We start from the raw sequence: 57,671 nt of genomic DNA on the forward strand, positions 1-57,671 counted from the left end.
AAGGTATCATCGACGCAGCGCCTTTCGCTGACATTCCTGAGTTGATGGTATTAGGTATGATCTCTGCACTGTTTGCAGCAGGTTCATGGCTACTACTTGCGTCTTTACTGGGTTGGCCGGTTTCAACGACTCACTCTATCATCGGCGCGATTATTGGTTTCGCCTTGGTTGCTGTGGGTAGTGAAGCAATTCAATGGGGCAAAGTTGCCGGTATCGTAGGTAGCTGGATTGTTACCCCAGCCATTTCAGGTTTCATTGCATACTTAATCTTTATGAGTGCGCAAAAGCTGATCTTCGACACAGACTCGCCATTACAAAATGCAAAGCGTTACGTGCCTATCTATATGGGTTTAGCGGGCTTTGTTATGTCGCTTGTAACCATCAAGAAAGGTCTTAAGCACATTGGTATTAACCTAGGTGCAGTTGAAGGTTATGCACTTGCAATTGGTATTGCTGTGGTTGTGGGTATCATTGGTAAAGTGGCAATTAACCGTTTGAAAATGGACCCTAAAGCAGACAAGCAAATGCAGTTCAACAACGTTGAAAAAGTATTTGCTATCCTAATGGTACTGACTGCATGTTGTATGGCATTCGCACACGGTTCAAATGACGTTGCAAACGCGATTGGTCCATTAGCGGCAGTTGTGAACATTGTTGAGCACAACGGTGAAATCGCTAAGAAAGCGGCACTTGCTTGGTGGATCTTACCGCTAGGTGGTATCGGTATCGTAGTGGGTCTTGCGGTCCTTGGTAAGAAAGTAATTAAAACAATTGGTGAAGGCATCACGCACTTAACACCAAGCCGTGGTTTCGCTGCTGAACTTGCAGCTGCATCAACGGTAGTTATTGCATCAGGTACTGGTCTACCTATCTCTACAACACAAACGCTAGTAGGTGCTGTATTAGGTGTAGGTATGGCGCGTGGTATCGCTGCACTGAACATGGGTGTAATCAGAAATATTGTGGTTTCTTGGGTAATTACATTGCCAGTCGGTGCTGCACTTGCTATTGTTATATTCTACATTCTAAGAACCGCTTTCGGCGTGTAATTAGACTTACAGACTTTTAGCTTGAAAAGACCTCAGCATCACGGTGCTGGGGTCTTTTTATATCAATAATACCTTAATGATCTAAGCAATTGATCTTATCCGTTTTACTCTGAGTACTTCATCGTTATACTGAATGAAATTTGAGTTTGCTTAGAGAAAACCGTGACAAACCTACCTAGTATTAAACAACTTCAATATCTTATTGCAGTGCATCAGCATCAACATTTTGGTCGTGCCGCCCAAGCGTGTTTTATTGGTCAATCGACTTTGAGTACCGCAATTCAAACCCTTGAAGAAACCTTAGGCAGTCAACTCATTGAGCGTGAGAACCGTAGCTTAATGTTTACCGAGTTGGGTGAAGAAGTGGTTGCGCGTGCCAAGAGAATTGTTGCCGATACAATGAGCATTAAAGAGTTCACCGAGAGCTTTAAAAACCCGCTGTCAGGCAAGCTAGTCTTGGGGTTAATTCCTACTATTGCAAGCTTTATTGCGGCGCCACTTTATCAATACTGTCGTGAAGCTTTCCCGAATTTAGAGCTGATCTTAATTGAAGATACCAGCGACAAGTTATTGGCGCGCCTTGAGCAAGGACAGATAGATATGGCGATGCTGGCTTTGCCTTATCAAACGGAAAAGTTCCATACTAAAGTCCTCACTAAAGATGCTTTTTCTTTGGTTTATCACAAAAGCTATCCGCTAAAAGACATCGATGATTACAACTTGTTGCCAGATCAGAGTGTGTTTTTACTTGAAAGGGAACACTGTCTGACTGGTCATGCCCTGAGTGCTTGTCACCTTAACAAACATGAGTGCATCAATCCGTTTGAAGCAAGTAATTTGCACACCTTATTGAGCATGGTGGAATATCAGCACGGTGTGACATTCTTACCGCAAATGGCACTCAACGCAGGCATATTGTCTGGTAAAGATTTAGCAGTGAGAAAGTCGGGTACTGATGCGTATCGTGAGGTTGGTTTGATTTGGCGTAAAACCACGGGCCGTATTCGCGATTTTCGCTTATTCAGTGAGGGATTATTGCCATTCATTACTGAACAATGTGATTGCGAAAAATAAATTTTATTTTTGGCAAACTTTTTTAAAACACCTTTCGACTAACTAAACAGAGATTATCAATTAGGGTTTAAAGGTGTTTTTTCAAAGCCAAGACAAACTCATAAAAAAAGCCCAAAAAGGCGACCAAGCTGCTTGGTTGAAGCTAATCAAGCAGCATGAACAGCAGGTGTATAACCACTGTCTCCGCCTGACTGGCAATAGCCATGATGCACTTGATTTAATGCAAGAAGCTTTTATGAGTGTTTATCGCTCTTTGCATAACTTTCATGGTCAGAGCCAATTTAAGACTTGGTTATTTTCGGTGACCCAAGCGCGCTGTATGGACTTCTTTCGTAAGCAAAGGCAGTCTAGCCCGCTTGAAGAAGTTTCTGAAGCTGCCCATACTCCCAGTTGCCCAATTCAGTTACAGAGTGATAATCAACATATTCACGCTGCGCTACAGGCTTTACCGTTCGAGCAGCGACAAATTGTTGAACTGAAGTTTTTCCAGCATTTCACCTTTGAAGAAATCGCTGAGCAGTTGGCTATTTCGCCAAATACCGTTAAATCCCGTTTATATAGTGCGCTTGGAAAAATGAAAGCGCCATTGGAGGTGATCCGTGTCGAATCATGAAATGACCCCCCATGAACTACTCGAAAAGTGGCTTGATGGTGAGCAGCTTACAGAAGCGCAGCAAGCTCAAGTATTAGCAGATCCAAATACTAAGCCGCTGTTTGAAAACGCCCAGTCTTGGCAGAGTATGGCAAGTAGCTATGTAGAGCAAGCGGCGCCGTCTGATACGCACATCGTGATGCCACAGCTTAAACAAGTCAGTCGTTTTCAAGGACATTGGATTCAGTGGGGCATGGCGGCTTGTGTTGGCTTTTTGAGCCTTCTATCTGTGCAACTGTGGCAACAAAACCAAACACTAGAGCAAGGTCTTGTGGCACAGCAAACTCAAATAGCAAAACAACAAGATACCATGCAAAAAATTTTAGCCCAGATGCAAACAAGTCAGAATTTACAAGCTGATCTAACCAATCAAGTGTTACTCACAAATCGTGCAGAACGCCAAGTGGCACTCGATGACTTACTGGCATTTTTGCAAACACAAAGAGCCCAAGATCAAGCGATTCTACGTTTACAACTCAATGAACTTGCAGAGCAAGTGGAACATGCGCCATTGCAAACGGTTGCGTATAATGGAGGTCAATAATGAAAACTTTACTCTCTTTATTATCAGTTGCAGTGCTAAGTGCAACATTTTCAACAGCAGCGAAAACAGATCAACATATCGCTAAATTACAACGAGAAGTAACCATTTTTCAACGAGTTGTGAGCACGGCATTAAAGCATGATACCAAGGGGCAAGTGCAGAATGTCGAAGGCTACTACTTGGCTGATCAAGGGCTTATTTTTGATGTGAGTTTACGAAATAAAAGTCTGTTTGATTGGCGTAAGCATATTGGGGATATGCAAGATATACATGGCCTTACAGAGATCCAGTCACCAGATTTTTCAGCATTAGAAATGCAAATGTCAGTGCTCGGTGACAACATTGCAGATGTCTCTAAAGAGGCGTATCAAGTAGCTTTAGAAGCGGTGCGCCAAGGCGCGGAGCAAATACGAGAAGTGGCAGAGCAAGAGCGTGAAACACGACGAGAGTTACATGAATTAGAGCGAGAAAAACATGAACTGGATTACATGCTAAGACGTCAAGAAGAGAAAAACCAAGAGCTGCTTGAGCATCATAAAGAAATCGCTAAAGAAATCGCAAAATTAGAAGCCGAAAAAGTTAAATTGACTGAGAGCAAGGTACAGCTTAAAGAAAAACTGAAGCAGGATAGAGCAGAGCGTCAGGCTCAACAGCAGGCGCAACAAGCGTTGCTTAAAACGACTGTGACTTTGAGTTTGGCAAATAGCTTATGTGATTATGGTAATGGCTTACGCAGTGTTAAAGGCAGTGAGCATGTGAGTTTCAAGTTTACGCCTTCATACCAGCAAGAAAAGCATATTTTGGTATTTAAAAAGTCGGAAATAGAGTCATGTGTCAGAGGGGATATTAACGCAGATAAATTGGCGAAAAGCGCAACACAATATCAATTCTAGTGGCGTCAAACAGATATGCTAAAAGAGGGCGATTAGCCCTCTTTTTCTTATGTATCATAAGTTAATTGCTTGATTGATGCATGTGTGTTTGCTCGTTGAGGTTTGGCAAAAACAGTAAATACACCCAAACAACCAGATTAAAATAAGGGATCAAACTAAGTAGAGTAAACACAAAAGTAGGATACCCTTTCTTCTGTGTACTTAAGTAACATTGATATGCAATGATGCAGTGTAAGATCAGCAAAAAAGATACTAATAGCAGCATGACGACCTCCTTAACTTTCCTATTGTGATATTTATCAATCCTTGTGATGTCGTGCTAAAAAGTTGAAATCTTAATATTTAGCTGACATCGTTTTTCACATAGCTTTTATTATAGATGAGAAATCGTTAAGTAAAAGTTCAGTTCTGTATTAAATTGTTACGCAACTGTTTTCTCAGGGAAAATAGTTGTAATTTCTTTTTTGAGTAGATTTATCGGCATTGGCTTAGCAATAAAATATCCTTGCCCGTAATCAATACCAATCTCTTTTAAAGCATCAAATATGTCTTTGCTTTCAACATATTCAGCAACAGAGTGCTTGTCTAATGAATGACTAATATCATTCACTGCCTTCACTAAAGCAAGATCAATGGGATCATTGAGCATGTCGCGGACAAACGATCCATCAATTTTTACATGTTGAGCAGGGAGCTGCTTTAAATAGCTAAAGGTACTGAAGCCTGTGCCAAAGTCATCAATCGAGAAATGGCAGCCCAGTTGATTCAGTTTCTTGATCATCGCCTGAGTCGCTGACAAGTTATTGATACTCGCCGATTCTGTGATTTCAAATATCACTCGACTTGGATTGACCTGATATTGCACTAAGCAATCTTGAATATGGGGTAATAACCTTTCATCTAAAAATGAGTGGGCAGATAGGTTAATTGCAACCTGACTTAATTCAGTATGCTCAGAGAGTGCCTTGATTGCATGTTTTACTACACATTGATCCATTAGGAAGGTATCGTTAAGTAACTCTAAAGCAGGAATAAACTGATTTGGGTAAATTAGTTCATCGTTAATTTTTAAACGCAGCAAGGTTTCAAAGTACGCTATATGCGCATGTTTAAAAGACCAAATCGGTTGATAGTGCAGTTCGACTTGTTCGTTTTGTAGTGCTTGGCGTACAGCATGACCCCATTCTAATCCGCCTTGCAGGGTATTATTTTCGGCGTCGTCTTTGTTATAACAATGCACTAAATTACGACCTAAGCTCTTAGCAATATAGAGAGCAATATCTGCCTGTTTTAATGACTCATTGGCATCATGGTTAGAGGCTGTTATCTGAGTTAAACCGATTGAGCAGCTAATGGAATAGCTATTTTCTTCAGAATGAAACTCATGCTTATCTATGGCCATACAGATACTTTCGGCAATAATATGTGCATCAAGTAAACTGACTTCTTTTAAAATCACGGCGAACTCATCACCACCAATACGGAAGATCAGGTGTTCATCGCCTATGTTGTGGCCAAATAGCTGAGCAACTTCTTTAAGAATGATGTCACCTTGTTGGTGCCCTTTCGAATCATTAATAATTTTAAAATGATCGAGGTCAATATATAGAAGTGCATGTTCAGAGAGTGAGTCTTCACTCATTGTTTTACAGAGGCTTTGCAACTGCTGGTCGAAGTAGTAGCGGTTGTGCAGCCCGGTTAATGTGTCATGCAGGGCTAAATGACGTAATTGCAATTCAGCCTGTTTCCGTTCGTGAATGTTATCTATCGTTGCCGTAATCGTAACATCAGAAGTGGTGTTTTTAATGAGCTGAAAGCGACATTCAACCCAAATAGACGCGCTATTTTTTTGAGTGAGTTGTAATTCAAGCTGAGCGTAACGTTGCGCTCCAGTTTTGACCTTGGCGAGTTGTTTATTCAGGGTGTGCTGATCATCTTTATGAATAAACGACTTTAAAGAGACACCTAAACTGGCTTTAATACCGAATCCCGAGAGTGCTTCCCAAGCTGGGTTAATAAAGCGAATTTTAGCTTCGGTGTCTAACTCCATGACCACGGTGTTTAAATGCAATAGAATACGCTGGTGTGCAGAGAATAAATCTTTGTAGCGACGTTCGCTCTGGCTGAGTTGTGATACTTTGTCAGCAAACTCTGCATAACTCACCATAAAATCTTCACGGCGCGCAGCATGATCACAGACTTTGTTTAAAATAGGCAAGTTGTACGGCGCTCTGACAAAGTCAGTCACACCCATAAGGAGTAGCTGTTCGGCATCATTGACATCTTTACTGTCGATGATAGTCACAACAGACTGATTTGGCTTATGCTCTAAAATTGCCCCGATTAATTGCTTACTTTCAGAGTAGGTTGTACCGGAGGTGTTAATCAACACAATTGCGTATTGGTTTTGCAAGAATAGCGCTTGTGCATCTTGTAGCGTGTTAACAACTGTACATGCAAAACTGAACTCGAGTTGCTCGCAGATTTCTTCTGCTTGAGTATGATCAGGCTCGAATAATAACAAATCAAGGCGGCTGCTCTTTTCCAATTGTGTAGATAACACATTGGCTAATAACTCTGGAAGTTGTTCGTGTTTCTCAAAAGGTAAAACGGCATCAATGCTATAACTTCTGGCGGTAGTTTCAGCAATGCGTTCGCAATAAATAGGCGGAGTGAGCACGATGGGTGTGTGTTTGGGGGTTTCTAATAATCCTGAGCGCACCATGCGTGCAAAGCGCCAGCCATCAATTTTTCCAACATCGAGCCCAGTGATAATTAGATCAACGGCTCGTTGTTTTAATAGATGTAAAGCAGCTTGGCTATCTTCACATTCGGTGATTTCAAACACTTCTAGTTTGTTGAGGGTAAGTGTAATGGTTGCGCGTTCGGACTCGCTGGCATTGACTATGAGCAATGAAAGTTGCCTTGCCATACTTAAATTAACCTCAATCGATTTGTTGTCATCGTCTACGATACCTTTGCTTTACCGAGTATGTTTTTATTTTAATTATTATTTTTAAAAATGTCGGTAATTAGCTGTTTCTAAAAACATTGCTTCAAAGACCTAGGTTAATGCTATTTTTGTGCACTTACAAGCACTTGATTAAGTGTTATAGGAACACTAAACTTGGCCGCTGTTTTATAACTTGAGGTGTTGTCATGCGCGTTGCTGACTTTAGTTTTGAACTTCCTGATGAGTTAATCGCTCGTCATCCTATGGCAGATCGTACTGCGAGCCGACTACTGACTCTCGATGGGAATACGGGTGAATTAGGCCACAAAATCTTCAAAGATCTCATTGATTTCTTAAATCCGAACGATTTAATGATCTTCAACAATACCAAAGTGATCCCAGCCCGAATGTATGGCCAAAAAAGCACAGGTGGCAAAGTCGAAGTGTTGGTTGAACGTGTTGTAGACGAGCATCGAGTGCTTGCCCATGTTCGTTCAAGCAAGTCACCAAAAGAAGGTGCAACACTGATTCTAGAAGGTAAAGCAGAAGCGACTATGGTCGCACGTCATGGTGAGTTGTTTGAGCTTGAGTTTAAAGGTGAGCAAACGGTGCTAAACATCTTAGATGACATTGGCCATATGCCTTTACCGCCTTATATCGACCGCCCAGATACGGAAGAGGATAAAGCGCGTTATCAAACCGTATACAACGAAAAGCCAGGTGCAGTGGCGGCGCCGACAGCGGGTTTACACTTTGATGAAACATTGCTCGAAAAGATCAAAGAAAAAGGCATCGAAACACAGTTCATTACTTTGCATGTAGGTGCGGGCACTTTTCAACCTGTACGTGTCGATTCGGTTGATGAGCACGTAATGCATTCTGAGTATATTGAAGTGTCTCAAGAAGTAGTTGATGCCATCAAGAAAACCAAAGCCAATGGCGGTAGAGTGATTGCGGTAGGTACGACATCTGTTCGTTCACTAGAGTCTGCGGCAAAAGCGAGCGTAGGTGAATTACAGCCACTTTATGGCGATACAGACATTTTCATCTACCCAGGTTATGAATTCCAGGTGGTCGATGCCATGATCACTAACTTCCACTTACCAGAATCTACTTTGATCATGTTAGTGAGTGCGTTTGCAGGCCAAGATCATATTATCAATGCCTATAAAACGGCAGTGAATGAGCAATATCGTTTCTTCAGCTATGGCGATGCCATGTTTATCACCAAGCAAGATAAATAACGGCTAGAGTTTTTAGCTAGCAACATTCTATTAAGGCCCTGAAACTCAGGGCCTTGTTGTTTTAAGCGTTTCTTCTTAACTCTTAATTCTTATCTCTTAACTCAGTCATCTTTAATTTCTTAGTTTTCGCCCCAATAATTAGAATTCACTGTGCAAACAAGGTAGAATCGGACGGTTAAAATCAGCTCTAAAAATAAACGTAATTGCGTTTATAGAACGAGTGTTGGACTGTTTTTCCGACTTTTGAGGTAGCTATGAAATTTGAATTAGATCGCACAGATGGTAAAGCCCGTCGCGGCCGTTTGATTTTTGACCGCGGTGTGGTCGAAACCCCAGCATTTATGCCTGTAGGTACGTACGGTACTGTTAAAGGCATGACGCCTGATGAATTAAAAGACACAGGTGCACATATCTGCTTAGGTAATACTTTTCACCTAATGCTTCGTCCTGGTACTGAAATCATCAAGCAACATGGCGATTTGCATGATTTTATGAACTGGGATAAGCCAATCTTGACTGATTCAGGCGGTTTCCAGGTATTCAGCTTAGGCGCAATGCGTAAAATTTCTGAAGAAGGCGTGATGTTCAAGTCACCAGTAAATGGTGAAAAAATTATGTTATCGCCAGAGAAAGCGATGCAAGTACAGCGTGATTTAGGTTCAGACATCGTGATGATCTTTGACGAATGTACACCTTACCCTGCAACTGAAAAAGAAGCCCGTGATTCAATGGAGTTATCACTACGTTGGGCAAAACGTTCGAAAGAAGGCCACGGTGATAACCCTTCTGCGTTATTCGGTATTATTCAAGGTGGTATGTACCCTGAGCTTCGTGCAGAATCACAAAAAGGCTTAGAAGAAATTGGCTTTGATGGTTATGCACTCGGTGGTTTATCAGTGGGTGAGCCAAAAGAAGACATGATCAACATCCTTGATCACTGTGCTTATAAAATGCCAGAAGACAAGCCGCGCTATTTAATGGGCGTTGGTAAACCAGAAGATTTAGTTGAAGCGGTGCGTCGTGGTATCGATATGTTTGACTGTGTGATGCCAACACGTAACGCGCGCAACGGTCACTTGTTTATCAGTACGGGTGTTATTAAAATCCGTAACGCAGTTCATAAAACAGATACAGGTCCATTAGATCCTGAGTGTGATTGTCATACTTGTAAGAACTACTCACGTGCTTACTTACACCATTTAGATAAGTGTAATGAAATCTTAGGTGCACGTTTAAATACCATCCATAACTTACGTTTTTACCAACGTGTGATGGAAGGCCTAAGAAATGCGATTGCCGAAGGCAAACTAGACGAATTCGTAGAAGATTTTTACGCTAAACGTGGCCTACCAGTGCCGCCATTAGCTGAAACAGAATAATATAAATTTAAAATATAAGAGGAAGTGTTATGAGTTTATTTATCTCGACTGCGCATGCAAGTGCTGCAGCGCCTGCACCTGCTGGCGGTGGCATGGAAATGCTTATCATGTTAGGTGTGTTTGGTTTGGTATTTTATTTCTTAATCTACCGCCCACAAGCTAAGCGTGTAAAAGAGCACAAAGACCTAATGGGTGCACTAGGTAAAGGTGATGAAGTACTAACGCAAGGCGGTCTAGTAGGTAAAATCACTAAAGTTGCTGATGACAAAGATTTTGTCGTTATTGCTTTAAATGACCAAACTGAAGTTACAGTACAAAAATCAGCAGTATCAGCTGTGTTGCCTAAAGGCACAATGAAATCGCTGTAATCTAAAAACAAAAATAAAAAGGTAAAGCCTGTGTTAAACAAGTATCCAATGTGGAAGTATTTACTTGTTCTGGCTGTATTAGCGATTGGTATTTTATATGCCACACCAAACCTGTATGGCCGTGATCCGGCCATACAGGTTTCTGGTACTAAAGGTGCCAGCGCTGATCTAAGCGTGCTAGACAAAGTAAATGAGACTCTAAAAGAGAACAACATCACAGTTAAATCTTCAGCATTAGAAAACGATCAAGTATTGGTACGTTTTACGAATGTTGAAGAGCAGTTAAAAGCGCAAGATATTCTGCGTGACAGCCTATCTGACGACTACATTTCTGCAATTAATATGAGCCCTGCACAACCTGATTGGTTGAAAGACATTGGTGGTAATCCAATGAAGCTAGGCCTAGATTTAAGTGGTGGTGTTCACTTCACAATGGAAGTCGATATGGTGACAGCGATGGATAATGCGCTAGAAACCATGGAACAAGATTTCAAGAGTGACTTACGCGGTGAAAAACTTCGTTATCGTTCTATTCGTCGTGTATCAGGTGCTGAACGTGTACAAGTCATCATGCGTAATGATGATGACAAAGATGCGGCAGAACGCTTCTTAAAGCAGCGTTACCCACTGTATAACTTTGTTGATGATAGCAGCAACAGCTTGGCATTCTTCGCGAGCTTGAGCGATCAGAAATTCAAAGAGATCCGCGCTTACGCAATCAAACAGAATGAAACCATCATTCGTAACCGTATTAACCAGTTAGGTGTTGCTGAGCCAAATGTACAACAGCAAGGTGCAGAACGTATTATTGTGCAATTACCTGGTGTGCAAGATACTGCCCGTGCGAAAGAGATTTTAGGGGCAACGGCTACGCTTGAGTTCCGTGAAGTAGATGAAAACGCGGATGTACGCTCTGCTGCACAGGGCCGTGTTCCTCCTGGCACAGAAGTGATCATGCACAAAGATGGTTACCCAGTAGTACTGAAGAAACGTGTTATTTTAGGCGGCTCTCACATTACTGGCGCACAATCGGGTATAGACGAATACTCACGCCCTCAAGTGAGCATCAACCTTGATAGCAAAGGTGGTGCTAAAATGAGTGCCTTCACTAAACGTGCTGTTGGTAAGCGTATGGCGACAGTATTCATTGAATACAAGCCATCAGGTAAGAAAGACGAAAACGGTAAAGCGCTTCCGCCAATTAAAGTTGAAGAAGTGATTAACGTTGCAACCATTCAAGCTCGTCTGAACAACTCATTCCGTATCACAGGTATCGACAACCCAGCTGAAGCCCATAACCTGAGCTTATTACTTCGTGCTGGTGCCTTAGTTGCGCCAATTCAAATCGTTGAAGAGCGTACAGTAGGTCCAAGCCTTGGTCAGGAAAACATCGAAGCGGGTATGACAGCTGTGGTACTTGGTTTTGCATTTGTACTGGCATTTATGTTGTTGTACTACAAAGGCTTTGGTCTGGTATCTAACATTGCACTTGCTTCTAACCTAGTGCTTATTGTTGGCGTTATGTCGATGATCCCAGGTGCGACACTGACATTACCAGGTATTGCCGGTATCGTACTAACGGTAGGTATGGCGGTGGATGCGAACGTACTTATCTTTGAACGTATTCGTGAAGAATTAGCCGATGGCCGTAGCCCTCAGCAAGCAGTTCACCAAGGTTATGACAGTGCATTTAGCACCATTTTCGATGCCAACATCACCACACTGATTGCAGCCGTTATCTTATTTGCGGTAGGTACAGGTCCAATTGCGGGCTTCGCTGTAACACTTGCAATCGGTATCATCACGTCGATGTTTACGGCCATTGTCGGTACGCGTGCTGTGATCAATTTAGTGATCGGTGGCAAGCGCATTAATAAGCTTTCAATCTAGGAGACGGATATGCAGTTATTAAAATTAAATGACACCATCCGCTTTATGTCAGCGCGCAAGCTTACCATGGCGCTTTCTGCGTTATTGATCTTAGCATCAATTGCGTCTATGGCAATCCGTGGATTGAACTTTGGCTTAGACTTTACTGGTGGTACTGCGGTTGAGGTTGGCTTTTCACAGCCAGCTGATCTGGCAAAAATCCGCTCTGTCTTAGCTGAAAATGGTTTTGCTGATGCGTCAGTACAGTTATTTGGTTCGAGCCAAGATGTACTGGTTCGTTTAGCGCCTCGCGGCAGCGATGTTAAAGCAGAGACGATTGGTAACCAACTAATTGCGGCGCTTAAGCAAGCGGATAGCAGTGTAGAAATGCGTCGTATTGAGTTTGTAGGCCCAAGTGTGGGTGAAGACTTAAAAGAGCAGGGTGGCTTAGCCATGCTCACCGCGCTTATCTGTATTCTGATGTATGTGGCATTTCGATTTGAATATCGTTTTGCCATCGGTGCGGTAGCGGCACTTTTCCACGATGTGATCATCACTATGGGTCTTTTCTCATTATTAGACCTAGAATTTGATCTGACGATCCTTGCAGCAATCTTAGCGGTTATCGGTTACTCACTGAATGACACCATTGTTGTATCTGACCGTATTCGTGAGAACTTCCGTAAAGTGCGTATTGATGACACCATTGAAATTATCAATATCTCACTCACGCAAACACTAAATCGTACCTTAGTTACATCAATCACGACTATTTTAGTATTGATTGCACTATTCGTGTGGGGCGGCCAGACCATTCATGGTTTTGCAACTGCGCTACTATTTGGTGTGTTCATTGGTACTTACTCTTCAGTTTATGTTGCAAGCTCAGTTGCGGTTGCGATGGGTGTAAGCAAAGAAGATTTGATACCAGTAGAAGTTGAAAAAGAAGGTGCGGACCTAGACGCCATGCCTTAAGAAAACCCCCTGTTTTCTTTGAAAAAACCGCATATATAAATATGCGGTTTTTTATTGTCTGAAAAGCAACTTTTGAACCTTTGCTTTGTAATTGCATCAAATCAGTTATAATCAAGAAAAGTATTTAAAATAGGTAAATTTATGAAAAGCTTATTGATTGCATTATTACCTTTGGCCTTTGTCTTATCTGGTTGCAAGGTAAACGAAGGTGAAGCATACGAGAAAGATAAAGCACCTGAAGAGCGCTCTGAGTATGTAGGTACAGAAGGGCTTGCACAGGCACAAAAAGATAAACTGTATTTGATGGATAAAGAGCTTAGAGACAAGTGTAACGATGCGAAGATCAGTTACGCGGTGGCGAAATCAAATAACAATGAGAAAGAAGCACAAGCGCAAAAAGCCATTATGGCCAATACCTGTAAGGGTAAGTAAGCCATATAAAAGTTATCTAAATTCTCTGAATTTAGAAGAATAAAGAAAACCTCATAATTTTATGACAATGATATTTCATTCTTTTCTTTAAAGAGTATAATGAGAATTGTTTTCAATAATAATTACGAGGTTCTCATGAAATCTAGGTTGGCAATTTTACTTACAAGCCTTGCACTAACAGCATGTTCAGAGCAGGTTGAGCAACAAACACAAACGACTGAAGCTGCACCAGCCAAAGTAACCAACTTAGACACCTACAAGCAACAAGCACAAAGCTTACTTGGTGAGATCAGAGCTAACGAAGCGTCTCAAAAACTTGAGCAAAGCTCACAGCAACTTGTTGCGACCTCTCGTCAATTATTAGCTGAATTCACCGCTAAATACCCAGCGTGCGACAGCTACCTTTCGGCATTAGACAAAGCTGCTGATGTTATTCCAACGTTGCCACTAGAAGAAATTGAATCTGGCTACCATAAAGACGGTAAGTTACCTAAATACGACTCGCCAGTGTGCTACCACGCAAAAGATTTATTGGTTCACCCTGCAACTGTGCAAGCAATGGCCTCACAAGGTATGCAGTTTGAATCGGCCTATGAAGATGCTGAACTTGAAATTGTCGAAGTGATTGCGCATTTCGATCAAGTTGAAAAAGCACTTCGCTAATTTCTTGCTTCGTTATAAGTTAATGAAGAAATAAAAATGGCGCTCACTGAGCGCCATTTTTGATCGTAAATTAGCCTGAATTTACTTATCTTGGCCTGTGAGTCGCAAAAACTTCTCAGCTAAGGCATCTAAATCTTCTTTGTGATTGGGATCGGGCTTAATACAATCGATCGGGCACACACTCACACATGTAGGTGTATCGTAATGGCCGACACACTCTGTGCATTTGTTTGGATCAATCTCATAAATTTTCTCACCCATATAAATGGCCTCATTGGGACATTCAGGATCGCACATATCACAGTTGATACACTTTGAATTGATCAACAGTGCCATGATTTAGGCCTTTTTAAATGGGTTACGCGTATCTTCTTGATCGTTCAGGTTACGCATTAAAATAGCGTGATCTAAGTCGATGTTTTCAGGCAGTGGAATTTTTACAATATGACCAGAGCCTTTCGCATCGTCAATTTTCTCACCTTTTTTGTTTTCCATGTGCTCAAGGTTAAAGCTGATGTTGCCTTGTGGTGTCATCAGCTCAAGACTGTGACCCGTACAGAATTTATTCTTAACATCAATTTCAACTAAACCATTGTCTACGCGGCCTAATACTTCACCCACAAATTGCTGTTTGTCAGAAACTGAATGGCCGTATTCATAGTTTTGGTAATCTTGATGAGCATGGCGCTTTAAAAAGCCCTCGGTATAACCACGATGTGCTAAGTTCTCAAGGGTGCGCATTAGGTTAGGATCGAATGGTTTCCCCGCCACTGCGTCATCAATGGCTTTACGATAAACTTGTGCAGTGCGTGCTACATAATAGAAAGACTTAGTACGACCTTCGATCTTCAAGCTGTGTACACCCATTTTTGTTAGTTGGTCGACATACTGTACCGCACGCAAGTCTTTCGAGTTCATGATATACGTACCATGTTCATCTTCAAATGCAGGCATGTATTCGCCCGGACGACCTTGCTCTTCTAGCATGAATACTTCGTTGGTCGGCGCGCCTTCGCCCAGTGTAGGGATCACAGATTGTGGGTCGATTTTGTGCACTACATCGCCGGTTTCAGTTTCTTTACCTGGCTTAACGTCATATTCCCAGCGGCATGCATTGGTGCACGTTCCTTGGTTTGGATCGCGTTTATTGATGTAACCAGATAATAAGCAGCGACCAGAATAGGCCATGCATAATGCACCATGTACGAATACTTCTAACTCGGTTTGCGGGCACAGCTCACGAATTTCAGCGATCTCTTCAAGGGATAATTCGCGAGATAAGATCACCCGCTCAATACCTTGTTTCGCCCAAAACTGCACTGACGCATAGTTAACTGCGTTAGCTTGTACTGAAAGGTGAATTGGCATATCAGGCCATTTATCACGCACTAACATGATTAAACCCGGATCAGACATGATGAGTGCATCGGGCTTCATGGCAATGACTGGCTCAATGTCTTTTAAGTAGGTTTGTACTTTTTTATTGTGTGGCGCGATGTTTGAAACCACATAGAGCTTTTTATTGAGTGCATGGGCTTCGTTAATCCCCAATTCTAAATTGGCTAAATCAAATTCATTGTTACGCACGCGCAAGCTGTAACGTGGTTGGCCTGCATACACGGCATCGGCACCATATGCGAATGCATAACGCATATTTTTTAAACTACCTGCAGGGGATAAAAGCTCTGGAACAAACATAGTAAAAACCTCTTACATTGAACTGAGTGCTGGTCAGCTGTTTCGGTCAAAAGTGACGGTAAAATTTCAGGTGAAATTAAAAAGCGGCGCAGTATAAAGGTTAATGAAATTGTCATGTTTGACGCAGATCATGGTTTTTCGCTGAAATCTGATCTATTCGAAATTTTTAAAGGATCAAGATCTAGTAGGTTTTTAGCGCTAAAACGCGTATAATTCGCGCCCGTAAATATTCAACAATTATTATTGGAGCTAAAAAGATGGCTTTAGAGCGTACTTTTTCAATCATCAAGCCTGATGCGGTAGCTAAAAACCACATCGGTGCAATCTACAACCGTTTCGAATCTGCTGGTCTTAAGATCGTTGCTTCTAAAATGGTTCACCTTTCTCAAGAGAAAGCTGAAGGTTTCTATGCTGAGCACAAAGAGCGTCCTTTCTTTGGTGCACTAGTTTCTTTCATGACTTCTGGCCCAGTGATGGTTCAAGTTCTTGAAGGTGAAAATGCAGTTCTTAAGAACCGTGAAATCATGGGTGCTACTAACCCTGCAGAAGCACTAGCTGGTACTTTACGTGCTGACTACGCTGACAGCATCGACGAGAACGCGGTACACGGTTCTGACGCACCTGAGTCAGCTGCTCGCGAAATCGCTTACTTCTTCGCTGAAGAAGAAATCTGTCCTCGTACTCGCTAATCGCGGATCGAACAGAGTAAAGAAGGGCTCTCGGGCCCTTTTTTAGTCCTTGTTGCTTTTGCAAAGTCAGTTTTATTAGCTATTTTTGCAAAATCATCAACAATGTTTGAGTGTGTTGGTTGGTTTTTATACAATACGTCGTCTTTTTAATTTCGTACCGTCACTTTATCGAGGTTGCTTCATGGCCACTACAGAGAAAAAAATTAATTTACTTGATTTGAATCGCGAGGGGATGCGTGAATTGTTTGCATCATTTGGTGAAAAGCCATTCCGCGCTGATCAGGTAATGAAGTGGATTTATCACTTCGGCATCGATAACTTCGACGATATGAGCAACATCAATAAAAAGCTACGTGCTAAGTTACAAGCACAGTGCGAAATTAAAGCGCCTGAGATTTCAGTTAAGCAAGTTGCCAGTGATGGCACCATTAAATACGCAATGATCTTAGAAGGCGGCCAAGAAGTTGAAACTGTTTGGATCCCTGAAAAAGATCGCGCAACATTGTGTGTCTCTTCACAAGTGGGCTGTGCACTTGAATGTACATTCTGCTCAACGGCGCAGCAGGGCTTCAACCGTAACTTAAAAGTATCTGAGATCATCGGTCAGGTATGGCGTGTTGCGACAGATATTGGTCTGCATAATGGTGACAGCACTAAGCGCCCAATTACTAACGTAGTAATGATGGGCATGGGTGAGCCATTACTAAACATCAACAATGTCGTTCCTGCGATGGAACTGATGATGGATGACTGGGCGTTTGGTTTATCTAAGCGTCGTGTAACACTAAGTACTTCAGGTGTTGTACCTGCGCTTGATATTCTTAAAGAGAAAATTGACGTGGCACTGGCTATTTCTCTTCACGCGCCAACCAATGACCTACGTGATGTGTTAGTACCAATTAATAAAAAGTACCCAATTGAAGAGTTCTTAGCGGCATGTCGTCGTTATATTGATGGTTCAAAAGCCAATAAAGACATCACCATCGAATACGTTATGCTGCAAGGCGTAAACGACAGTACAGATCAAGCGCATGAGCTGGTTAAAGTACTCAAAGGTACACCGTCTAAGATCAACCTGATCCCATTCAATCCATTCCCGGGTAATGAGTATGGTCGTTCAAGCAACAGCCGTATCGATCGCTTCTCAAAAGTACTCCAGGCAGCGGGTTTAACTTGCATTGTTCGTCGTACCCGTGGTGATGATATTGATGCGGCTTGTGGCCAGCTAGTTGGCGATGTAGTTGACCGTACCAAACGTATTATGAAAAAACAGCAGCGCGAAGATAACGCCATTTCTGTGAATGTGAGTAATTAACTTTAAGTAACTAAGTTTAAGCAATCATTTATTGCTGAAGTTATTTACATAAAATAGATGAAAGATAGGGGCTTTTAGGTAATATAGGTCTCTATTATTTCATACTATCAAGGTGATACATGCGTTCTTATTGGGTAATTCCATTTGCGTTATTAGGCTTAAGTGGCTGTGTAACAGAAACACACAGCGTCACTAAAAATAGCCCTGTGGTGAATTCAGAAATGAATAACCTAGAAGCAGCAAGAACGCGTATTAGTTTGGCATTAGAATATCTAAAAGCGGGCAATAATACGCAAGCTAAGTTTAATCTTGAACGTGCAGCCAAGTTTGCCCCTAAATTACCTGAAGTACATTACACGCTGGCTTATTACTTCGAGCAAGTAAAAGAGTTCCAACAGGCTAAAGCATCTTATCAAACTGCACTCAAGTTAGTCCCAAACGATCCAAATACTCTGAACAACTACGGTACGTTTTTATGCCGTATCGGCGAGTACGATGAAGCGAGGGCGCAATTATTAAAAGCGATTGATACTCGCGGCTATTTACGTGTGTCGCAAAGTTATGAAAATTTGGCTTTATGTGCGGTGAAGCAAGATAAGTTTGAGTTAGCTCTCGATTATTTAAATAGTGCAGTGCAACACGATGGCCAGAGTAAAAGTGCTCTAATTTCTCTAGCAGGTTTATATTATGCCAAGAGTGACTTGCATCAGGCATTGCGTGTGTTAGAACGTTACACTGAAAATGGCTTCATTTCATCGCGCAGTTTGTTTTTAGAGTACTTGCTACATCAAGAGATGGGGCATTTAGAACAGTCTCAGAAAATCGCCACAACCTTAGTGCAGACTTATCCGCAATCTTATCAAGCACAAGCGATTATTAAAGAAGAATACAATAATAGCGAATTTGATGTATTGCGTGAGCAATATAGAAAAGCCAAGGTGGCAGAAATCATTGAACAGTCACCGACGGTTTATAACGCTCAGCCTAAGATAAAAATTACCCGTAAGAAAGCGCCTAAACGAGAAAATAATAATAGTGAAGTAGTTCAACCTACTACTGTTATAAGCACAAATAGTGCAAGTGAAGTTGTGTCACTGCGTGGCGGTTTACAAACTCCTTTTGTGGTTGAAACGCAACCTCAGTCAAATCAGCCTACGAGCACGACAAGCGCACCTGTAGCTGAAGAGAAAACCCAAGCGACGACTCAGCTTATTGAAACGCCAAAAAATCAAGTTAGAGTGGTGTCTTTTGGTGAGAAAGCAGCGGTGAAACCAGCCCAAGGTCAAGTGCAGTTCTATCAACCAGATCCAAGTCAGGTTAGGTTCAGAGAAATAGCAGAGAATAATGCCCCAGTTCTTACAGCTAAACCTTTATCAGCTGATGCACCTTTGTTAAATCCAGAAGTGAATCTACCAAATGTGCCAGTGCATAAAGTTGGGTTGGGTGAAAACTTATTTAGTTTATCGGTTAAATATGATGTCAAAATGGCAAGTCTGTTAAAATGGAACAAGCTGAAAGAATCAGACCGTTTACAGATTGGTCAGCAGGTGTATTTAAATAATCCGCTTACCACCCACGTCATTCGAGATGGGGATAGCTTGTATAATATCGCCACCGATTACCAATTACAGATTGGTGACTTGATGCGATGGAACAAATTAACACCAGACGTTGAACTTGCGGCTGGACATAGTTTACTGATTGTAGATCCGAGTAGTTATACTTTATGAATGAAATGAGCCCAGAATCAACTGAGCAACAAGCGTCTTTGGGGCAAGTACTAGCAAGCGCAAGAAAAGATGCGAATTTAACCATTGAAGCCGTGGCGGATAGGTTAAAGCTAAGCCCAAAGCATATTACCAAGCTTGAGCAAGATGATTATACGTCACTTGGTCCAATCACCTTCGTTAAAGGCTACATCAAGGCTTACTGTACGCTATTGCAATTAGATCAAGCGCAAACCTTGGCACTGTTTCAGGCACCTGAAAGCGTGGCTGAAAATAAAAGTATGCAAAGCTTTTCACGTCGCACAGAAAAAGAAGCCAATGATAGCCGTTTAATGCTAGTTAGCTATGTGATCTTGGCCATAGTGTTAGGATCGTCAGGTTTTATGTATTGGCAAACCACATCGAATGAAAATGATGTTATCGTGCCTGAAGTACAGAGCACAGTACCTGAAAGCGAAGCGCCGGTTACAGAAAACAGCGAAGAAAGCGATGCGCCTTCTGATGTTGTATTAATCGCTGAGGATGCGGTTGAGCCTGCCATGGAAAAAGCCGAATCTGACAAACCAGTTTTAGATGTAGTAGAAGCTGAACAAGCACCAGTCGAAGAGACAAGCAGTACACCAGATTTAAATACGATTGTGATGCATTTCAAAGACGATTCTTGGGTAGAGATCTTTGATGCCTCATCAGAGCGTATTGCTTTTGGCGTTAAAAAAGCCGGATACACCATGACAGTGCAGGGCGTTGCACCGTTTTCTGTGGTGTTAGGCCGTCATCAGCAGGTTGATGTAGAGCTAGATGGTCAATCAGTTGATTTATCATCATTACCACGCAATCGTTCAGCTAAATTTAAATTACCCTTAACAGAGTAACCGTCATGTTTTCAGAATCTCCAATTAAACGTAGAAAGTCGACCCGTATTTATGTAGGTGACGTACCTATTGGTGATGGCGCACCAATTGCCGTACAGTCAATGACGAACACCAATACCATGGACATCGATGCGACCGTTGCGCAGATCCGCGCCATTCAAGATGCTGGAGCAGATATCGTTCGTGTATCAGTGCCAACTATGGATGCAGCCGAAGCTTTCAAGAGCATTAAAGAGCAAGTTGATATTCCACTTGTTACCGATATTCACTTTGACTACCGTATCGCACTAAAAGTGGCGCAGTACGGCGCAGATTGTTTACGTATTAATCCTGGAAACATTGGCAGTGAAGATCGTATTCGTGCCGTGGTAGATGCTGCGGGTGAACGTAATATTCCAATTCGTATCGGTGTGAATGGCGGCTCTTTAGAGCGTGATTTACAAGAAAAGTATGGTGAACCAACGCCTGAAGCTTTACTTGAATCAGCGATGCGCCATGTTGAAATCTTACAGCGTTTAAATTTCGACCAGTTCAAAGTCTCTGTAAAAGCATCAGATGTATTCTTAGCGGTTGGTGCGTATCGTTTACTGGCAAAAGAAATTGATCAACCTCTTCACCTCGGTATCACAGAGGCGGGCGGCTTCCGCTCTGGCTCAGTTAAATCAGCGGTTGGTCTAGGTATGTTACTAGCTGAAGGTATCGGTGATACCCTTCGTGTCTCGTTAGCAGCCGATCCGGTACAAGAGATCAAAGTGGGCTTTGATATTTTAAAATCACTGCGTATTCGTTCTCGTGGTATCAACTTTATTGCCTGCCCGAGCTGCTCTCGTCAAGAGTTCGATGTGGTCAACACCATGAATCAACTTGAAGAGCGCCTTGAAGACATCATTGAGCCAATTTCAGTGTCAGTGATTGGCTGTGTTGTAAATGGCCCAGGTGAAGCTTTGGTGAGTGATATCGGTCTTGCAGGTGCGAACCGTCGTTCTGGTTTGTATATTAATGGTGAGCGTCAAAAGATGCGTATTGATAACGACAATATCGTCGAGCAGCTTGAAGAGCAGGTACGCGATTTCGTTGCTAAGAAGCAAGCACAGCCGGCGATCGACATCAAAATCGTCGAATAATTTTTAAAAATTACCGACAGAGCAAAGAATATCCTGCAGATCTTTTGCTCTGTCGTTTACGTTTTACGCGAGCTGGGTATAATACTTGACTCCTTTACCCACAATGCGCACTGTGTGTGGCACTCGCATTTAGCAAATAGATTGATTTAGGATTTTCAGTGGCAAAACAAATTCAGGCAGTTCGTGGTATGAACGATTGTCTGCCAGGTGATACGCAAGTTTGGCAGAAAGTAGAAGCAGTATTACGTGATACGGTGGCGTCTTATGGTTATCAAGAGATCCGTTTCCCAATTGTTGAATCTACCGACTTATTTAAGCGCTCTATTGGTGAAGTAACCGATATCGTTGAAAAAGAAATGTACACCTTTGAAGATCGTAACGGCGATAGCTTAACACTGCGCCCTGAAGGCACAGCAGTGTGTGTACGTGCGGGTAACCAAGGCGGCTTATTGTATAACCAAGAGCAGCGTCTTTGGTACATGGGTCCTATGTTCCGTCACGAGCGTCCACAAAAAGGTCGTTACCGTCAATTCCACCAATTCGGCCTTGAAGCGTTTGGTATTGCGACTGCTGATATCGATGCTGAAGTGATTTTACTTACTGCGCGCTTGTGGAAAGCATTCGGCATTTCAGATCATGTTCGTCTTGAGCTGAACTCTTTAGGCTCAAATGAAGCTCGAGCAGAGTATCGCGATGCACTTGTGGCGTTTTTAGAGCAGCATATTGATAAGTTAGACGAAGATTCTAAACGTCGTATGTACTCAAACCCACTGCGTGTTCTAGACAGCAAAAACCCTGATGTACAGGCTATCTTAGTAGATGCGCCTAAGTTATCTGAACACTTAGATGAAGAATCAAAAGCACATTTTGCAAATTTATGTGAACGTTTAGACGCAGCTGGCGTCGAATACCAAGTTAATGAAAAGCTAGTACGTGGCTTAGACTACTACAACCGCACTGTATTTGAGTGGGTAACGGAAAGTCTAGGTGCGCAAGGTACGGTATGTGCTGGTGGTCGTTATGACGGTCTAGTTGAACAACTGGGTGGTAAAGCAACCCCAGCGGTTGGTTTTGCAATGGGTATGGAGCGTCTAGTTCTTCTACTTCAAGCGCTAGAAAGCGTGGGTGAAATTCGCCGTAATGCAGACGTGTATGTTGCAGCTATGGGTGATGCCGCTAGTATTCAAGCGCCAGTGATTGCAGAGCAATTAAGAACAGAAGTAGCCGGCCTTCGTGTACAAGTTCACTGTGGTGGCGGTAACTTTAAGAAACAATTAAAACGTGCAGATAAGAGCGACGCGCTAGTTGCGCTAATCTTAGGTGAAAGCGAACTTGCTGAAGGCAAGGTAACCGTGAAATATCTGCGAGAAGAAAAAGAACAAGTCACAGTGAGCCTGGAAGAGGTTAAAACACTGTTAGCAGACTTAGCAGTATAAGAGGACTGTATGGAAATTTACTCAACAGAAGAACAACAAGCAGAAGCAATAAAACGATTTTTCCGTGAAAACGGCGTTTCACTTGCGTTAGGTATCGTTATTGGTCTTGGTGGCTTATACGGTTGGAAATACTATAACCAAAGCAAGATCACATCTGCTGAAGCTGCTTCAAACGCTTACAATGAATTGGTTGAAGGTGGTGAAGTTCTGACTAAGTCTGACTCATTCATTGCTGAAAATGGCGACTCAAATTATGCGGCGCTAGCGGCATTTGTTGCGGCTAAAGAAGCAGTTGAAAAAGGGGAGTTTGAAACAGCGGTAACTAAACTAACTTGGTTACAAGACAATGTTCAAAACCCAGAACTAAAAGCCACAGCCATCCTACGTTTAGCGCGTGTACAAGCACAGCTCACACAATATGATGCAGCGCTAAAAACATTATCACAAACAACTCCTGAGGCTTTTAAAGCACAAGTTGCTGAAGTAAAAGGTGATGTATACCTTGCAAAAGGTGACAAAGACAGCGCTCGCTCTGAATATGAAGCTGCGCTTGCTGAGTCAACAGAAGGCAATAACAGCCTACTACAGATTAAGTTGGACAATTTAGCCACAGCCCAGCCAGCAGCTTAGGAGTAGTTCCGATGAGAAAGCTAAGTATGGCCACATTGGCGTTGTGTATGGCGTCTTTGCTAGGTTGTTCATCGAACGATGATGAAGAAGAAATTGTTTTACCTGAAATTGTAAACCAATTCGAAACGCAAGTTGATTGGACGAACGGTGTGGGTGATGGCGTAGAGCATTACTTTTCTCGTTTAACGCCTGTTGTGCACAAAGACATTGTTTTTGTTGCAGCTAGAAATGGTGAGATCGAAGCAATTTCAACCGAGTCGGGCAAGACCCTATGGGAAACTGATGTTCGTAAAAATGTCAACTTCTGGCCTTGGGCAGACAACGACAGTGCTAAATTGTCGGGCGGTATTTTACAGGCTTATGGCAAACTATACATAGGCTCTGAGCATGGTGAGGTGATTGCACTTGATCGTGAAAGCGGTGAGATAATTTGGCGTAAAGCCGTACCAGGTGAAGCATTATCGTCTCCAGCTGCGGGGGATGGTCTTGTTTATGTAAATCTGGGCTCAGGTAAATTGTTGGCACTTCACCCAGATACAGGCGAAGAGCGCTGGCGCCATGAACAAGAAGTACCACCATTAACGCTTCGTGGTTTGAGCTCTCCAACGGCAGCCAATGGTGGTGTGTTATTCGGCGAAGAAAGCGGTAAGTTAACTGTTTTAATCGCTGAAAATGGTTACACCGCATGGAGCGCAGAAGTTGCAACTGCAAAAGGTGCGTCTGAATTTGAGCGCTTAGTGGATGTTGATACTAAACCTATTGTTGTAGGCGCATTTGCTTACGCTATCGCCTATAATGGTAACTTAGCAGCGGTTGATGTTCGCAGTGGCAATGTCGTTTGGAAGCGCGAGTACAGCAGTTACCGCGACTTAAGCATTGAGGCCAATGTGATTTATGTTGTCGACAGTGACGGCATTATTTACGCGTTAGACAAAGACTCAGGTATTGAGCGCTGGAGTCAGTCAGGTCTTCGTGGCTGGTATCTAACAGCACCGGCTGTTGCTGGTAATTATTTAGCTGTAGGCGATCAAGAAGGTAACTTGCACTGGTTAGATAAGCAAACTGGTGATCTAGTTTCTCGAGAAAGTTTTGATAGCTCAGGCTTTTATGTAGAGCCTGTTGTAGCAGAAGATAAATTAATTGTGGTAACCCGAGACGGTGAAGTTAGCGCGGTTAAGATCCCGTAACAGTTAATTTATTCATGCATTTTTTCAAGGCTTCGCATTGCGAAGCCTTTTGTTGTTTATTGATGAGGTAGTCTATGCTTCCGGTGATCGCTCTTGTTGGGCGACCTAATGTGGGTAAATCCACACTTTTTAACCGTTTAACACGCACTCGTGATGCGTTAGTAGCGGACTTTCCTGGCCTAACGCGCGACCGTAAATATGGTCAAGCGAACTATGATGGCTATGAGTTTATCGTTGTTGATACGGGTGGTATCGATGGTAGCGAAGAAGGGATTGAAACCGAAATGGCTGAGCAATCTCTGCTGGCCATTGAAGAAGCGGATATTGTTTTATTCTTAGTAGATGCCCGTGCGGGTATGAATGCAGCTGATCAGGCTATTGCACAGCATTTACGTAAACAAGAGAAAAAATGCTTTATCGTTGCGAATAAAACCGATGGCATTGATGCAGACTCTCACTGTGCTGAATTTTATCAATTATCATTGGGTGATGTTCATCAAATTGCGGCAGCGCATGGTCGTGGTGTAACTCAGTTATTAGATCACACTTTGCAGCCTGTTATCGCAGAGCTTGCAGCCGAAGCCGAAGAGCTTGAGCAAGATGATGAGAGCTTAGCTGAGTTATACCTTGAAGGTGAAGATGGCGAGAAGCTAGAAGATGGCAAAACTGGTTTTGAAGATAAGCCAGTTAAGTTAGCTATTATTGGTCGTCCTAATGTAGGTAAATCTACACTTACTAACCGTATTCTAGGTGAAGAGCGTGTGATTGTTTACGATATGCCGGGCACGACACGTGACTCTGTATATATTCCGATGACACGTAATGACAAAGAATACGTCCTGATCGACACCGCAGGTGTGCGTAAACGTAAAAAAGTCAGTGATGTAGTCGAAAAGTTCTCAGTGATCAAAACGCTTAAAGCCATTGAAGATGCCAATGTAGTGTTATTGGTAGTTGATGCGCGCGAAGGTATTTCTGATCAAGACTTAAGCTTATTAGGCTTTACGTTAAATGCAGGTCGTTCACTGGTTATTGCAATCAATAAGTGGGATGGCTTAGATGAGTATGTGAAAGAGCGTATCAAAACTGAGCTAGACCGTCGTTTAGGGTTCATCGACTTTGCCCGTTTACACTTTATCTCGGCACTTCACGGTACTGGTGTAGGTCACTTATTTGAGTCTGTTGATGAAGCCTATGAGTCGGCGACTAAGCGTATCAGTACAGCAATGCTGCGTCGTATCATGGATATGGCGCAAGCAGATCATCAGCCGCCGCTAGTACGTGGTCGTCGTGTGAAGTTAAAGTATGCGCACGCCGGTGGTTATAACCCACCACGTATCGTTATTCACGGTAACCAGGTACATGACTTACCTGACAGCTACAAGCGTTATCTAATGAACTACTACCGTAAAGCGCTTGGCATTATGGGGACACCGATTAAGATTGAATTTAAAGAAGGTGATAACCCGTACGCGGGTCGCAGTAACAAAATGACCTTATCGCAAAAGCGTAAGTTACGTGCTTTCTCAAAAGAAAGTCGTAACAAAGATAGTTAATACCTATCTGGGTTGTAGATATTAAAAAAGGAGCTTAAAGCTCCTTTTTTGTTATTTGCTTGCAACAAATCTACTCATTGAGTAGATGCGCGTATTTTTGACTAAACTTTGCTACTTTAGGGGCAACAACCACACTACAATAGCCCTGATTTGGGTTCTCATTAAAGTAGTCTTGGTGATACTGCTCAGCAGAGTAGAAAGTGACCGCAGGTGTTACCTCAGTGACAACTTTCTCGGCTAAATGAGGCTGTAACTGTTTGATGGCTTGTTCAGTTAGTTCAGCTTGTGCGTCATCGTGATAGAAAACCGCACTTCGATACTGTGTGCCCACGTCATTACCTTGACGGTTTAATTGAGTTGGATCGTGCAAGGTGAAGAACATATCTAATAGCTGGCTGTAGCTGATGACATCAGCGTCGAAGCTGAGCTGAACTACTTCAGCATGGCCGGTCATGCCTGTACAGATGTCTTTGTAGGTAGGATCATCGGTTTGACCTCCCATGTAGCCAGATTCAACTTTATGAACGCCTTTGACGCGGCGAAACGCCGCATCAATACACCAGAAACAGCCACCGGCAAAGGTTGCCGTTGCAATGTTAGCCATGATTTTTCTCCTCTAAAGCGCGCGCTTGTTCGGCAATTTTTTGGCTTAAGAACTCAGGTGATTGAGTCTTACGCGCCAGTAATGAGTAAGCGCAAGGAATAATAAATAGCGTCAGTATAGTTGCCACGCTTACACCTGCAAAAATAACCACACCAATAACCATGCGACTTTCTGAGCCTGGGCCTGTCGCAAATACTAGCGGGATCGCACTCATTACCGTCGTCAGTGATGTCATGATAATAGGGCGAAGGCGTTGAACGGCTGCATCAATTAAAGCCTGCTCAAATTCGATGCCTTTGTCACGTAATTGATTGGCAAACTCAACAATCAAAATACCATTTTTAGCACTCAAACCAATCAGCATCACAATACCAATTTGGCTGTAGATATTAAGACTACTGTCGGTGATAAATAACCCATACATAGCGCCAACGAGACCTAGTGGTACCGTTAGCATGATCACCAGTGGGTGTACAAAACTTTCAAATTGAGCAGCAAGCACTAAGAAGGTAACGGTTAAAGCGAGTAGGAATACGTAAGTCATGGCCGACTCACCTTCATAAAACAACTTAGATTCACCTTTATAATCTACAGCACCATCTATGTGGTTTTCTTCAGCTGCAACCGTGTTTAAGAAATCTAAAGCTTCGGCCAGCGTATACCCATCCGCAAGGTTTGCAGTGATGGTGATTGCACGCATACGGTTATAGCGATTTAAACGTGAAGCAGTGGCTTCTTCAGTCACAGTGATCAAGCTGTCTAGCGGGATCAATTCACCTGTACGAGACTTAACAAAGATATCAGCAATGTCATTAGGCGCTGCGAAATCTGCTTTAGTCCCTTTCAAAATAACATCGTATTCTTCACCGCGGTCAATAAAGGTGGTGACGCGGCGTTGGCCTAACATGGTTTCAAGGGTGCGACCAATATCACTTACCGACACACCTAAGTCTGCCGCTTTCAATTTATCAATGCTGACCAAAAACTGTGGAAAGGTTTCTTTGTAATCATGGTCTAGGCGAACAAGGCCTTTGTTCTGGCGTGCTTTGGCTAAGATTTTATCTCGCCATTCAACTAACTCTTCGTAATCGTTACCTTGTAGTACAAATTCGATAGGGCGTGATTGACCGCCACCACCAATGCCTCGGCGCATAATAGCAAAAGCACGCACATCGGTGACTTCGCGCATCTTGCCACTGATCTCACCCATAACTTGCCAAGTTGAACGCTTGCGCTCGTCCCAGTCTGGCATACCTACGATGGCAACACCACCACGACCACCCCAACCTGGAACACGCACTAGCACTCGGCTTAGTTCACCCGCTTCAACATATGGCAGTAGTCGCTCTTCAATTTTAGCCATATTTTCAGCGTTGTTTTCGTAACTCGCGCCTTCAGGGCCATTCATCATCACAAAGAAGGTACCACGGTCTTCTCTAGGTGTAAGTTCAGATGGAATTTGCTTCATGAGGGTATATGTCGCAAAACCTGCTAATACCAATACCGCCAATAAGCTGAAGCGTCTGTTTAAGTTATCTTGTAGTACTTTACGATAACCATTTTCAAGTTTAGTGAATTGCTTATCCATCCACTGAGTAAAGCGACTTTCACTGCTACTAGGCTTAAGTACTTTAGAGCATAAAGCCGGAGAAAGGGTTAATGCAGTAACACTCGAGAACACAACTGCGGCACTGGTTGCCATAGCAAACTCAGTAAAGAGTGCGCCAATTCGGCCATCCATAAACACCAAGGGCACAAACACAGAAACGAGTACAAGTGTTGTTGCTATGATGGCAAAACCGACCTCACGTGCGCCTCTAAATGCAGCTAAAAGTGGCGGCTCACCAAGCTCGATGCGGCGGTAGATGTTCTCGAGCATAACAATGGCATCGTCTACTACTAAGCCTATTGCTAATACCAGTGCCAATAGAGTGAGTAAGTTGATTGAATAACCCATTGAGAGTAAAAACATAAAGGTTGCAATCAGTGCAACAGGTACTGTAACCGCTGGAATTAAAGTCGCACGAATATTACCTAAGAAGATAAAGATCACCACGACAACTAGGCCCATGGCAATTGCAAGCGTGCGATAAACTTCAGTAATAGATTCACGAATGAAGATAGATGAATCGTAGCTATCCTGAATGGTCGTGCCTTCAGGTAAGTTACGTTTGATTTTCTCTAATTCTTTACGAGCATTATCGACCACTTCGAGGGTATTAGCTTTGGCTTGCTTTACAATACCCATACCGACCATATTTTTACCATTACCGCGGAATGTACTTTCGTTGTCAGCGGCTTCGAGTAATACATCTGCCACTTCTCCAAGGCGAATTAAGTAGCCTTGCTCGCCTCGTTTAATGACAAGGTTATTGAAGTCTTCTTGGGTTTTGTAGCTACGGGTGATACGTACAGAAAAATCTCTATCAAGAGATTCAATTTCACCTGCAGGGAGTTCCACGTTTTCACGGCGTAAAACCTGCTCTATATCGCTTGACGTAATGCCGCGCGCCGCCATGGCTTTTCTGTCTAGCCAAATCTTCATGGCATATTGGCGTTCACCGCCAATGCGCACGTTAGAAACACCATCAACCACCGCAAGGCGATCGACAATATAGCGCTGAGCGTAGTCAGACAATTCTAGTGTGTTCATGGAGGTACTGTTCAGTACAAACCATGCAATAGGACTCTCATCAGAATTAGACTTGGATACCTCTGGCGGGCGCACCTGCTCGGGGAGTCTGTCTAAAGCGCGAGATACACGTTCGCGAACGTCATTGGCCGCGGCGTCGATGTCACGGTCGATGTTAAACTCAATGGTGATGTTTGAGCGACCATTGCGAGATGATGAAGTGATGCTTTTTATGCCTTCAATACCAGAAATACGGTTTTCAAGCACTTGAGTTATCTTGGTTTCTACCACTTCACTTGATGCGCCAGTATAACTTGTTGAAACGCTGACAATTGGTGTCTCAATATCCGGATACTCTCGCAGTGGTAGCATGGTAAATGCTACGATGCCAAACGTGAGTAACAGTAGGTTGATTACAATTGCAAAAACGGGGCGTTTTACCGCAGTATCTGTAATTCTCACTCGATCACCCCTGTGTTGTTACTGAAGAGCCAGGGCGGATTTTAATGGTGCCTTCGGTGATCACTTGCTGACCCGCTTCTAAACCACTTTTAATGGCGACCCAACCATGAAAACGTTCAAGTAACTCGACTTTGACTTGCTGTGCTTTATTTTCAACATCGATGATATACACAAAATGGTTATCTTGGCGTGGAATAATGCTTTTCTCTGGCACCATGAGCGCTTCAATGCGACCTAGCTCCAGTGCCACTTGCATTAGCATACCTGGGCGTAAAAGGTTGGCATCATTTTCAAAACTCGCAGTGACAGATACGCTGCGAGTTGCTTGGTTGATACGCGGTTCAATATGCGTTACTTCACCTGTAAACGGTGCATTAGGGTAAGCATCGGAAATCGCAGATACCTGCATACCTTGTGTCAATTGAGCCAGATATTTTTCAGGTACCTGAAAGTCAACCTTGATAATGCTGATATCATCTAAAGTCGTGAAAGGGGTGTTACTATTTACGAAGCTACCTATATCGACTAAACGCTTGCCTAGCACGCCAGAAAAGGGGGCTTTAATAATCATTTCCTGCAGTTTTGACTCAGCATTGGCCAGTTTTGCTTGCAGTGCATCTACCTCAGAAGCTTGTTCTTCTAACTGAGACTGCGCGGCTGACTGAGAGCGAGCAAGTTCCTGCAAGCGTTTTAGCTGACGCTGTTGTTCTTTTAAATTAATTTTCAGCTCTTTGACGGTTAAGCGTTCTTGTTTGTCGCGAAGGGTGGCAAGCACTTGCCCCGCTTTTACAAATTCCCCATCCTTGAAAGTAAGCGTTTCTACGTAATCACTTTGCGCACTGATGATGTTGATGGCTTGGTTTGCTCGTGCTGTACCTACAGCATCAATATTGATACTTTTGATGTCAGTAGTGACAGTATGCGCAGCAACTTGGGTTGCAGGACGAGACGAAGGTCCAGTTTTACTATGACTTACTGGCAAATAAAAATAACCACTAATTGCGATTAGAATTAAAATTAAAACGGGAAAAAGAACTTTACCTGACTGCTTGTTATACATGTTGTTCGACCACTGCTAATGATGAGCTCAGTTTACAAGCTTTATACGATCGAAAAATGAGTATGGTCGTATTAATTTGTGTGTTGAACGAAAATTAAATCTTAGTTATGTGCTTGTACCGATTATGTTTTATGGATGTAAAGATGAAACCAGATAAAAAGTGTCCACGATGTGAGAAAATTAGAAAACTTGTTGTATGGACAGTTTTGATGTTCATCTTTTATTTTGGTTTCTACAATGGCTGAATCAACGAAACATGTTTTTTTAAGGGCTTCTGCAAACCGATTTAGTATCGAGTTTATGCTGGTTGGTGGTGTTGCCATTGCTATCGTTATGTTGTTTGTGACGCTCAGAGCAACGCCAATTAGTATTATCGAAATCGTATTTGTGGCTACCGCGATTATGGCGGTGATTTTAGGCTTTTTGAAAAGCCGGGAGCCTTTCTATAGCTTTCAATTGGATCATAGAAAAATTACCTACTATCATAAAGTTGGTGAGTGGAGTGTCGATACATCTAACCTATTATCTATTGGAGTACCTGTAGCAACTGATGGCTTTGAACAAGCAGAATTAAATGCTGTTGGGATAAAGCTCAAAGATGAAGCAAGCTTCTTAAACGACTTACACCCTCGATTAGCGTGCAAATTATTAATTGAACAGCGGCATATTTTTTTACAAGCTGTTAAAATGCATTGCAAATCCGGCTCCTGCCCATCAAAATGGCTTGTTGAACCAAGTGAGTTCCAAGCGGGCTCGGGTCAAACTTATACCGGTTTAATCGCCATGTTCGCAAATCGGATGCAACATTTACACACGTTGACAGGTTATCATTTGCTGTTACCTGCAAATGTGTTAGATAGGGATATATGGGATTTTTCAAACCTATTGAACCACTGGAAATTAAATCCAGAAATGGTGGTCCAAGAATTGCTTGATAAACAGGCCACCGTTGCAAGAAGTAACAGGAACGATTCATGAGTACAGAAAGAGCCTTTATTAAAAGTGGTCGAAATACCATTATTCATAAAGAAAAGAAGCTCGACCTAGTAATTGTAAATGGTGAGGCACACCCAAAAATTAAAGTAACAGCGAATGGACTTGTGCCATTTAAAGAAGAACTGCCAAGAAACCGACGCGAAGGTAAAGAGCGTTATTTAGAAGTTGTTCAAGTCGCAAGTGCCGATGTTTTTGGGGAAGTAAAACGTTTGTTGTTTATCCAAGCGCTTGATGGCCGCGAATACAAAGTCGATTATAGTAAGGTCGGTACAAAATTATTTGTGCGTATACATCAAGATAGCTATCTCTAATTCTATTAGGAGCGTCTATGTTGCGTCGAGCATCGCTAAGTGTTGTAGCGAGTTTTTTACTTTTAGGATGTGGCGGTGGAGGCTCCGACTCCAATGATACCGTTGAAAATGCCAGTGTTAACGCTGGCAGTGACTTTAGTGTTGAAGAAAAAGCTGAGTTTACACTTTCAGCCATAGGCTCACCTGCTGGTGGCACATATACTTGGCAAGTGATGGAAGGTCCCTCTATGGAGGGGTTTCCGCAAGAAGGTAAAGAGCTAAAACTCGCTGCACCAGATGTAAAAACAGACACCTCAGCCACGATTAAAGTTGAATACCTAGCACCAAGTGGTGTATTGGTTTCTGACACGGTGACGATTGCGATAGGTTCTAGAAACCAGTTACCGATCCCTCATATAAAAAAAACCTTACCTGATAGAGATGAGCTGCAATACAAAGACGAAATCACGTTAAGTGCAGACGAGTCTAAAGACCCTGATGAGAACGGAAAAATCATTGAGTATTTGTGGGAGCAAGTCAGTGGCCCTGAACTGACTTTTGAACGCAATGATCAAATAACCTTAAAATTCATTCACCCATTGTTATCTGCGAATGACACAGCAAGGTTTAAGCTGACTTTAACAGATGACGAAGGCGGACAAAGTAGCACTGAGTTCTCATTGACCTTGTATAAGAATGCGCAAGTGGTTTTTGCTGATGCGGGTGAAGATATAAAAGTCATCGAGTTTGATAAAGGTGAGTTGAATGCCACAGCGAGTTTGTCCTCATCGGGAGAATACACATGTTTGTGGGAGCAGATAGAACGACCAAAAACTCAGCTTGAAGATTTAATTACAGATCCAACGTTATGCCAAACAACATTTACCGCGCCTGATGTTGATATCGCTTCATTGTTAAAATTTCAAGTTACTGTTTCAGAACCAGGTGGTTTTACTGATAAAGATACTATGGAAGTCAGTGTGCAAAGGCGGGCTGTCGGTGAGAATTTAAATGACAGTGGTCAACAACGCTGTTTTGACAGTGAAACGGTTATAGACTGTGAAAGTGATGTTTTCCCGAGGCAAGATGCTGAACTTGGTAGAGATAGCTTTGTGCAGAATGAGGGAAAAACAGGTGCTGGCCTTGCATCTTTCGATTTTACTAAGCTAGATGAGAATGCAAGACCTATTATCGATAGTTCCACCAGTAGTTTTAGCTGTGTTAAAGACAACAACACAGGGCTGATTTGGGAGGTAAAACAGCCAAATATTGCGACTCCTCCAAATACACCACTTCGCGATACACGAAATACCTATACCTGGTTTTTAACGAATTACCCGAACGGTACGCGAGGGACGAATGTATCAACATGCCCTAGTAATACCTATTGTGATACACAACAGTATATTGATGATGTAAACGCGACAAACTATTGTGGAGGCCGAAACTGGCGCTTGCCGACTTTCACTGAGCTGATGGGCATCTTTAATTATGGTGAGGTATCAGGAAGCTCTTATGTGTTAGATCCTAATTACTTTCCTGCTATAGCTAACCCGCAATGGAATAGCAACAGCTTTTACTGGACTTCACAGGTAAGTATTGAAGGTGCAACTAATAATTCAAACCTAATTGAAGCGTATGCTTTTGATATGCTGACAGGTGAAACGGTTGAATTAGAACAGTCTACCAAGGCTTATATCCGACTTGTCAGAGAGGTGTCGAATAATGGTAACTAAACACACTTTTTTACTGCCGGTCTTACTTATGAGCATAAGTGCTTCGGCCCAAGTATGTATTAGCGAAGCAACCAATCCGGTTGGCTTTATTGAGCCTGGTGATCGTTTTGAAATTGATGAGGCTGAAGGTGTTGTATTAGATAGAAGCACTGGCCTCATGTGGCAACAATGCGAAGTTGGGCTTAATTATAATGCTGATAATAAAACCTGTATTGGCAGTACACAGAAACTCACTTGGCAACAAGCACTATTAGAGGCTAACGATAATAGTCATGCAGGCTTCACAGACTGGCATGTACCTAACATTAAAGAGCTTGCAAGTATTATTGATCACAGTTGTGCATCGCCTGCGTTGCCGCAACTTGAGCTAGGCGTATTTCTTTTTAGTAACGAATTAATCAGTGGCGAAGAGGGAGATTACTGGTCTAGCACGACGGTGACGCTTGAGCCTCAATATGCCTGGACGTTCCAAGTTTCTGACGGCAAGAACAGGTATCTCAAAAAAACGCAGACTGGTCGATTAAGACTGGTACGTTACGCAAAATAGATTTAGCTTCAAGAGAGAATTTGCTAATCTGTGCGCCTTAATTTCATGGGGCTTTATTTTGAGACACTTGTTTAAATCACTGTTACTAACAACGCTGTTTACTGGCTCAGTTTGGGCCAGTGATAAATGTGATGTTGAGCTAGATCATGGCTTGATCATCACTGATTCAGTGATCCGTATCGTCGATAAAGGTCAAACCCGCGTGCAAATCAATAACGACGAACAGTTGCTCATTAAAGGCTACTATATTCAACTCAGTGATGAAGAAACCAAGGTCTTGAAAGAATACGCACTGGGCATACGCGATACGGTTCCAGAGCTTGTGAGTCTTGCTACAGATGGTGTAAATCTTGGTTTAAGTGCCATTGAGCAAATTGTCGAAGGCATGTCAGACAAGGAGCCGGAAGTATTAAAGACTCAGTTGCAATATGTCGAACGTGCGCTGATGGACAAGTTCAAACGCGGAGATGACTTCTTTTTTATTGCGCCTCAGTCACTGTCTAAAATTGACGACTTCTTTACTCAAGAGATCAGTCAAAAGATCCATTCTGCAATTCATGGCTCACTAGGCTCAATTCTAGTGTCACTCGGTGATGCCTTTAAATCTCGCGAAGGTAATATTGAAGATCGCATTACAGACATGGGCCAGCGTATGGAGATCATCTCCAAAGAAATCGATAAATCTCTAAAAAAGAAAGCGGAGCAGCTTGAAGATAAAGCCGAAGAATACTGTGAGTGCTTAAACTCACTAGATGAAACTGAAGCGCGCTTACAAGCCATTGTGCCTAGTTTAAAGGCCTATGACTTAGTTAGGATCAGAGCGTCAAAATAAACTGCCAACATAGGGTAGCTTGATTTTAGTTAGCCGAAATAAAATCGCTCAGCATTCGTAAAGCTGAGTTTGTGCCAAGTGGCATAGTCATCCACGAGTTGTCTGTAACCTTGCCACACTTTTAAATAATCCTCTCGCATTAAACAAACGGGATAGTTAGAAGCAAACATCACTCTATCTTCGCCAAAGTATTCTAATAAGAGATTTAATTTTGCCTTTGGGCATAAAGCATCAGCGCAGTGTTCCTGACCAGAAAACTTAATAAAGATGTTATTTGTATCTCTTAATAATGAGAGTGCGCTTGTGTAATCATGCAGGTTATCAATAAAGCCAGCGTGGTTAATAACAATCTTAAAATTAGGATGAAGTGTGGCACTTTTGAGCAATGCTTTTACTGCATCAAGATGGCAAAGCTCAAATTGCGCTTCAAAGACTAAGCCGTGTTCAGCGAGCGTGTTCAAGTTTGTTTTGGTGTTATCAGACAATAACCTAAGATAAGTTTGGCCTTCGGTAATATCACGAATACCAATAAAGTTAGGTGCTGATAGTAACTCAGTTAATTGTTGTTGAAAGATGTCAGATTCACTGTCTATTTGAATGTAGCTGATGGCTTTAAAAGGGACGTGTTCAGGCGTACTACTGGCAAGCCATGCAAGCTCAGCACTTGGCTTGGCATTATTAAACCCTGCCTCTATGTGCACAAAGCTATGTACTGCAAATTCAGTATTGGCTAAATCGGCATAATAGTGGTTTTGCTTAATTTTATCTAGATTCGGCCAGTTGGGACCAGAGCCTTGAGTGAGCCAATGATATTGACCCAAACTTAAGTCAAAAAAGTGTAAGTGTGGATCAATTATCTGCATCATTGTGCTGTATAGCCCCCATCGATGCTTTGTAGGCTGCCTGTGATAAAGCTAGCATCATCAGACAGTAAAAATGCGGTGAGTGCAGCAACTTCATGAGCTTGGCCCAATCGGCCTAATGGCTGTAGTTGCGCTTCTTCAGCCACGATTTCTGCTTTGTTAGCACCGCTCTTTTCACAGTATTTATCAATGGCATGGTGGAATAGCGGCGTTTCTATGGTGCCTGGGCACACGGCATTAGCGCGAATGTTAAACTTAGCGTAATCAAGCGCCGTGGTTTTTGCCATTGAAGCCAATGACGACTTAGTCAGGTTATACGCAAACGAGTTCGGTTTACCTATGATGGCTTGGTCGGATGCCATTAACACAATCGCGCCATTATTTTGTGCTTTCATGCTTGGTAAAACAGCTTGAATGGCTGCGTAAGCGCCTTTTACATTCAAGTTAAATAATGCGTCTAACGTGGCTTCATCGGTATCTTCAATGGTGGCACTTAAATGCTTACCAGCATTAGAAACTAGGGCGTCAACACGACCTGTTTGCGAAATAATTTCAGCAATGCACTGTTTTACTGTAGCGACACAACTGACATCACACTCTACGAAACTGCCAACCTCAGAAGGGGCAATATCGAGATTATAGACTTGGTAGTTTTCTGATAGCAGCTTTTCAACAACGGCGAGGCCGATGCCAAAGCTGCCACCTGTTACGATGGCAACTTTATTCATAATAAGTTATTCAATCTAAAATTAGTGACCGCAACCACCTTCACCGTGAACATGACCGTGAGATAACTCTTCAGCCGTCGCTTCACGTACAGATACCACTTCAACATCAAATGTCAGTGTTTTACCTGCAAAAGGGTGGTTTAAATCACAGTCTGCGTTAAAACGGCCAACTTTTACAATGCTTACTTGATGGCGACCTTGATTTGATTCAACAATGGCACTCATGCCCGGCTTCCATACTTTGTTGTTGCCAAGTCCCTGTAAGTGTTTAATAGGAATACGCTGAATTAAACCTTCTTGATACTCTCCGTAGCTGTCTTTTGGCTCAAGTGTCACACTGAATTTGTCGCCTGCGGCTTTGCCTTCAAGCGCTGCTTCTAGACCTGGTAGCATGCCTTCAGTACCGTGAAGGTAAGTTAATGGCTCAGCATTTGTGCTTGTTTCAATTTGCTCACCTGCTTCACTTAACGTGTAGTGAAACTCAACAGCCGTATCTTTAGTAATTTGCATGTTTTTCTCTCTTATCTCAGTTTGGCGCACATTTTACGTGAGCAAAGCATTTAGTGCGAGTGTTAAGGAGAAGTATTCGGCTTTACGAGTTGCTCTAGCTCAGAAAGAAACTTTTTCGGTTCAGGCTTTTTAGGTGTTTGTGCAGGTCTGGGTAAATGCAGTAATAGCTTTTTACCAGGTTTTAGCAAACTAGTGCTTTTTAGGTTATTCCATGTCAGTAAATCTTTTACGGGTACATTGAATTGTTTGCTGATCTCCCAAAGAGAATCGCCATTTTGAATGATGTATTCATGCTCCATGGTTAACACTGGCTGTTTTTCTTCTTGGGCCAGATAAGGGCTTACTTGATATTCAAGCATTAAGTTGTCGAGTGGTTGTGCTTTTTTTATTTTTAGTACTTCACCCACTTTTAAAAGACTCGTTTGCTTATTGTTGAGTGCCATTAGTGTATTGACCGAGGTATTGAAGCGACGTGCTAAACCATAAAAGGTGTCATTTTTAACCACGGTATAAGTTTGGCTAAAGTAGTTTTGAAAAAAGTCACTTTGCCACAGTTGTTTTTCGGTCAGGGGTAACAATACTTTATGAGGACCTTCTGGGGCACTTTGGTGTTGTAGGTAGCCGGGGTTTAGCTGGTGGAGTTGTTTTTTACTAACCCCTGTGAGTGAGGCAAGTACTGAAAAATCAAAACGCTGAGCAAAGTCGACTTCACTGGTTAAAGCATAGTTAGGCAGCTTAGGCACCTTGAAATTTGGGTGCTTGGCCTGAAGCAAATAGCTTAAAGCGAGTAGTTTAGGTACGTAATCAGCGGTCTCAGAAGGGAGTTTGAGCTGCCAGAAATAGCCATGCTTGCCTTGCTTTTTACTTTTTCGAATCGCTTTTTTTACTCGGCCCTCTCCGGTGTTATAGGCTGCGAGCGCATGTAACCAATCACCGTTAAAGCGTTGGTATAGATAAACTAAATAATCAAGGGCGGCATCGGTTGAAGCTAACACGTCTTGTCTGCCGTCGTACCACTCATCGGTTGTTACACCAAAGTGATAGGCGGTGCTATCCATTAGCTGCCAAATACCCACAGCACTTTGACTAGAGTGCACCTTAGGACGAAAGTCACTCTCAACAAAAGGCAGTAACACCATATCCATGGGTAAGCCTTTTTGCTTTATCTTTTCGGCAATATGAAACAGATAAGGTTTTGCACGCTTATTCACTTTTAACAAGTAATCGGGCTGTTTCAAATACCAGTCAATGCGTTTTTGCAAGCGAGGTGTCGGCACTATGTCAAAGGCTAAACTGGCAATTATTTCTTGCCAAAGATCGTCGTAAACAATAGGTCTAACTTCAGGTGTAATACTGGAGTGTATGTCTTCTTGTGTTTTTTTATCTGCTAGATAGGGTTTATATTCAGGCGTAGATTGGTTAAACAGCGCCGCAATTTCATGGGGTTCAGCTGGGGCGTTTTGATGAGGTGTAGAGGTACTTTGGCATGCTGTTAGTACTAGCAACCCAATACACAATAAAATGCGTCTTAAATGTATATTCATACCCATGCTCCCTGTCAGATTATAGCACTGTCCCTTGCTTTTGCATTTTTTGCGCCTGTCTGTTTTTAGCCAGCTCATACATTAATCTTAACCGAGTTTGTGTGAGCTCATCCGTTTTGTACATTGCCAGCAATGCTTCTGGCATCACCATCGAGTCGCTGTTGATTGCGGCCTCTAAGAAGGAAATTGGTTTTTGTAACGCTTTGAGCTTATATGGCTTACCTTGTGCTGGTAGTAACCAAGTCACTTTTTCAGAGTTTCGTAGTTTTTTGATTGTTGCTAACCAAGCCTCTAAATCACTGTCCTGTACATAGGGGATAGGATCCGCTGTTAAGCCTGCAAACAATCCGAGATTATGATGACTTAGTATACTTAGGTCGCCTTGTGTCGCGCCTTCAATTTCTTCTACGACAAGGGAATGCGCGCCTAAATCTAGAGTCACTTGAGCAGCCTTTAATAAAGTAGGGGAGGAAAAGGCTGTACTTTGCCACTTTTCAATACGCCCCTTAGCTTTATTCAGCCGTTGCTGCATCTGAACATTAGAGTGTGTTTCTAATCGAGATTGACTGAGATGTAGGCTTTTTTCAAATCGCGAAAGTTTATCTTTTAAGGCATTTTGGTATTCATTGAAATACTTTGAAACATGACTCGGTGCATGCCATATCGCATCAGGAAATTCATTCGCTAGCAGCATCATCCCTAAGATTTGTTCTTCATCGCTGCTGGTGCTAAATAAATAACAAATAGGTTGGGGAATTCGTTTCTTTACTTCGCTTACAAAATTTTCTAGTGCGCTAAAGTCTCCATGTGCATCAATAATAGCCGCGCATCTTTGACCGACCAAAACTGCCTGATTGCTTGTGAGGTAGCGGGCGTCAGACGGAGGGGCTATCAAAAAAGTCTTGTCATCGAACTTTAGCCATTGTGTTGCAGAAACTGAACTTGAGATAAAAATAAAAAGCAGGGCGAAGAAAAATCGCATAATCAAATAGAATATTACTGTGCAATTCAAAGTTGCACGTAATTTAACCGATTATGCGAATTGATGAAAGAGAATTACTCTTCACTGCTTGCTAGATGAGAAGAAAGTTTTGTGATTAGGTTTTCTTGCGCAGTTTTCTGTGCTTGTAAGTCGTGACACAGGTGCAATGCGGCCATCAGTAATGCGTTGTGTTCAGTGCGTATAGAACTGCGCTGCTTCATTTCTTCTACCGTGCTATTAAGCAAGGCTGCAGCATCGAGGAGCGCGGGCTCTTGCCCCTCAGTGCAGGCAAATTGATGTGTTTTGCCAAGCAGGCTCACTTCAACTTGAATGGTTTTTTGTGACATTAGCTAGCCTGAGTTGCACTCTGTAGCTTGCTCAACAGGCCAGATAAAGTTTGGCTTGTCTCTTTTTGCTTTTCTTCGCTTTCAAGTACTTCTAGCTGAAGAGTTTCGTTTTCATCAACTAGTTTTTCATTTTGAGCTTTAAGCTCTGAAAGTTCGTTATTTAAACGATTATTTTGGTTGATCAGTTCATCAATCAATTGTTCGAGTTTTGGGAGAGTTTCGTTGTTCATAAAGGCGCTCTATTGACTGTTATATATGGTACAAATGTAAAACAAACTGACTAAGGATGCTAGCAAATACCTAGCTTTGCGGTGCATTTTGTCATTATTTAGTCATATTTAGGTAAATTCAGCTCTAATACATGTAATAAATACTATTTTAAATAGTTGAGCGCTTCTTAATTTTATATTTCTCTGAGCAGTGTCGTTTATATCTGATGGCAATTAGGCGATAATGCAAGTTGTTTTCTTCTAACCTGAGTGAGTGCTCAGGTAAACACTTTTGGGCGCAATTATGCTGAGTTATCGACATTCATTTCATGCGGGCAACCCTGCTGACATCATCAAACACCTTGTTCTGGCACAAGTGCTGGAGTATATGACTAAAAAAGACAAGCCGTTTGATTACATTGATACGCATTCAGGCGCTGGTTTTTTTGAATTAGCAGGCGCCGATTCGCAAAAGACACAAGAATATCTAGATGGCATTGGTAAGCTTTGGCACTACCAAGGCCAAAACCAAGCAATTATAGATTTTGTCGAACTGGTTAAAGGTATGAACGAAGCGTCATTATCGTTTTACCCAGGCTCACCAAAAGTGGCAGAGCAGTTTTTACGTCGCCAAGACAAAGGCTGGTTCTTTGAATTGCATCCGCAAGATTTAGCTTTACTTGAAAAAAACACTCAGCATAAAAAATCTCTCCGTGTAAAAGGGGAAGATGGTTTTAAAGGTTTACAAGGTTTGGTGCCACCAGCTTCAAGAAGAGCTTGCGTGTTAATGGATCCGCCGTATGAAATAAAAACCGACTATCAGCATGCCGTTAAAATGATCATCAAGGCACACAAAAAATTTAGCTCTGGCACCTACATGATCTGGTATCCGGTTGTGGACAGAGAGCGCATTGACTTAATGGAGCAAACCTTAAAAGAGTCGGGCGTTAGAAACATTCAATTATTTGAGCTGGCAACCAGTGCTGATACTGATGTACATGGTATGACGGCTTCAGGCATGATGGTTATTAATCCGCCTTGGACACTAAAAAAGACCATGGATGAAGTGTTGCCTGAACTGGTTGATTTATTGTCTGATGAAGATGGCTTTTTCAGAAGTGAGCAGCTAGTCGAAGAATAATTTGTGTCTTCGATGTAAAAAGACAAAGTAAAAAGAAAAAATAAAGCGGCATAATGCCGCTAAAAAACTTAGCCCATAGTTTGCTAGCTTTCCTATTTAGAAAGCTAGCTATGGACAAGTCGGGAGTTTAGAACACGTATTTCACAGACATTTGAATACGGTTTAAATCACCATCTACACCACTTTCAGTCTCACGAGTACCTACTTTATATTCAGCACCAAAAGTCAGCTTTTTAACTGGAGAGTAAAGTAAGTTAGCACTGTAGCTCATGCTTGATTTAGTTGGGTTATAGCCAGCACCTAGTACATCAGTTACATTATCCGCTTCGAAGAATGAATATAAGAAAGTTGAACGGAATTTGTCATTCCAATGGTGCTGATATGCAACAAAACCTGATGTCGAGTCAATAGTATGCAGGTTAGAGCCGTCATATACCGCGCCATTCGCAACGTTTAGACCCACATAACGGCCAAGACCAGCACCTTGAGTTAGCATAAACTTCAGATTATTTTTACCAAAGTTCACACGACCTGATGCACTCACACCGAATGATGTTTCGCTTTCATCAGCCGCGCCAATTTTGTAAGTGAGCTGACGTGCAAGCGCTGTAAGTACAAAATTACCCCAATCCGCTTTGTGTGTATAACGCGCTGTGAAATCAGGCATAGATGCATCATCTGTTACAACACGGCCAGAATCAGCAGTTGTTACTGTGCTTTCTGGGTTTTCTACTGAGAATGAGAAGTTACCGCTGGTATATTTCGCCATTGCTTGACGAACGAATACTGTACCTTCGGCTGGCCCTACAAAGTCAAGTGTTTCAGGCAGTGCACCGACGTTTTGGAAGTTTGACCAAGCTTGACCAAATAACCAGCCTTTGTAGGTAACAAATGCTTGACGAATACGCGGAGAGTAAGAGTTACTCACACGCTCATTACCACCCGTTGAGGCAATAAAGTCTAGTTCGATTTTCGTTTTAATGGTGCTGCCATCTTCAAGTTTGGTGGCGGTGCCAAAGTTAAAACGAGATTGACGGGCATGCATGTCAAATACCGCATCTTCACTGCTAGAAGCAGATACTGGAGTTGTGCCCGGTACATAGAAGTCACGGCCAATGTGTTGTGCGCCTAAGGTACCGTCAGAAAAGTCACTCCAGATAGCGTCGAGCTTAACGTAACCGCCATAGCTTACTTTGGTGTCTTCGATTGTACCTGCTAGAGCGGGTAGGCTTAGAGCGCTTGATACTGCTAGTGCTGTAAGGGTTTTAATTGCTACACTTTTAGTTGTCATAGTTGATGTTCCTTAAAGCTACGTTGTAAATTGCAACGACGCTGTCATGAATAAGAGTTCATACCCACTGTTGTTGATGGTCGCTTTTTGCTCAATTAGCCTTTGGTCTATACGACTAAGGTGGAGTAATAAACAAACAGTTCACAGACCATTAATAATTCGTGGCAGTATTTCGTCTATAAAAATAGTGGTTAATCGTATTTTACGCTGTATTTTTCATTTATTTAATATAGGGTTGTACTGTTTGGTTCTATTTTAGGCACTTTATTGCAAAAAATGATCTGTGTTTGTTTTTTAACCTTTATACAACTAAGGTCTAATTCTTAAACTGCAACGCCTGAGTGATCCTTGATGAAAGCCCAAGGGCAAGTAAATTAATATGGAGATGACTATGTCACAAAGCATTTATCCGGTTCCTGAAGCTATCAAGAACAATGCATTAGTTAATAACGACCAGTATGAAACTTTATATCAACAGTCTATCGACAATCCTGAAGCATTTTGGGCTGAACACGGTAAACGCCTTGATTGGTCAACCCCTTACACAAAAGTTAAAAACACTTCTTTCGATAAAGGCCACATCAGCATCAATTGGTATGAAGATGGTGAGCTGAACGCTTCTTATAACTGTATCGACCGCCACCTTAAAGACAAAGCCGATAAAGTTGCGCTAATTTGGGAAGGCGATAGCCCAGACCATAGCGAAAATATTACGTTTCAACAGCTTCATGATGAAGTGGCTAAACTTGCCAACGGCCTTAAAAAGCTAGGTGTTGAAAAAGGCGACCGCGTTGCGATTTATATGCCGATGACGCCATTTGCAATTTATGCAATGCAAGCTTGTGCACGTATTGGTGCTATCCATTCAGTGGTATTCGGTGGTTTCTCACCATCAGCAATCGCAGATCGTATTAAAGATTCTGGCGCAAAAGTAGTGATTACTTCTGATGAAGGCCGCCGCGGTGGTAACACAGTTCCGCTTAAAGCCAATGTTGACGAAGCGGTTTCTCAAGACGGTGTGACTACGGTTGAGCATGTTGTTGTGCATCAACTAACGGGTGGTGAAGTTGATTGGCAAGGTCATGATGTATGGTGGCATGAGTTAACGGCTGATGTACCAGCTGAATGTGAACCAACGCCAATGAATGCTGAAGACCCATTATTCATTCTTTATACTTCTGGTTCGACTGGTACACCAAAAGGTGTGGTACATACAACCGGTGGTTACCTCGTTTATTCATCAATGACCCATGAATATGTGTTCGATATTAAAGAAGACGATATTTACTGGTGTACAGCCGATGTGGGTTGGATCACAGGCCACAGCTACATGGCATACGGCCCACTAGCTAATGGTTGTACTCAGGTTGTATTCGAAGGTGTACCAACTTACCCAAGCGCAGGTCGTATTGGTGAGGTGGTTGATAAGCACAAAGTAACTATTCTTTATACTGCTCCGACGGCAATTCGCGCATTAATGGCGAAAGGCGATGAACCAACCGCTAGCTCAAAGCGTGATTCACTGCGTATCATGGGTTCAGTAGGTGAGCCAATCAACCCTGAAGCGTGGACTTGGTACCATGAGCGCATTGGTAATAGCAAATGCCCAATCGTAGATACTTGGTGGCAAACAGAAACCGGTGGCATCATGATCACACCACTGCCAGGTGCGACAGATATGAAACCAGGCTCGGCAACACGTCCATTCTTTGGTATTGCCCCGGCTCTATTTGATGCCGCGGGTGAAACACTACAAGGCGCAACAGAAGGTAACTTAGTTATTCTTGATAGCTGGCCGTCACAAGCGCGTACAGTGTATGGTGACCATGAGCGTTTTGAGCAAACTTACTTCTCTGCTTACCCAGGCGTTTACTTCACAGGTGATGGTTGTCGTCGTGATGAAGATGGTTATTACTGGATCACAGGCCGTGTAGATGACGTACTAAACGTATCAGGCCACCGCCTAGGTACTGCTGAAATCGAAAGTGCCCTAGTTGCGCACGAAGCAGTTGCAGAAGCTGCCGTAGTTGGTTACCCGCATGACATTAAAGGCCAAGGTATTTATGTTTATGTGACACCGAATGAAGGTGTGCAGGTAAGCGATGAGCTAACAAAAGAAGTGCGTAACTGGGTTCGTAAAGAGTTAAGTCCAATTGCTTCTCCAGATATGATCCAATGGTCACCGGGTCTACCTAAGACACGCTCTGGTAAGATTATGCGCCGTATTTTACGTAAGATCGCCGCAAATGAGCATCAACAGCTAGGTGATACGTCAACACTGGCCGATCCTACTGTAGTAGATGAATTAATAGAAAATCGTTTAAATCGTTAATAGAACGCTAAAAACTTGAATTTCATTAAATTCTAATCGTACTATATCGGCTGTCCTCTTTCAGATGACAGCCGAATTTTTAGGAGAAAAGCATGAATCAGTTTTTAATTGCGGATGATCACCCTTTATTTAGGGAAGCTTTAAAAGGCGCATTGCAAAGTCAGTTTGAAGATTTAACCGTTTTCGAGTCTGAAAGTTTTGACAGTACCCTTGCTGTGTTATCAGAGCAAGACGAGTTAGATTTACTTTTACTTGATCTACATATGCCCGGCAGCGGTGATTTATACGGCCTTATCCGTATTCGTGAAGATTACCCAAGTCTGCCTATTGTGGTTGTATCAGGCAGTGAAGATCTCAGCATCATTTCTAAGGTCATGGCCTACGGCGCCATGGGTTTCATTCCGAAAGCTTCCTCAACACAAGATATCGCACAAGGTATCGAAACCGTGCTCGAAGGAGAAACTTGGTTACCAGAAAATATAAAAGATAAAGTAGCCAATGTTGAAAATGAAGACAGAGAGCTCGCGCAACAAGTTGCTTCACTCACGCCACAACAATATAAAGTATTACAATACCTACACGAAGGTTTACTGAATAAGCAAATTGCCTATGAATTACATATTTCTGAAGCGACAGTAAAGGCACATATTACTGCTATTTTTAGAAAGTTAGGCGTTTATAACCGTACTCAAGCTGTACTGATTGCTTCAAAACTACAATTAGAACCCGTAGAAGCAGTGAGTTAAATATAGCGGTTATGCGATAGAATATTTTTAGTGCACCAGGCAAGGAATGTCTTGGTGCTGCGTCCCCAAAAAAGCTTGTCACAGTGGACCATACCCAGCTGTAACAAGCCCTTCAATGTTCTAGCTAATCTGAGTTGTGGTTAGCTAAATACCACAGTCCGATTACCGTTGATAAACAACTTGTGCTCAGAAGCGAGTTGTAAGGCATTACAGAACACGGTTTTCTCGATATCTCGACCAATCTTTGCCATGGCTTCAGCATTGTGTATGTGGGTCACTGGCGTCACATTCTGTGCAATGATAGGCCCCTCATCGAGTTCATTATTCACAAAGTGTGCGGTTGCACCGACAATCTTAACGCCGCGCTCAAATGCTTGATGATAAGGTTTTGCGCCAATAAACGCAGGCAAGAAAGAGTGATGGATATTAATCACTTTGTTCTCAAAGCGGGCAACAAATTCAGGTGACAAAATACGCATATATTTGGCAAGACCAATAATATCAGGTTGATACTGTGCAATAGCATCCCCAACGAGCTTATCGTGTTCTGCACGGCTTAACCCTTCATGTGAAATACAATGAAAAGGAATATCAAAGCCAGACACCAGCTTTTCTAAATCTGGATAATTGGCAATGACAGCCAGTACTTCGATGTTAAACGCTTGCTCGTATTGTTTAAGTAGCACACCACCAAGGCAGTGCGCTTCTTTTGTGGCCAGTAAAACCACCTTTCTTTTTGACTCGTCAAAGAGTTCAACTTTGGCCCCTGATGGCAACTGACTTTTTAATTGCTCAAGAAAAGCCTCACTGGGTTCTCCGATTAATTCGGTGCGCATAAAGAAGCGTTTCGCTTCTTTATCAACAAATTCATTGTTGCGGGTGATATTAAGATTATGCTCGTAACAGAGCCCAGTAATTTTTGCGATCAGACCAACATCGTCATCACATTGCGTGGTTAGTATTGTTTGCATTTCCTCATTCCTCTGCAAAGTCGAATAGTCACTCTAGCTTTATTGCAAAGGAATGAAAATAGCTAACTCATGCTAATTAACGCCCAAAATTCATTAATGCTTTCAATTTTGCCGGTTTTACCGGTTTTGATAGATAATGAATGTTCAGAGCCTTCACTTCTGCTTTTACTTCTTGGTCACGTACAGCAGTAATGAGCACGGCAGGCACCTGTAATTGCCATATTTCTCTCAAAGTTTTGATTAAAGTGATGCCATCACATTCAGTGCCTAGCTGATAATCCATGAGGATTAAATCTGGGGCCTTATTTGATTTTGCATGTGCCAGTACCGAATCAACATCATTAAATAAATCGTAGTTAGTTTGCCACTTAGCTAATAAACTCGACATGGCCTCTAGGTTTTTAGGATCGTCGTCTACGGCGATAACATTGAGCTTAGCGTTGTTATCTCCAAGCGGCATGCTGGAGGTTGTGAGAGTTTTCTTCGCCACTAAATTAGCATCACCATAAGGGATTAACACGCTAAAGCGGCTCCCTTTTCCAGGGATAGATTTCACTTCTAAGACAATTGAAAGCAGGTCACATAGACGTTTTACGACCCCTAAACCCAAACCTACGCCTTTGTTGTCATTTGAGTGTATGCGGTAGAAGTCGTTAAATATTTTTGCTTGTTCGTATTCACTGATCCCTGGTCCTGTATCATAGACTTCGACCAATAAGCCATGTTTTCGCTTACGGGTTGCAATCAATACTTTACCTGAGTCTGTGTATTTTACGGCATTAGACACTAAATTTTGGATCACGCGGCGCAAGTATGTGGTATCGCTATGAACAATATTTAGATTGCTTCTGACTTTTAATTTAAGGCCTTTTTCACTCGATAAAATCGCGTACTCATTGGCAAGTGGGCAGAGAATATCGTCAATACTAAAATGTCTTGGGGTTGGCTGCATTGCCCCTTGTTCTAATTTGGCAATATCAAGTAAAGATGACATCAGGTGAACGGTAGAATCGAGCGAGTCGTTGAGCTTATCAAAGCTGCCTCTATCTTGAGACGATAAGTGGTTAGGATCAATCGATGCGGAATATAACCTGGCAGCGTTGAGTGGCTGCAAAATATCATGGCTGGCGAGTGCTAAGAAGCGGGTTTTACTGTCATTGGCTTTTTCTGCTTCTTTTTTTGCTGCGATTAAGGCGTGCTCGGTTTCAATTCGCGAGTCTATTTGTGCCTCTAAATCTTTATTAATATTTCGGATCTCTTGTGTACGCGCTTCGATGCGGTTTTCAAGATCCATGTTAATTTCTTCAAGGGCATTCTGTGTGGCGATATGCATGGTGACGTCGCTAAAACTGGTCACGAATCCGCCTTCAGGTAATGGGTTACCTGTCATTTCAAATACCTGGCCATCACGACGGTGGCGAATAAAGTGATGCGGTGTGCCATTTCTCAAATGTTGAACACGTTTTTCGACAAGGCGATCAATTTCACCTGGGCCACATTCACCGCGTTGGGCATTAAAACGGATCACTTCTTCAATCGGTTGGCCGACTTCTAAAAAGCCCTCAGGGTAGTTAAACATCTCGGCATAGCGTTTGTTCCAAGCAACGAGGTTAAGGTCTTTATCCACAACAGAAATACCATGAGAGAGGTTTTCGAGCGAGGTGTAGAGTAAGTTTTGGTTAAATTGAAGCGCTTGGGTGGTTTCATCAAAGAAGTTAACGACTTCTTCAAATGCCATTTGTTTGCCAGAGGCAACGGTATGAATAAGTGCTTGCGCAGATGAAGCACCCAACACCCCGGTGAGAGCGCGTTCACAATAGGCAATAAACTCAGGATCTGGATAGGCGTTATTGTCATCAATATCATGCAATAACGTATAATGGCCCAGCAGTTGTTGTGAACGTTGAACACCTAAGAAGGTCTGTAATAGCACTTTAAAGTCATACACGGTTGCTTTGACGTTTTTGTTCATACGCTTAATCAATGCCGCTTCCTCACGTGGATTTACAAAGGCTGCGGCTTGTATTTTATCGATTAAACGCTCATGGGCACCTAATGAGAAGCTAATGTAGCAACTGATGTTTGCAAATAAGGCAATTAAAGTGCCCTGGGTGATGAGCGTTTGTCTTGCTTCAAAGTTGAGAGAAAAACCCATATCAACCATGGGCATCATTAAAAACAGTGTCCAACAGATGAATCCAGCTAATAAGCCAGCATACACACCATAAGCATGACCCTTACGCCAATATAAACCACCGACTATGGCAGGTAATAATTGGGTTACTAATGAAAACGCCACAAGACCCATACTTGCCAGCGACTCTCCATGGCCGAAATGTTGTTGGTATAAATAAGCCAATAATAAAATGGCGGCAATGATAAAGCGGCGGATCAAGAGAATGGAAGACTTGTAATTTCCCAGTGCAGGGGCGCGGTGAAAGCGGCGTTTTAATACCAGTGGCAATACTACATCATTCGACAACATCGTACTGAGTGTGAGTGTTGCTACAACAATCATGGCAGTTGCCGAAGACAGCCCACCGATAAAGACAAACGTCGTGAGAATTGGGTGGCCGGTTGAAATAGGCAATGCCAGTACAAAACTATCAGCCGCCAAATGAGAGCCAATATTCGGATGAATAGCAGCAGTCGCAATCGGGATGATCATCGCTGCAGTTAACATAAGGTATAAAGGAAAAGCCCATCTAGCTGTAAGTAAGTGCTTTCTGTCTTGGTTGTCTACGACGGTAACATGAAACTGTCTGGGCAGGCAGATAATAGCTGCAGCCGCGATCAGGCTTTGGCCAATAAAGTTGAAGCTACTAAAGTTAAAGTCTTGCCAGTGGGTAAGTAAATTTAAGCTATGTTTTGGCTGATTATAAAGTGCGGCTAATGCCAGAGCTGCCACTGCAACGAGTGCTAACAACTTAATAATAGACTCAAACGCAATGGCCAGCATCAAACCTGAACGATATTCAGTGACGTCGACTTTACGAGTACCAAAAAAGATAGCAAACAAGGCGATGATTAAAGTACCAGTAAGCGCTAAAACAGTACCAGAGAGTTGCTCATCTTGTTGCAGTAATAAAAAGCTAGAACTCAGCGCTTTAAGTTGCAGTGCGATATAGGGAATGGTCGCCAACAAAGCTATCATGGTAACCATGACGGCTGTGGTTTGTCGTTTGCCGTAGCGGGCAGAGATAAAATCGGCAATGGTGGTGATATTTTGTTTTTTACTGACTAATACCAGTTTTCTTAAAAACCCTTGTCCGAATAAAAATAATAAAGCGGGGCCTAATAAAATAGGTAAATAATGCCAGCTACTCGCTGCAGCAGTGCCCACGGCACCATAGTAAGTCCATGAGGTGCAGTAAATGCCGAGTGCCAATGCGTACACAAAAGGGTGGTGACTAAACTTTAACGCACGGGGGGTGGTTTTATCTCCCCAGTTTGCCAGCCAAAACAAAACCCCTATATAACAAAGAGAAACAAATATCAGTGCAGCGCTCATAGTCTTATCTTTTTTATTGTCGACCAAATAACCTTACCACATTTGCTTTTTTTGTAATCCTTTTTGTATCGCAATTCAATGTTTAACTTACTGTTTATTATAGACTTTGTATTTGTTGCTCTGGCCAAATTAGACTAATGTCTCATACCATCCTCAAAATGCCCTTTTTGCTCAAAATGCGAACGTTTAATTTGCTAAGTGTTTGTTAAATATAATTAAACCTGATGTTTTTAGTGTGTCAATCCGCAGTTTACGTAAACGTTAACTTGGTGTTACGACTAAGGTAGCAATTCCAACTTGTAAGGGCGTTGCTAATGTAGATAGTGACGATTAACACCAACACAGCCAATTCATTGGCAAGTGATAGGGGACAACAAAAATGGCTTTTAAAGACGAAGAACAAGCAAAAGCATATTGGTCAGAAAATCTGAGCCTCATGTTTAAGCTATTAACAGTATGGTTTGTAGTGTCATTTGGTTTTGGCATTTTACTGGTAGATGTACTTAATGAGATCCGCTTCTTTGGATTCAAATTAGGGTTTTGGTTTTCACAGCAAGGCGCAATTTACACCTTTGTGGCTTTGATTTTTGTCTACGTGTTCAAAATGGATACGCTTGATAAAAAATACGGCGTAGATGAATAAGGAGCACGAAGATGGATGTTAAGATTCTTACCTTTATTATTGTTGGCTTGAGCTTTGCGCTCTATGTCGGCATCGCAATTTGGGCTCGTGCGGGTTCAACCAAAGAATTCTATGTTGCTGGCGGTGGTGTACCACCTGTGGCAAACGGCATGGCAACTGCCGCAGACTGGATGAGTGCAGCATCATTCATTTCAATGGCGGGTATTATTTCTTTCGCCGGTTACGACGGTGGTGTTTACCTAATGGGTTGGACTGGTGGTTATGTACTACTGGCGCTTTGTTTAGCACCTTATCTTCGTAAATTTGGTAAATTTACAGTGCCAGATTTCATAGGAGATCGTTATTACTCCCAAGTTGCCCGTGTAGTAGCTATCTTGTGTGCAATCTTTATCTGTTTTACTTACATTGCTGGTCAGATGCGTGGTGTAGGTGTTGTATTCTCTCGCTTCTTAGAAGTAGACATTGAAACCGGTGTTTACATCGGTATGGTTATCGTATTCTTCTATGCTGTATTAGGTGGTATGAAAGGTATCACGTATACGCAGGTTGCTCAGTATTGTGTATTAGTATTTGCTTATCTAGTACCAGCTATCTTCATCTCTCTAATGATGACGGGCCACTTACTACCGCAAACGGGTTTTGGTGCAACCTTAGCCGATGGATCGGGTGTGTATATGCTCGATAAACTCGATGGACTGAGTACCGAACTGGGTTTCTCTCAATATACCGAAGGCTCTAAGAGCATGATCGATGTATTCGCTATCACTGCCGCTCTTATGGTTGGTACTGCGGGTCTGCCTCACGTAATCGTACGTTTCTTCACCGTTCCAAAAGTAAAAGATACGCGCATCTCAGCAGCATGGACGCTTGTATTCATCGCGATTGTTTATACGACAGCACCTGCGGTTGCATCATTTGCGCGTGTAAACATGATTGACACAATCAATGGTAAAGATGGTAGCGGTACGTTATATGAAGAAGCACCAGCTTGGGTTAAAAACTGGGAAAGAACTGGCCTTATCACATTCGAAGATAAGAATGGCGATGGCAAGATGCAGTACTCTGCAGGTAAGATCTCAGATCCAAACAGTGCTAACGAAGTGAAGATTGACCGTGACATCATGGTACTTGCGAACCCAGAGATTGCGAATCTACCAGCTTGGGTTATTGCATTAGTCGCAGCGGGTGGTATTGCAGCAGCACTATCAACCACAGCGGGTCTACTGCTTGTAATTTCAACCTCGGTGTCGCACGATTTACTTAAGCGTACGTTGAAACCAGATATCAGTGATAAACAAGAGCTACTAGCTGCGCGTTTATCGGCGATGATAGCGATTGCAATTTCAGCTTACTTTGGTATCAACCCGCCAGGATTCGTGGCTTCAGTTGTGGCATTTGCATTCGGCCTAGCAGCAGCGAGCTTCTTCCCAGCAATCATCATGGGTATCTTCTCTAAGAAGATGAATAAAGAAGGTGCGATTGCAGGTATGGTAACAGGTATTGGCTTCACAGCGGCTTATATCATTTACTTCAAGTTCATTAGTCCTGAACTTAATGCACCAGCAAACTGGTTATTCGGTATCTCTCCAGAAGGTATTGGTATCATCGGTATGCTAGTTAACTTCATCGTTGCTGCGGTTGTTCTTAAACTAACTGCTGAAACACCGAAAGAAGTTCAAGACATGGTTGACAGTATTCGTAACCCTAAAGGCTCAGGTGAGGCGCACGCCCACTAATATTTGAGCGAATAAGCACAAAGCTCAGCCGTCAAGGCTGGGCTTTTATTCGTTTTAGCAAAGTGCTGTTTTTGTATTTCTATAAATTCGATTTTATAGCTGTATTTTGCTAAAACGATTCATACCTAAGCGTAAACACTAACATTCTTCTCTTTTATTTTAGTTGTTTATAGGCGGGTGACTTAGGAGTAGAGCATGACCCCAGAAGTTGCTGAAGTCGCAAAATTTGTTGCCTTACAGGCGCCGTTTAGTCAGTTACCAGAAGCGGCGACCCACTATTTTGTGTCCCATTTAGAAATTGTTTACTTAAATAAAGACAATCAGTCGCAGTGGCTAAAATCAATTGAGCCAAATTTATACTTAGTCCGCTCAGGTCAATATGATCTGGTCAATGCCAAAGAAGAAGTGATCACGCAAATCGCAGAAGGTGACTATTTTGGCTTTCCGTCTTTATTAACCGGCGATGCCATACAAAACCGCATAGAAGTGTCGACCCCCGGTTTAATCTACATCTTAAATCAAACCAGTTTTGACTATTTACGTCGCGAATATAAGGCATTTGAACAACACTTTGTGCGAGCTCATGCTAATCGTTTACTGTCATCTCATTATCAGCAAAAAAGCGATAACTGGTCTGAGAAAAAAATCAGTGAGTTATTGACCAGAAAGGCGATAACACTCGGACCGGATGCATCAATTCGTGATGCCGCGGTGAAAATGAGTGAGCATGGGGTCTCTTCCATTATGGTCACAGAGCAAGAGAGTCTTATCGGTGTACTCACAGATAGAGACTTGCGTAATCGAGTTCTGGCCAAAGATGTCGACCCTAATATTGCAATAAATCAGGTCATGACGGGCAAGCCAAAATTCATCTTCGAAAACAATCGGGTGTTTTCTGCTTTGCATTTAATGCTTAAACACAACATACATCATTTGCCTGTGCTAGATGAAAATTACACACCACTTGGCATGTTGACTAGTACAGACTTGTTGCGCCAGCAAAAAAGCGATCCGGTACAACTTATTGGCCGCATTTATAAAGCGACATCAGTTCAGCAGTTACGTCTTTATGCGCAAGAGATCCCTGCATTATTAAAGAGTTTCTCTCATAACATTGATGATATCTCGGTTATGGGCAAATTATTAAGTGGCCTGACCGATGCATTGACCAGTCGGTTAATTCGTATTTATCAGCAAGAACATGGTACTGCGCCATGTGCGTTTAGTTTTATTTGTTTTGGTTCACAAGCCCGTGAAGAGCAAACTCTACATTCAGATCAAGACAATGGCTTATTACTACCGAACAACTTAACCGAAGCGCAAAGAGCTTATTTCAAAGGGATGGGCGAATTTGTCTGTGAACAACTGGTTGAATGCGGTATTAAGCTTTGCCCAGGTAATATTATGGCAAGCAACCCTGAGTGTTGCGGTACCTTAAATGAGTGGTCAGAGCGATTTTTTAAGTGGATCAAATCCCCTACGCCACAAGCCATGTTGAACTGTAAGATCTTTTTTGATCTGCGCTTTATTGATGGTTCGAATGAGCTATATAGTGACTTATGTGTGTCGCTGGAACGAATAAGCAAAAATGAACTCTTCTTTGCGGCCTTGGCCACAGATATTAACGCGAACTCAGTACCGATTGGCTTGTTCCAGCAATTTAAGCTTGAGAAGAGTGAGTCTAAGCATAAGTATTTAGATCTGAAAAAGCGGGGGGTTGTGATCATCAATGATATTGCAAGGCTTTATGCGCTTAAAGCTGGAGTAAGGCGGGCAAATACCCTTGAGCGTCTGGATGCGCTGACTAAATTTAATCTTATAAGCGCTAAAGACATTTATAACCTCAAAGATTGTTGGCGCTACCTGACGCAATTGCGACTCAAAACCCAATTGAATAAAGAGGGCTTGCCGGGTAATTGTATTGATCCAGAAATGCTTACCTCTTTAGAAAAACATCAGTTAAAAGAAGCGTTTTATCTGATTAAGCAAGCACAGCAAGCCTGTGCGTTTAAGTTCGCCAGAGGCAGTTTGTAAATGCAGAAGTTAGTTCAAAAAGCGCTTCGCTATTTAAAAGCCAAAGGCAAGTCACTTGATGAAGTGGAGTTTGTGGTTTTAGATCTTGAACTCACAGGGCTCGATCCTAAAGCACATGAAATTGTATCTGCAGCTTGGGTAACAATGCGAAGTGACAGAATTCAATTAAAAAGCGCGAGGCACATCATTAATAGTGATGTGAAGCAGTTAGATCAGAGTCCGGTTTTTCATGGTATTGATGAGCAAACGCTTAATGAAGGGGTATCTCTAAAGGCGCTAATGACTGAGCTATGTGATGCTTTGCACGGTAAGGTCTTAGTGTGCCACAACGCTTATTTGGACTGGGGGTTTATTCGACTAAATAGTAAAGCGTTAGGTTTAGAAGCACTCCCTTTGACCATTGTTGACACCATGCAAATTGAGAAAAGGCGTCAGTTAAAGCAGAACACCGAATTACATCAGGACAGCCTGACTCTGGCGAATTGTCGCACTCGTTATCAACTGCCGGACTATGAGGTGCATAATGCACTCACCGATGCCTTAGCAACTGCCGAATTGTTGTTAGTCTTAATAAATAAAATTGGGGCGGGTAAGCCACTTAAACTTTCAGCCTTGATGTGAGATTTTTTTTCGCGCAAGTGTATACATAATTTGCCTATGTCGATTACAATAGCGCCATCTTTTAGGAAGTTACTTTCCTGTCTCTGCATTTAGCTAGGTCCACAACTTAATGGCAATAAAACTGGCAATAAATGGGTTTGGTCGTATTGGACGCAATGTTGTGCGTGCATTATATGAATCAGGCCGCCATCAAGATATTGAAATCGTGGCTATTAACGAATTAGCCGATCCCAAAGCCGTTGCGCATTTACTTAAATATGATACCTCTCACGGTCGTTTTGCTTACTCGGTTTCGCATGATGCACCTTTCTTAGAAGTAAATGGCGATAAGATCCAATTGTTTAGTGAGTCAGATCCGGCTCATTTACCTTGGCAGGCTTTGCAAGTTGATGTGGTACTTGAGTGTACAGGTGTGTTCCACAGTCGCTTAGACGCTCAAAAACACCTAAATGCAGGTGCTAAAAAAGTTTTATTCTCTCAGCCTGCCGATGCAGATGTTGATGCAACCATAGTGTATGGCATTAACGAAGAAGAGCTTAAAGCTGAGCACACAATTGTTTCTAATGGTTCTTGTACCACCAACTGTATTGTACCTGTGATCAAAGTCCTTGATGATGCCTTTGGTATTGAATCGGGTGCTATTACCACGATCCATGCGTCGATGCACGACCAACAAGTGATCGATGCGTATCACAGTGATTTGCGCCGTACTCGTGCAGCGAGTCAGTCAATTATTCCAGTCGACACTAAATTAGCCCGTGGCATTGAGCGTATCTTGCCTAAATTTGAAGGTCGCTTTGAAGCCATCGCTGTACGTGTTCCGACGATAAATGTGACGGCCATGGATTTAAGTGTTACGCTAAATCAAGACGTTGATTTAGATAAAATAAATCAGGCAATTCAGGCTAATACACAAGGCCGATTAGAAAATATTTTAAGTTACACCGAAGAGCCTTTGGTGTCGGTAGATTTTAACCATGATGCACATTCTTGTATCATTGACGGCACGCAAACACGTGTAAGTCATAAAAGGTTAGTAAAACTTTTAGTATGGTGTGATAACGAGTGGGGGTTTGCGAACCGTATGCTCGACACCGCTGAGGCCATGATGGCCGCTAAATAACAACAAAGCTATTACCCAGTATCGTTCTTAAAGGAGACATCAATGTCAGTCATCAAAATGGCGGATCTAGATTTATCAGGCAAGCGTGTTTTAATTCGTGAAGATTTAAACGTGCCAGTAAAAGACGGCAAAGTAACGTCTGATGCGCGTATTCGCGCTTCACTTCCGACTATTAAACTTGCACTTGAAAAAGGTGCAAAAGTGATGGTGATGTCTCACCTTGGTCGTCCAACTGAGGGCGAATACAATGAAGAATTCTCACTTCAGCCAGTGGTTGATTACCTAAACGAAGCGTTAGAGCAAAACGTACGTTTAGAAAAAGATTACCTAAATGGTGTTGAAGTTGCCGACAATGAAGTGGTTGTATTCGAAAACGTACGCTTCAATGTAGGTGAAAAGAAAGACGACGAAGCACTTGCTAAGAAGCTTGCTGCATTATGTGACGTATACGTGATGGATGCATTCGGTACGGCTCACCGTGCTCAAGCGTCTACGCATGGCGTTGGCTTATTCGCAGAAGTTGCGTGTGCGGGCCCACTGCTAGCTGCTGAACTAGATGCACTAGGTAAAGCACTTGATAACCCGGCACGTCCACTTGTGGCGATTGTAGGTGGTTCTAAAGTATCGACTAAACTGACTGTACTTGATTCACTATCAACCGTGGTTGATCAGCTAGTTGCTGGTGGCGGCATCGCGAACACGTTCGTTGCGGCAGCAGGTCACCCTGTTGGTAAGTCGCTTTTCGAAGCTGATTTAATCGACGAAGCAAACAAATTAACAGCAGCAGCGCGTGCAAACGATGGTGATATTCCTGTACCAACAGATGTGGTTGTTGGCACTGAGTTCTCTGA

Annotated in this window: 52 protein-coding genes (2 of these 52 only partly in view); 35 read left to right on the forward strand and 17 right to left on the reverse strand. The window is 42.5% G+C overall.

The window, feature by feature from the left end; translation table 11 throughout:
* The 5 genes from ACXAC4_RS01950 to ACXAC4_RS01970 form a co-directional block, all read left to right on the forward strand.
* Positions 1-1,049, forward strand: the 3' portion of a protein-coding gene (locus ACXAC4_RS01950) for an inorganic phosphate transporter (RefSeq protein ID WP_475158640.1). It extends 220 nt beyond the left edge of the window; 1,049 of the gene's 1,269 nt are visible here — the last part of the coding sequence; its start codon lies off the left edge, out of view; it ends in the stop codon at positions 1,047-1,049.
* A gap of 162 nt (positions 1,050-1,211) precedes the next feature.
* A complete protein-coding gene (locus ACXAC4_RS01955) occupies positions 1,212-2,123 on the forward strand; it encodes a LysR substrate-binding domain-containing protein (RefSeq protein WP_475158642.1) in 912 nt (303 codons plus the stop codon).
* Positions 2,124-2,196: 73 nt separating this feature from the next.
* Positions 2,197-2,736 carry an RNA polymerase sigma factor gene (locus ACXAC4_RS01960; RefSeq protein ID WP_058028776.1) on the forward strand — a complete coding sequence of 180 codons (540 nt, stop codon included), beginning with the start codon at positions 2,197-2,199 and terminating at the stop codon, positions 2,734-2,736.
* On the forward strand, positions 2,723-3,319 hold the full coding sequence (locus ACXAC4_RS01965) for a hypothetical protein (RefSeq protein WP_475158643.1): 597 nt from the start codon (positions 2,723-2,725) through the stop codon (positions 3,317-3,319). The genes ACXAC4_RS01960 and ACXAC4_RS01965 overlap by 14 nt, the downstream gene beginning before the upstream one ends.
* Positions 3,319-4,212 carry a hypothetical protein gene (locus tag ACXAC4_RS01970; protein ID WP_475158645.1) on the forward strand — a complete coding sequence of 298 codons (894 nt, stop codon included), beginning with the start codon at positions 3,319-3,321 and terminating at the stop codon, positions 4,210-4,212. The genes ACXAC4_RS01965 and ACXAC4_RS01970 overlap by 1 nt, the downstream gene beginning before the upstream one ends.
* Before the next feature lie 61 nt (positions 4,213-4,273).
* Here the strand turns inward: ACXAC4_RS01970 and ACXAC4_RS01975 are convergent, their stop codons facing one another.
* Positions 4,274-4,477, reverse strand: a complete 204-nt coding sequence (locus ACXAC4_RS01975) for a hypothetical protein (RefSeq protein WP_138479724.1) — start codon at positions 4,475-4,477, stop codon at positions 4,274-4,276.
* A 156-nt stretch (positions 4,478-4,633) separates the two neighbouring features.
* Positions 4,634-7,144: a two-component system response regulator gene (locus ACXAC4_RS01980; protein WP_475158647.1), complete on the reverse strand. Its 2,511-nt coding sequence runs from the start codon at positions 7,142-7,144 to the stop codon at positions 4,634-4,636.
* A 227-nt stretch (positions 7,145-7,371) separates the two neighbouring features.
* Between ACXAC4_RS01980 and queA the strand changes: the two genes are divergently transcribed.
* From queA to ACXAC4_RS02015, 7 genes are all read left to right on the forward strand, one after another.
* On the forward strand, positions 7,372-8,409 hold the full coding sequence (gene queA / locus ACXAC4_RS01985) for a tRNA preQ1(34) S-adenosylmethionine ribosyltransferase-isomerase QueA (RefSeq protein WP_475158648.1): 1,038 nt from the start codon (positions 7,372-7,374) through the stop codon (positions 8,407-8,409).
* Positions 8,410-8,663: 254 nt separating this feature from the next.
* Positions 8,664-9,788 carry a tRNA guanosine(34) transglycosylase Tgt gene (gene tgt, locus ACXAC4_RS01990; RefSeq protein WP_058028782.1) on the forward strand — a complete coding sequence of 375 codons (1,125 nt, stop codon included), beginning with the start codon at positions 8,664-8,666 and terminating at the stop codon, positions 9,786-9,788.
* Positions 9,789-9,817: 29 nt separating this feature from the next.
* On the forward strand, positions 9,818-10,156 hold the full coding sequence (gene yajC / locus ACXAC4_RS01995; protein ID WP_058028783.1) for a preprotein translocase subunit YajC: 339 nt from the start codon (positions 9,818-9,820) through the stop codon (positions 10,154-10,156).
* 30 nt (positions 10,157-10,186) lie between these two features.
* Positions 10,187-12,046, forward strand: a complete 1,860-nt coding sequence (secD, locus tag ACXAC4_RS02000; RefSeq protein ID WP_349284575.1) for a protein translocase subunit SecD — start codon at positions 10,187-10,189, stop codon at positions 12,044-12,046.
* A gap of 9 nt (positions 12,047-12,055) precedes the next feature.
* Complete coding sequence (gene secF / locus ACXAC4_RS02005; protein WP_138631488.1) at positions 12,056-13,000, forward strand: protein translocase subunit SecF; 945 nt, start codon at positions 12,056-12,058, stop codon at positions 12,998-13,000.
* A gap of 141 nt (positions 13,001-13,141) precedes the next feature.
* Positions 13,142-13,432, forward strand: coding sequence for a hypothetical protein (locus ACXAC4_RS02010; protein WP_349284573.1), 291 nt, complete (start codon positions 13,142-13,144; stop codon positions 13,430-13,432).
* Positions 13,433-13,567: 135 nt separating this feature from the next.
* Positions 13,568-14,095 carry a hypothetical protein gene (locus tag ACXAC4_RS02015; RefSeq protein WP_171037282.1) on the forward strand — a complete coding sequence of 176 codons (528 nt, stop codon included), beginning with the start codon at positions 13,568-13,570 and terminating at the stop codon, positions 14,093-14,095.
* Between the two features lie 81 nt (positions 14,096-14,176).
* On the opposite strand, the gene ACXAC4_RS02020 is transcribed toward ACXAC4_RS02015, so the two are convergent.
* On the reverse strand, positions 14,177-14,431 hold the full coding sequence (locus ACXAC4_RS02020; protein WP_058028788.1) for a YfhL family 4Fe-4S dicluster ferredoxin: 255 nt from the start codon (positions 14,429-14,431) through the stop codon (positions 14,177-14,179).
* 3 nt (positions 14,432-14,434) lie between these two features.
* Entirely contained in the window at positions 14,435-15,793 is a 1,359-nt protein-coding gene (gene trhP, locus ACXAC4_RS02025; RefSeq protein WP_475158654.1) for a prephenate-dependent tRNA uridine(34) hydroxylase TrhP, read from the reverse strand.
* Positions 15,794-16,050: 257 nt separating this feature from the next.
* Here trhP and ndk point away from each other — a divergent pair, with 257 nt between their 5' ends.
* From ndk to der, 9 genes are all read left to right on the forward strand, one after another.
* Positions 16,051-16,482 carry a nucleoside-diphosphate kinase gene (ndk, locus tag ACXAC4_RS02030; protein WP_058028790.1) on the forward strand — a complete coding sequence of 144 codons (432 nt, stop codon included), beginning with the start codon at positions 16,051-16,053 and terminating at the stop codon, positions 16,480-16,482.
* Between the two features lie 181 nt (positions 16,483-16,663).
* On the forward strand, positions 16,664-17,797 hold the full coding sequence (gene rlmN, locus ACXAC4_RS02035) for a dual-specificity RNA methyltransferase RlmN (protein ID WP_475158656.1): 1,134 nt from the start codon (positions 16,664-16,666) through the stop codon (positions 17,795-17,797).
* A 119-nt stretch (positions 17,798-17,916) separates the two neighbouring features.
* A complete protein-coding gene (pilW, locus tag ACXAC4_RS02040; protein WP_475158657.1) occupies positions 17,917-19,527 on the forward strand; it encodes a type IV pilus biogenesis/stability protein PilW in 1,611 nt (536 codons plus the stop codon).
* A 5-nt stretch (positions 19,528-19,532) separates the two neighbouring features.
* Positions 19,533-20,396: a RodZ domain-containing protein gene (locus ACXAC4_RS02045; RefSeq protein WP_475158658.1), complete on the forward strand. Its 864-nt coding sequence runs from the start codon at positions 19,533-19,535 to the stop codon at positions 20,394-20,396.
* A gap of 5 nt (positions 20,397-20,401) precedes the next feature.
* Complete coding sequence (gene ispG / locus ACXAC4_RS02050) at positions 20,402-21,520, forward strand: flavodoxin-dependent (E)-4-hydroxy-3-methylbut-2-enyl-diphosphate synthase (RefSeq protein WP_138566842.1); 1,119 nt, start codon at positions 20,402-20,404, stop codon at positions 21,518-21,520.
* Positions 21,521-21,678: 158 nt separating this feature from the next.
* Entirely contained in the window at positions 21,679-22,956 is a 1,278-nt protein-coding gene (gene hisS / locus ACXAC4_RS02055) for a histidine--tRNA ligase (RefSeq protein ID WP_058028795.1), read from the forward strand.
* 9 nt (positions 22,957-22,965) lie between these two features.
* On the forward strand, positions 22,966-23,586 hold the full coding sequence (locus ACXAC4_RS02060; protein ID WP_349284567.1) for a YfgM family protein: 621 nt from the start codon (positions 22,966-22,968) through the stop codon (positions 23,584-23,586).
* 11 nt (positions 23,587-23,597) lie between these two features.
* Positions 23,598-24,773: an outer membrane protein assembly factor BamB gene (gene bamB / locus ACXAC4_RS02065; RefSeq protein ID WP_475158660.1), complete on the forward strand. Its 1,176-nt coding sequence runs from the start codon at positions 23,598-23,600 to the stop codon at positions 24,771-24,773.
* A gap of 74 nt (positions 24,774-24,847) precedes the next feature.
* Complete coding sequence (gene der / locus ACXAC4_RS02070; RefSeq protein WP_390446744.1) at positions 24,848-26,329, forward strand: ribosome biogenesis GTPase Der; 1,482 nt, start codon at positions 24,848-24,850, stop codon at positions 26,327-26,329.
* 70 nt (positions 26,330-26,399) lie between these two features.
* Here the strand turns inward: der and msrA are convergent, their stop codons facing one another.
* Genes msrA through ACXAC4_RS02085 form a run of 3 tightly spaced genes read right to left on the reverse strand, consistent with a single transcriptional unit; the run spans position 26,400 to position 31,087 of the window.
* Positions 26,400-26,936 carry a peptide-methionine (S)-S-oxide reductase MsrA gene (gene msrA, locus ACXAC4_RS02075; RefSeq protein ID WP_475164029.1) on the reverse strand — a complete coding sequence of 179 codons (537 nt, stop codon included), beginning with the start codon at positions 26,934-26,936 and terminating at the stop codon, positions 26,400-26,402.
* Complete coding sequence (locus tag ACXAC4_RS02080) at positions 26,926-30,027, reverse strand: efflux RND transporter permease subunit (RefSeq protein WP_475158661.1); 3,102 nt, start codon at positions 30,025-30,027, stop codon at positions 26,926-26,928. The genes msrA and ACXAC4_RS02080 overlap by 11 nt, the downstream gene beginning before the upstream one ends.
* 4 nt (positions 30,028-30,031) lie before the next feature.
* Complete coding sequence (locus ACXAC4_RS02085) at positions 30,032-31,087, reverse strand: efflux RND transporter periplasmic adaptor subunit (RefSeq protein ID WP_475158662.1); 1,056 nt, start codon at positions 31,085-31,087, stop codon at positions 30,032-30,034.
* A 237-nt stretch (positions 31,088-31,324) separates the two neighbouring features.
* Here ACXAC4_RS02085 and ACXAC4_RS02090 point away from each other — a divergent pair, with 237 nt between their 5' ends.
* Genes ACXAC4_RS02090 through ACXAC4_RS02110 form a run of 5 tightly spaced genes read left to right on the forward strand, consistent with a single transcriptional unit; the run spans position 31,325 to position 35,488 of the window.
* Positions 31,325-32,065: a DUF2982 domain-containing protein gene (locus ACXAC4_RS02090; protein WP_475158664.1), complete on the forward strand. Its 741-nt coding sequence runs from the start codon at positions 31,325-31,327 to the stop codon at positions 32,063-32,065.
* A complete protein-coding gene (locus ACXAC4_RS02095; RefSeq protein ID WP_475158665.1) occupies positions 32,062-32,394 on the forward strand; it encodes a hypothetical protein in 333 nt (110 codons plus the stop codon). The genes ACXAC4_RS02090 and ACXAC4_RS02095 overlap by 4 nt, the downstream gene beginning before the upstream one ends.
* A gap of 17 nt (positions 32,395-32,411) precedes the next feature.
* Positions 32,412-34,109 (forward strand): Lcl C-terminal domain-containing protein, encoded by a 1,698-nt coding sequence (locus ACXAC4_RS02100; protein ID WP_475158668.1) that lies wholly within the window; start codon positions 32,412-32,414, stop codon positions 34,107-34,109.
* Between the two features lie 28 nt (positions 34,110-34,137).
* Positions 34,138-34,656 carry an Lcl C-terminal domain-containing protein gene (locus tag ACXAC4_RS02105; RefSeq protein WP_475158670.1) on the forward strand — a complete coding sequence of 173 codons (519 nt, stop codon included), beginning with the start codon at positions 34,138-34,140 and terminating at the stop codon, positions 34,654-34,656.
* 55 nt (positions 34,657-34,711) lie between these two features.
* Positions 34,712-35,488 (forward strand): YggN family protein, encoded by a 777-nt coding sequence (locus tag ACXAC4_RS02110; RefSeq protein WP_475164032.1) that lies wholly within the window; start codon positions 34,712-34,714, stop codon positions 35,486-35,488.
* A 29-nt stretch (positions 35,489-35,517) separates the two neighbouring features.
* On the opposite strand, the gene ACXAC4_RS02115 is transcribed toward ACXAC4_RS02110, so the two are convergent.
* From ACXAC4_RS02115 to zapB, 7 genes are all read right to left on the reverse strand, one after another.
* Entirely contained in the window at positions 35,518-36,354 is an 837-nt protein-coding gene (locus ACXAC4_RS02115) for an amidohydrolase family protein (protein ID WP_475158671.1), read from the reverse strand.
* Positions 36,351-37,079, reverse strand: a complete 729-nt coding sequence (locus tag ACXAC4_RS02120) for an SDR family NAD(P)-dependent oxidoreductase (protein ID WP_475158673.1) — start codon at positions 37,077-37,079, stop codon at positions 36,351-36,353. The genes ACXAC4_RS02115 and ACXAC4_RS02120 overlap by 4 nt, the downstream gene beginning before the upstream one ends.
* A gap of 21 nt (positions 37,080-37,100) precedes the next feature.
* Positions 37,101-37,589, reverse strand: coding sequence for an FKBP-type peptidyl-prolyl cis-trans isomerase (locus tag ACXAC4_RS02125; protein WP_138479777.1), 489 nt, complete (start codon positions 37,587-37,589; stop codon positions 37,101-37,103).
* Between the two features lie 62 nt (positions 37,590-37,651).
* A complete protein-coding gene (locus ACXAC4_RS02130) occupies positions 37,652-39,133 on the reverse strand; it encodes a LysM peptidoglycan-binding domain-containing protein (protein WP_475158674.1) in 1,482 nt (493 codons plus the stop codon).
* Positions 39,134-39,152: 19 nt separating this feature from the next.
* Entirely contained in the window at positions 39,153-40,028 is an 876-nt protein-coding gene (locus ACXAC4_RS02135) for an MBL fold metallo-hydrolase (RefSeq protein ID WP_475158675.1), read from the reverse strand.
* A 161-nt stretch (positions 40,029-40,189) separates the two neighbouring features.
* Entirely contained in the window at positions 40,190-40,462 is a 273-nt protein-coding gene (locus ACXAC4_RS02140; RefSeq protein WP_475158677.1) for a cell division protein ZapA, read from the reverse strand.
* Positions 40,462-40,692, reverse strand: coding sequence for a cell division protein ZapB (zapB, locus tag ACXAC4_RS02145; protein WP_058028813.1), 231 nt, complete (start codon positions 40,690-40,692; stop codon positions 40,462-40,464). Before zapB ends, ACXAC4_RS02140 begins: the two co-directional genes overlap by 1 nt.
* Positions 40,693-40,975: 283 nt before the next feature.
* Here zapB and ACXAC4_RS02150 point away from each other — a divergent pair, with 283 nt between their 5' ends.
* A complete protein-coding gene (locus ACXAC4_RS02150; RefSeq protein WP_475158678.1) occupies positions 40,976-41,812 on the forward strand; it encodes a 23S rRNA (adenine(2030)-N(6))-methyltransferase RlmJ in 837 nt (278 codons plus the stop codon).
* 127 nt (positions 41,813-41,939) lie between these two features.
* Here the strand turns inward: ACXAC4_RS02150 and ACXAC4_RS02155 are convergent, their stop codons facing one another.
* Positions 41,940-43,103 carry a DcaP family trimeric outer membrane transporter gene (locus ACXAC4_RS02155; protein WP_138479787.1) on the reverse strand — a complete coding sequence of 388 codons (1,164 nt, stop codon included), beginning with the start codon at positions 43,101-43,103 and terminating at the stop codon, positions 41,940-41,942.
* A gap of 391 nt (positions 43,104-43,494) precedes the next feature.
* Between ACXAC4_RS02155 and acs the strand changes: the two genes are divergently transcribed.
* Together acs and ACXAC4_RS02165 are read left to right on the forward strand one after the other, a co-directional pair.
* Positions 43,495-45,435, forward strand: coding sequence for an acetate--CoA ligase (gene acs, locus ACXAC4_RS02160; protein WP_475158681.1), 1,941 nt, complete (start codon positions 43,495-43,497; stop codon positions 45,433-45,435).
* 92 nt (positions 45,436-45,527) lie between these two features.
* On the forward strand, positions 45,528-46,181 hold the full coding sequence (locus ACXAC4_RS02165; protein WP_138479791.1) for a response regulator transcription factor: 654 nt from the start codon (positions 45,528-45,530) through the stop codon (positions 46,179-46,181).
* 140 nt (positions 46,182-46,321) lie between these two features.
* On the opposite strand, the gene purU is transcribed toward ACXAC4_RS02165, so the two are convergent.
* Both purU and ACXAC4_RS02175 read right to left on the reverse strand, forming a co-directional pair.
* Positions 46,322-47,152: a formyltetrahydrofolate deformylase gene (purU, locus tag ACXAC4_RS02170; RefSeq protein ID WP_475158683.1), complete on the reverse strand. Its 831-nt coding sequence runs from the start codon at positions 47,150-47,152 to the stop codon at positions 46,322-46,324.
* A gap of 76 nt (positions 47,153-47,228) precedes the next feature.
* Positions 47,229-50,663 (reverse strand): PAS domain-containing hybrid sensor histidine kinase/response regulator, encoded by a 3,435-nt coding sequence (locus tag ACXAC4_RS02175; RefSeq protein ID WP_475158685.1) that lies wholly within the window; start codon positions 50,661-50,663, stop codon positions 47,229-47,231.
* A 379-nt stretch (positions 50,664-51,042) separates the two neighbouring features.
* Here ACXAC4_RS02175 and ACXAC4_RS02180 point away from each other — a divergent pair, with 379 nt between their 5' ends.
* The 6 genes from ACXAC4_RS02180 to ACXAC4_RS02205 form a co-directional block, all read left to right on the forward strand.
* A complete protein-coding gene (locus tag ACXAC4_RS02180; RefSeq protein ID WP_058028820.1) occupies positions 51,043-51,306 on the forward strand; it encodes a DUF4212 domain-containing protein in 264 nt (87 codons plus the stop codon).
* An 11-nt stretch (positions 51,307-51,317) separates the two neighbouring features.
* Complete coding sequence (locus ACXAC4_RS02185; RefSeq protein WP_058028821.1) at positions 51,318-53,042, forward strand: sodium:solute symporter family protein; 1,725 nt, start codon at positions 51,318-51,320, stop codon at positions 53,040-53,042.
* A 195-nt stretch (positions 53,043-53,237) separates the two neighbouring features.
* The gene (locus tag ACXAC4_RS02190) at positions 53,238-55,076 is read left to right on the forward strand and encodes a DUF294 nucleotidyltransferase-like domain-containing protein (RefSeq protein WP_475158689.1); all 1,839 of its coding nucleotides are present in this window, start codon (positions 53,238-53,240) and stop codon (positions 55,074-55,076) included.
* Complete coding sequence (locus ACXAC4_RS02195; RefSeq protein ID WP_475158691.1) at positions 55,077-55,697, forward strand: exonuclease domain-containing protein; 621 nt, start codon at positions 55,077-55,079, stop codon at positions 55,695-55,697.
* A 109-nt stretch (positions 55,698-55,806) separates the two neighbouring features.
* Positions 55,807-56,820, forward strand: a complete 1,014-nt coding sequence (gene epd, locus ACXAC4_RS02200; RefSeq protein WP_130254623.1) for an erythrose-4-phosphate dehydrogenase — start codon at positions 55,807-55,809, stop codon at positions 56,818-56,820.
* Between the two features lie 42 nt (positions 56,821-56,862).
* Positions 56,863-57,671, forward strand: the 5' portion of a protein-coding gene (locus ACXAC4_RS02205; protein ID WP_475158696.1) for a phosphoglycerate kinase. The gene runs 370 nt beyond the window's last position; only the first 809 of its 1,179 coding nucleotides appear in the window; its start codon is at positions 56,863-56,865; the stop codon falls past the right edge of the window.

Source organism: Pseudoalteromonas sp. AWM4_233 (assembly GCF_056158285.1).

Excerpts from the sequence above, each read along its gene's own strand:
- ACXAC4_RS01970 (WP_475158645.1), top strand. The coding sequence starts at position 3,319 with ATGAAAACTTTACTCTCTTTATTATCAGTTGCAGTGCTAAGTGCAACA.
- ACXAC4_RS01975 (WP_138479724.1), bottom strand. The coding sequence starts at position 4,477 with ATGCTGCTATTAGTATCTTTTTTGCTGATCTTACACTGCATCATTGCA.
- ACXAC4_RS01980 (WP_475158647.1), bottom strand. The coding sequence starts at position 7,144 with ATGGCAAGGCAACTTTCATTGCTCATAGTCAATGCCAGCGAGTCCGAA.
- queA (WP_475158648.1), top strand. The coding sequence starts at position 7,372 with ATGCGCGTTGCTGACTTTAGTTTTGAACTTCCTGATGAGTTAATCGCT.
- tgt (WP_058028782.1), top strand. The coding sequence starts at position 8,664 with ATGAAATTTGAATTAGATCGCACAGATGGTAAAGCCCGTCGCGGCCGT.
- yajC (WP_058028783.1), top strand. The coding sequence starts at position 9,818 with ATGAGTTTATTTATCTCGACTGCGCATGCAAGTGCTGCAGCGCCTGCA.
- secF (WP_138631488.1), top strand. The coding sequence starts at position 12,056 with ATGCAGTTATTAAAATTAAATGACACCATCCGCTTTATGTCAGCGCGC.
- ACXAC4_RS02010 (WP_349284573.1), top strand. The coding sequence starts at position 13,142 with ATGAAAAGCTTATTGATTGCATTATTACCTTTGGCCTTTGTCTTATCT.
- ACXAC4_RS02015 (WP_171037282.1), top strand. The coding sequence starts at position 13,568 with ATGAAATCTAGGTTGGCAATTTTACTTACAAGCCTTGCACTAACAGCA.
- ACXAC4_RS02020 (WP_058028788.1), bottom strand. The coding sequence starts at position 14,431 with ATGGCACTGTTGATCAATTCAAAGTGTATCAACTGTGATATGTGCGAT.
- trhP (WP_475158654.1), bottom strand. The coding sequence starts at position 15,793 with ATGTTTGTTCCAGAGCTTTTATCCCCTGCAGGTAGTTTAAAAAATATG.
- ndk (WP_058028790.1), top strand. The coding sequence starts at position 16,051 with ATGGCTTTAGAGCGTACTTTTTCAATCATCAAGCCTGATGCGGTAGCT.
- rlmN (WP_475158656.1), top strand. The coding sequence starts at position 16,664 with ATGGCCACTACAGAGAAAAAAATTAATTTACTTGATTTGAATCGCGAG.
- pilW (WP_475158657.1), top strand. The coding sequence starts at position 17,917 with ATGCGTTCTTATTGGGTAATTCCATTTGCGTTATTAGGCTTAAGTGGC.
- ACXAC4_RS02045 (WP_475158658.1), top strand. The coding sequence starts at position 19,533 with ATGAGCCCAGAATCAACTGAGCAACAAGCGTCTTTGGGGCAAGTACTA.
- ispG (WP_138566842.1), top strand. The coding sequence starts at position 20,402 with ATGTTTTCAGAATCTCCAATTAAACGTAGAAAGTCGACCCGTATTTAT.
- ACXAC4_RS02060 (WP_349284567.1), top strand. The coding sequence starts at position 22,966 with ATGGAAATTTACTCAACAGAAGAACAACAAGCAGAAGCAATAAAACGA.
- bamB (WP_475158660.1), top strand. The coding sequence starts at position 23,598 with ATGAGAAAGCTAAGTATGGCCACATTGGCGTTGTGTATGGCGTCTTTG.
- der (WP_390446744.1), top strand. The coding sequence starts at position 24,848 with ATGCTTCCGGTGATCGCTCTTGTTGGGCGACCTAATGTGGGTAAATCC.
- ACXAC4_RS02085 (WP_475158662.1), bottom strand. The coding sequence starts at position 31,087 with ATGTATAACAAGCAGTCAGGTAAAGTTCTTTTTCCCGTTTTAATTTTA.
- ACXAC4_RS02090 (WP_475158664.1), top strand. The coding sequence starts at position 31,325 with ATGGCTGAATCAACGAAACATGTTTTTTTAAGGGCTTCTGCAAACCGA.
- ACXAC4_RS02095 (WP_475158665.1), top strand. The coding sequence starts at position 32,062 with ATGAGTACAGAAAGAGCCTTTATTAAAAGTGGTCGAAATACCATTATT.
- ACXAC4_RS02100 (WP_475158668.1), top strand. The coding sequence starts at position 32,412 with ATGTTGCGTCGAGCATCGCTAAGTGTTGTAGCGAGTTTTTTACTTTTA.
- ACXAC4_RS02105 (WP_475158670.1), top strand. The coding sequence starts at position 34,138 with ATGAGCATAAGTGCTTCGGCCCAAGTATGTATTAGCGAAGCAACCAAT.
- ACXAC4_RS02115 (WP_475158671.1), bottom strand. The coding sequence starts at position 36,354 with ATGATGCAGATAATTGATCCACACTTACACTTTTTTGACTTAAGTTTG.
- ACXAC4_RS02120 (WP_475158673.1), bottom strand. The coding sequence starts at position 37,079 with ATGAATAAAGTTGCCATCGTAACAGGTGGCAGCTTTGGCATCGGCCTC.
- ACXAC4_RS02125 (WP_138479777.1), bottom strand. The coding sequence starts at position 37,589 with ATGCAAATTACTAAAGATACGGCTGTTGAGTTTCACTACACGTTAAGT.
- ACXAC4_RS02130 (WP_475158674.1), bottom strand. The coding sequence starts at position 39,133 with ATGAATATACATTTAAGACGCATTTTATTGTGTATTGGGTTGCTAGTA.
- ACXAC4_RS02140 (WP_475158677.1), bottom strand. The coding sequence starts at position 40,462 with ATGTCACAAAAAACCATTCAAGTTGAAGTGAGCCTGCTTGGCAAAACA.
- zapB (WP_058028813.1), bottom strand. The coding sequence starts at position 40,692 with ATGAACAACGAAACTCTCCCAAAACTCGAACAATTGATTGATGAACTG.
- ACXAC4_RS02150 (WP_475158678.1), top strand. The coding sequence starts at position 40,976 with ATGCTGAGTTATCGACATTCATTTCATGCGGGCAACCCTGCTGACATC.
- ACXAC4_RS02155 (WP_138479787.1), bottom strand. The coding sequence starts at position 43,103 with ATGACAACTAAAAGTGTAGCAATTAAAACCCTTACAGCACTAGCAGTA.
- acs (WP_475158681.1), top strand. The coding sequence starts at position 43,495 with ATGTCACAAAGCATTTATCCGGTTCCTGAAGCTATCAAGAACAATGCA.
- ACXAC4_RS02165 (WP_138479791.1), top strand. The coding sequence starts at position 45,528 with ATGAATCAGTTTTTAATTGCGGATGATCACCCTTTATTTAGGGAAGCT.
- purU (WP_475158683.1), bottom strand. The coding sequence starts at position 47,152 with ATGCAAACAATACTAACCACGCAATGTGATGACGATGTTGGTCTGATC.
- ACXAC4_RS02175 (WP_475158685.1), bottom strand. The coding sequence starts at position 50,663 with ATGAGCGCTGCACTGATATTTGTTTCTCTTTGTTATATAGGGGTTTTG.
- ACXAC4_RS02180 (WP_058028820.1), top strand. The coding sequence starts at position 51,043 with ATGGCTTTTAAAGACGAAGAACAAGCAAAAGCATATTGGTCAGAAAAT.
- ACXAC4_RS02185 (WP_058028821.1), top strand. The coding sequence starts at position 51,318 with ATGGATGTTAAGATTCTTACCTTTATTATTGTTGGCTTGAGCTTTGCG.
- ACXAC4_RS02190 (WP_475158689.1), top strand. The coding sequence starts at position 53,238 with ATGACCCCAGAAGTTGCTGAAGTCGCAAAATTTGTTGCCTTACAGGCG.
- ACXAC4_RS02195 (WP_475158691.1), top strand. The coding sequence starts at position 55,077 with ATGCAGAAGTTAGTTCAAAAAGCGCTTCGCTATTTAAAAGCCAAAGGC.
- epd (WP_130254623.1), top strand. The coding sequence starts at position 55,807 with ATGGCAATAAAACTGGCAATAAATGGGTTTGGTCGTATTGGACGCAAT.